At 61.3% G+C, this 57,671-nt stretch carries 50 protein-coding genes and 1 tRNA gene (2 of these 51 only partly in view); 29 read left to right on the plus strand and 22 right to left on the minus strand.

Annotated features, from left to right (window positions below):
- From pnp to Q7U49_RS13655, 21 genes are all read left to right on the plus strand, one after another.
- A protein-coding gene (gene pnp / locus Q7U49_RS13555; RefSeq protein WP_304764803.1) for a polyribonucleotide nucleotidyltransferase crosses the window boundary here: on the plus strand, positions 1–1,779 show its 3' portion. It extends 336 nt beyond the left edge of the window; the window shows 1,779 of its 2,115 coding nt (coding positions 337–2,115); its start codon lies beyond the left edge, outside the window; its stop codon occupies positions 1,777–1,779.
- A 64-nt stretch (positions 1,780–1,843) separates the two neighbouring features.
- On the plus strand, positions 1,844–2,839 hold the full coding sequence (locus tag Q7U49_RS13560) for an NAD(P)H-quinone oxidoreductase (RefSeq protein ID WP_304764804.1): 996 nt from the start codon (positions 1,844–1,846) through the stop codon (positions 2,837–2,839).
- Positions 2,836–3,579: a triose-phosphate isomerase gene (gene tpiA / locus Q7U49_RS13565; protein WP_304764805.1), complete on the plus strand. Its 744-nt coding sequence runs from the start codon at positions 2,836–2,838 to the stop codon at positions 3,577–3,579. The genes Q7U49_RS13560 and tpiA overlap by 4 nt, the downstream gene beginning before the upstream one ends.
- A gap of 38 nt (positions 3,580–3,617) precedes the next feature.
- The gene (secG, locus tag Q7U49_RS13570; protein ID WP_304764806.1) at positions 3,618–3,971 is read left to right on the plus strand and encodes a preprotein translocase subunit SecG; all 354 of its coding nucleotides are present in this window, start codon (positions 3,618–3,620) and stop codon (positions 3,969–3,971) included.
- Positions 3,972–4,089: 118 nt separating this feature from the next.
- Positions 4,090–4,174: transfer RNA gene (locus tag Q7U49_RS13575), tRNA-Leu, on the plus strand.
- Positions 4,175–4,232: 58 nt separating this feature from the next.
- Positions 4,233–4,592: an NADH-quinone oxidoreductase subunit A gene (locus Q7U49_RS13580; RefSeq protein WP_304765203.1), complete on the plus strand. Its 360-nt coding sequence runs from the start codon at positions 4,233–4,235 to the stop codon at positions 4,590–4,592.
- Positions 4,593–4,596: 4 nt separating this feature from the next.
- On the plus strand, positions 4,597–5,076 hold the full coding sequence (locus Q7U49_RS13585; protein ID WP_296494100.1) for an NADH-quinone oxidoreductase subunit B family protein: 480 nt from the start codon (positions 4,597–4,599) through the stop codon (positions 5,074–5,076).
- Between the two features lie 10 nt (positions 5,077–5,086).
- Complete coding sequence (locus tag Q7U49_RS13590) at positions 5,087–5,698, plus strand: NADH-quinone oxidoreductase subunit C (protein WP_304764807.1); 612 nt, start codon at positions 5,087–5,089, stop codon at positions 5,696–5,698.
- Between the two features lie 11 nt (positions 5,699–5,709).
- Positions 5,710–6,963 (plus strand): NADH-quinone oxidoreductase subunit D, encoded by a 1,254-nt coding sequence (locus Q7U49_RS13595; RefSeq protein ID WP_304764808.1) that lies wholly within the window; start codon positions 5,710–5,712, stop codon positions 6,961–6,963.
- On the plus strand, positions 6,960–7,451 hold the full coding sequence (nuoE, locus tag Q7U49_RS13600) for an NADH-quinone oxidoreductase subunit NuoE (protein ID WP_304764809.1): 492 nt from the start codon (positions 6,960–6,962) through the stop codon (positions 7,449–7,451). Before Q7U49_RS13595 ends, nuoE begins: the two co-directional genes overlap by 4 nt.
- Entirely contained in the window at positions 7,448–8,800 is a 1,353-nt protein-coding gene (gene nuoF, locus Q7U49_RS13605) for an NADH-quinone oxidoreductase subunit NuoF (protein ID WP_304764810.1), read from the plus strand. Before nuoE ends, nuoF begins: the two co-directional genes overlap by 4 nt.
- Positions 8,801–8,812: 12 nt before the next feature.
- A complete protein-coding gene (gene nuoG / locus Q7U49_RS13610; protein WP_304764811.1) occupies positions 8,813–10,945 on the plus strand; it encodes an NADH-quinone oxidoreductase subunit NuoG in 2,133 nt (710 codons plus the stop codon).
- Positions 10,942–12,024, plus strand: a complete 1,083-nt coding sequence (gene nuoH, locus Q7U49_RS13615) for an NADH-quinone oxidoreductase subunit NuoH (protein ID WP_304764812.1) — start codon at positions 10,942–10,944, stop codon at positions 12,022–12,024. Before nuoG ends, nuoH begins: the two co-directional genes overlap by 4 nt.
- A 12-nt stretch (positions 12,025–12,036) precedes the next feature.
- On the plus strand, positions 12,037–12,570 hold the full coding sequence (gene nuoI, locus Q7U49_RS13620; protein WP_304764813.1) for an NADH-quinone oxidoreductase subunit NuoI: 534 nt from the start codon (positions 12,037–12,039) through the stop codon (positions 12,568–12,570).
- 23 nt (positions 12,571–12,593) lie between these two features.
- A complete protein-coding gene (locus Q7U49_RS13625; RefSeq protein ID WP_304764814.1) occupies positions 12,594–13,253 on the plus strand; it encodes an NADH-quinone oxidoreductase subunit J in 660 nt (219 codons plus the stop codon).
- Complete coding sequence (gene nuoK, locus Q7U49_RS13630; protein ID WP_304764815.1) at positions 13,250–13,558, plus strand: NADH-quinone oxidoreductase subunit NuoK; 309 nt, start codon at positions 13,250–13,252, stop codon at positions 13,556–13,558. The genes Q7U49_RS13625 and nuoK overlap by 4 nt, the downstream gene beginning before the upstream one ends.
- Before the next feature lie 5 nt (positions 13,559–13,563).
- Complete coding sequence (nuoL, locus tag Q7U49_RS13635; RefSeq protein ID WP_304764816.1) at positions 13,564–15,582, plus strand: NADH-quinone oxidoreductase subunit L; 2,019 nt, start codon at positions 13,564–13,566, stop codon at positions 15,580–15,582.
- Positions 15,583–15,595: 13 nt separating this feature from the next.
- A complete protein-coding gene (locus Q7U49_RS13640) occupies positions 15,596–17,071 on the plus strand; it encodes an NADH-quinone oxidoreductase subunit M (RefSeq protein WP_304764817.1) in 1,476 nt (491 codons plus the stop codon).
- Positions 17,072–17,108: 37 nt separating this feature from the next.
- Positions 17,109–18,599, plus strand: coding sequence for an NADH-quinone oxidoreductase subunit NuoN (gene nuoN / locus Q7U49_RS13645; protein WP_304764818.1), 1,491 nt, complete (start codon positions 17,109–17,111; stop codon positions 18,597–18,599).
- Positions 18,600–18,631: 32 nt separating this feature from the next.
- Positions 18,632–19,228 carry an NUDIX domain-containing protein gene (locus Q7U49_RS13650; RefSeq protein WP_304764819.1) on the plus strand — a complete coding sequence of 199 codons (597 nt, stop codon included), beginning with the start codon at positions 18,632–18,634 and terminating at the stop codon, positions 19,226–19,228.
- Between the two features lie 132 nt (positions 19,229–19,360).
- Complete coding sequence (locus tag Q7U49_RS13655) at positions 19,361–24,124, plus strand: NAD-glutamate dehydrogenase (RefSeq protein WP_304764820.1); 4,764 nt, start codon at positions 19,361–19,363, stop codon at positions 24,122–24,124.
- A 61-nt stretch (positions 24,125–24,185) separates the two neighbouring features.
- Here the strand turns inward: Q7U49_RS13655 and Q7U49_RS13660 are convergent, their stop codons facing one another.
- The 5 genes from Q7U49_RS13660 to ptsP all read right to left on the minus strand — a co-directional run bounded on the left by Q7U49_RS13660 (position 24,186) and on the right by ptsP (position 32,889).
- Positions 24,186–25,964, minus strand: coding sequence for an ABC transporter transmembrane domain-containing protein (locus Q7U49_RS13660; RefSeq protein ID WP_304764822.1), 1,779 nt, complete (start codon positions 25,962–25,964; stop codon positions 24,186–24,188).
- Between the two features lie 26 nt (positions 25,965–25,990).
- Positions 25,991–27,439: a decarboxylating NADP(+)-dependent phosphogluconate dehydrogenase gene (gnd, locus tag Q7U49_RS13665; RefSeq protein ID WP_304764824.1), complete on the minus strand. Its 1,449-nt coding sequence runs from the start codon at positions 27,437–27,439 to the stop codon at positions 25,991–25,993.
- A gap of 186 nt (positions 27,440–27,625) precedes the next feature.
- Positions 27,626–29,386: a PTS fructose-like transporter subunit IIB gene (locus Q7U49_RS13670; protein ID WP_304764826.1), complete on the minus strand. Its 1,761-nt coding sequence runs from the start codon at positions 29,384–29,386 to the stop codon at positions 27,626–27,628.
- Between the two features lie 42 nt (positions 29,387–29,428).
- Positions 29,429–30,409 carry a 1-phosphofructokinase gene (gene pfkB / locus Q7U49_RS13675; RefSeq protein WP_304764828.1) on the minus strand — a complete coding sequence of 327 codons (981 nt, stop codon included), beginning with the start codon at positions 30,407–30,409 and terminating at the stop codon, positions 29,429–29,431.
- A complete protein-coding gene (gene ptsP / locus Q7U49_RS13680; RefSeq protein WP_370654006.1) occupies positions 30,406–32,889 on the minus strand; it encodes a phosphoenolpyruvate--protein phosphotransferase in 2,484 nt (827 codons plus the stop codon). Before ptsP ends, pfkB begins: the two co-directional genes overlap by 4 nt.
- A gap of 226 nt (positions 32,890–33,115) precedes the next feature.
- On the opposite strand from ptsP, the gene Q7U49_RS13685 reads away from it, so the two are divergent.
- Positions 33,116–34,108: a LacI family DNA-binding transcriptional regulator gene (locus Q7U49_RS13685; protein WP_370654007.1), complete on the plus strand. Its 993-nt coding sequence runs from the start codon at positions 33,116–33,118 to the stop codon at positions 34,106–34,108.
- Positions 34,109–34,121: 13 nt separating this feature from the next.
- Here the strand turns inward: Q7U49_RS13685 and Q7U49_RS13690 are convergent, their stop codons facing one another.
- The 5 genes from Q7U49_RS13690 to Q7U49_RS13710 all read right to left on the minus strand — a co-directional run bounded on the left by Q7U49_RS13690 (position 34,122) and on the right by Q7U49_RS13710 (position 37,909).
- The gene (locus Q7U49_RS13690; protein ID WP_304764832.1) at positions 34,122–34,331 is read right to left on the minus strand and encodes a hypothetical protein; all 210 of its coding nucleotides are present in this window, start codon (positions 34,329–34,331) and stop codon (positions 34,122–34,124) included.
- Positions 34,332–34,412: 81 nt separating this feature from the next.
- Positions 34,413–34,895, minus strand: coding sequence for a thioesterase family protein (locus tag Q7U49_RS13695; RefSeq protein ID WP_304764834.1), 483 nt, complete (start codon positions 34,893–34,895; stop codon positions 34,413–34,415).
- A gap of 97 nt (positions 34,896–34,992) precedes the next feature.
- Positions 34,993–36,852, minus strand: coding sequence for a dihydroxy-acid dehydratase (gene ilvD, locus Q7U49_RS13700; protein ID WP_304764836.1), 1,860 nt, complete (start codon positions 36,850–36,852; stop codon positions 34,993–34,995).
- Between the two features lie 338 nt (positions 36,853–37,190).
- Positions 37,191–37,415, minus strand: a complete 225-nt coding sequence (locus tag Q7U49_RS13705; protein WP_304764838.1) for a YdcH family protein — start codon at positions 37,413–37,415, stop codon at positions 37,191–37,193.
- Between the two features lie 113 nt (positions 37,416–37,528).
- Entirely contained in the window at positions 37,529–37,909 is a 381-nt protein-coding gene (locus Q7U49_RS13710) for a histone protein (protein WP_304764839.1), read from the minus strand.
- Positions 37,910–38,147: 238 nt separating this feature from the next.
- Between Q7U49_RS13710 and Q7U49_RS13715 the strand changes: the two genes are divergently transcribed.
- The 3 genes from Q7U49_RS13715 to Q7U49_RS13725 all read left to right on the plus strand — a co-directional run bounded on the left by Q7U49_RS13715 (position 38,148) and on the right by Q7U49_RS13725 (position 43,696).
- A complete protein-coding gene (locus tag Q7U49_RS13715) occupies positions 38,148–38,378 on the plus strand; it encodes a FeoA family protein (RefSeq protein ID WP_304764841.1) in 231 nt (76 codons plus the stop codon).
- Positions 38,375–40,255 (plus strand): ferrous iron transporter B, encoded by a 1,881-nt coding sequence (locus tag Q7U49_RS13720; protein WP_304764843.1) that lies wholly within the window; start codon positions 38,375–38,377, stop codon positions 40,253–40,255. Before Q7U49_RS13715 ends, Q7U49_RS13720 begins: the two co-directional genes overlap by 4 nt.
- 258 nt (positions 40,256–40,513) lie before the next feature.
- A complete protein-coding gene (locus tag Q7U49_RS13725; RefSeq protein ID WP_304764845.1) occupies positions 40,514–43,696 on the plus strand; it encodes an EAL domain-containing protein in 3,183 nt (1,060 codons plus the stop codon).
- A gap of 19 nt (positions 43,697–43,715) precedes the next feature.
- On the opposite strand, the gene Q7U49_RS13730 is transcribed toward Q7U49_RS13725, so the two are convergent.
- Positions 43,716–44,450 carry a TerC family protein gene (locus tag Q7U49_RS13730; protein WP_304764847.1) on the minus strand — a complete coding sequence of 245 codons (735 nt, stop codon included), beginning with the start codon at positions 44,448–44,450 and terminating at the stop codon, positions 43,716–43,718.
- 185 nt (positions 44,451–44,635) lie between these two features.
- On the opposite strand from Q7U49_RS13730, the gene Q7U49_RS13735 reads away from it, so the two are divergent.
- From Q7U49_RS13735 to Q7U49_RS13745, 3 genes are all read left to right on the plus strand, one after another.
- Entirely contained in the window at positions 44,636–45,262 is a 627-nt protein-coding gene (locus tag Q7U49_RS13735) for an exopolysaccharide biosynthesis protein (RefSeq protein ID WP_304764849.1), read from the plus strand.
- Between the two features lie 98 nt (positions 45,263–45,360).
- A complete protein-coding gene (locus tag Q7U49_RS13740; RefSeq protein ID WP_304764851.1) occupies positions 45,361–46,041 on the plus strand; it encodes a hypothetical protein in 681 nt (226 codons plus the stop codon).
- Complete coding sequence (locus tag Q7U49_RS13745) at positions 46,041–47,345, plus strand: (Fe-S)-binding protein (RefSeq protein WP_304764853.1); 1,305 nt, start codon at positions 46,041–46,043, stop codon at positions 47,343–47,345. The genes Q7U49_RS13740 and Q7U49_RS13745 overlap by 1 nt, the downstream gene beginning before the upstream one ends.
- Before the next feature lie 44 nt (positions 47,346–47,389).
- On the opposite strand, the gene Q7U49_RS13750 is transcribed toward Q7U49_RS13745, so the two are convergent.
- The 10 genes from Q7U49_RS13750 to Q7U49_RS13795 form a co-directional block, all read right to left on the minus strand.
- On the minus strand, positions 47,390–48,169 hold the full coding sequence (locus tag Q7U49_RS13750; RefSeq protein WP_304764855.1) for a slipin family protein: 780 nt from the start codon (positions 48,167–48,169) through the stop codon (positions 47,390–47,392).
- Positions 48,159–49,601 carry a nodulation protein NfeD gene (locus tag Q7U49_RS13755; protein WP_304764857.1) on the minus strand — a complete coding sequence of 481 codons (1,443 nt, stop codon included), beginning with the start codon at positions 49,599–49,601 and terminating at the stop codon, positions 48,159–48,161. Before Q7U49_RS13755 ends, Q7U49_RS13750 begins: the two co-directional genes overlap by 11 nt.
- A gap of 169 nt (positions 49,602–49,770) precedes the next feature.
- Positions 49,771–50,154: a ZIP family metal transporter gene (locus Q7U49_RS13760; RefSeq protein WP_304764859.1), complete on the minus strand. Its 384-nt coding sequence runs from the start codon at positions 50,152–50,154 to the stop codon at positions 49,771–49,773.
- Positions 50,133–50,276, minus strand: coding sequence for a hypothetical protein (locus tag Q7U49_RS13765; protein ID WP_304764861.1), 144 nt, complete (start codon positions 50,274–50,276; stop codon positions 50,133–50,135). The genes Q7U49_RS13760 and Q7U49_RS13765 overlap by 22 nt, the downstream gene beginning before the upstream one ends.
- Before the next feature lie 414 nt (positions 50,277–50,690).
- Positions 50,691–51,464, minus strand: a complete 774-nt coding sequence (locus Q7U49_RS13770; protein ID WP_304764863.1) for a LamB/YcsF family protein — start codon at positions 51,462–51,464, stop codon at positions 50,691–50,693.
- A gap of 16 nt (positions 51,465–51,480) precedes the next feature.
- A complete protein-coding gene (locus tag Q7U49_RS13775; RefSeq protein ID WP_304764865.1) occupies positions 51,481–52,521 on the minus strand; it encodes a biotin-dependent carboxyltransferase family protein in 1,041 nt (346 codons plus the stop codon).
- Positions 52,518–53,285, minus strand: a complete 768-nt coding sequence (locus Q7U49_RS13780; protein WP_304764867.1) for an allophanate hydrolase subunit 1 — start codon at positions 53,283–53,285, stop codon at positions 52,518–52,520. Before Q7U49_RS13780 ends, Q7U49_RS13775 begins: the two co-directional genes overlap by 4 nt.
- A gap of 3 nt (positions 53,286–53,288) precedes the next feature.
- The gene (locus tag Q7U49_RS13785; protein ID WP_304764869.1) at positions 53,289–54,587 is read right to left on the minus strand and encodes a TRAP transporter large permease; all 1,299 of its coding nucleotides are present in this window, start codon (positions 54,585–54,587) and stop codon (positions 53,289–53,291) included.
- A 9-nt stretch (positions 54,588–54,596) separates the two neighbouring features.
- Positions 54,597–55,115 (minus strand): TRAP transporter small permease, encoded by a 519-nt coding sequence (locus Q7U49_RS13790; protein WP_304764871.1) that lies wholly within the window; start codon positions 55,113–55,115, stop codon positions 54,597–54,599.
- Between the two features lie 63 nt (positions 55,116–55,178).
- Entirely contained in the window at positions 55,179–56,159 is a 981-nt protein-coding gene (locus tag Q7U49_RS13795; RefSeq protein WP_370654008.1) for a TRAP transporter substrate-binding protein, read from the minus strand.
- A gap of 185 nt (positions 56,160–56,344) precedes the next feature.
- Between Q7U49_RS13795 and Q7U49_RS13800 the strand changes: the two genes are divergently transcribed.
- The gene (locus tag Q7U49_RS13800; RefSeq protein ID WP_304764872.1) at positions 56,345–56,896 is read left to right on the plus strand and encodes a winged helix DNA-binding protein; all 552 of its coding nucleotides are present in this window, start codon (positions 56,345–56,347) and stop codon (positions 56,894–56,896) included.
- On the opposite strand, the gene Q7U49_RS13805 is transcribed toward Q7U49_RS13800, so the two are convergent.
- A protein-coding gene (locus Q7U49_RS13805; protein WP_304764874.1) for a ferrous iron transporter B crosses the window boundary here: on the minus strand, positions 56,893–57,671 show its end. 1,234 nt of this gene lie beyond the right edge of the window; only the last 779 of its 2,013 coding nucleotides appear in the window; its start codon lies beyond the right edge, outside the window; the stop codon is at positions 56,893–56,895. The two genes, Q7U49_RS13800 and Q7U49_RS13805, sit on opposite strands and share 4 nt — an antisense overlap.

Here is a 57,671-nt window from a genome sequence, read left to right on the forward strand (position 1 = left end):
GTTCAGGTCATCATCCATGTGGTGAGCCTGAACCCTGAAGTGCAGGCGGATATTGCCGCCATGATCGCCACCAGTGCGGCGCTGTCGATCAGCGGCATCCCGTTCAACGGCCCGATCGGTGCGGCCCGCGTGGGTTACATCAACGGCGAATACGTGCTCAACCCCGGTCAGACCCAGCTCAAAGGCAGCCAGCTCGACCTGGTGGTGGCCGGTACCGAAGCTGCCGTGCTGATGGTTGAGTCGGAAGCCGACCAGTTGCCTGAAGACATCATGCTGGGTGCCGTGGTGTTTGGTCACACCCAGGGTGCAATTGCCATCAATGCCATTCACGAGTTGGTGCGCGATGCCGGCAAGCCCGCCTGGGACTGGCAAGCGCCTGCCCGCGACGAAGCACTGATCGCCAAGGTCGGCGCGCTGGCCAATGACAAATTGACGGCTGCCTACCAGATCCGCAACAAGCAAGCCCGCACCCAGGCCTGCCGCTCGGCTTACGCTGACGTCATGGAAGGCCTGAAGGCCGACGGCGTGGCCTTTGATTCGGTCAAGGTCGAAAGCATGCTGTTCGACATCGAAGCCCGCCTGGTGCGTGGCCAGATTCTGGCCGGTGAGCCGCGTATTGACGGTCGCGACACCCGCACTGTGCGCCCCATCGAGATCCGCAACAGCGTGTTGCCACGGACCCACGGTTCCTCTCTGTTCACCCGCGGTGAAACCCAGGCGCTGGTGGTCACCACCCTGGGCACCGAGCGCGACGCACAACGCATTGACGCGCTGGCCGGTGACTTTGAAGACCGCTTCATGCTGCACTACAACATGCCTCCCTTTGCCACCGGTGAAGCGGGTCGTTTTGGCACACCGAAGCGCCGTGAAATCGGTCACGGCCGTCTGGCCAAGCGGGCCCTGGTGGCCGTGCTGCCGACCAAGGAAGATTTTCCCTACACCATGCGTGTCGTGTCTGAAGTGACCGAATCCAACGGTTCGTCCTCGATGGCGTCGGTGTGCGGTGGCTGCCTGAGCCTGATGGACGCCGGCGTGCCCTTGAAAGCGCACGTGGCGGGTATTGCGATGGGCCTGATCAAGGAAGACAACCGCTTTGCCGTGCTGACCGACATTCTGGGTGACGAAGATCACCTCGGCGACATGGACTTCAAGGTGGCCGGTACCACCAGCGGTATCACCGCCTTGCAGATGGACATCAAGATCCAGGGCATCACCAAGGAAATCATGCAGGTCGCGCTGGCGCAGGCCAAGGAAGCCCGCATGCACATTCTGGGCAAGATGACCGAAGCCATGGCCGAGGCCAAGACCGAAGTGTCCACTTTTGCACCGCGTCTGTTCACCATGAAGATCAATCCCGAGAAAATTCGCGATGTGATCGGCAAGGGCGGCTCAGTCATTCGCGCGCTGACCGAAGAAACCGGCACGCAGATCAACATCGACGAAGACGGCACCATCACCATTGCCTCGGCAGACCCGGCCAAGGCCGAAGAAGCCAAGCGCCGCATCGAGCAGATCACTGCCGAAGTTGAAATCGGCAAGGTCTATGAAGGTCCGGTCGTCAAGATCCTTGACTTCGGCGCGCTGATCAACCTGCTGCCCGGTAAGGATGGCTTGCTGCACATCAGCCAGATCGCCCATGAGCGCGTCGAGAAAGTCACCGACTACTTGTCGGAAGGCCAGATCGTCAAGGTCAAGGTCATGGAAACCGATGAAAAGGGCCGCATCAAGCTGTCGATGAAGGCGCTGCTGGAGCGCCCGGCACAGGAAAACCGCGGTTGATGAACTGAGGCTGCCACACACATGACAGTCTTTGGTTTTATTCGAAGCCAGAGGCGAATCCCTCATGAAAGCGATTGAAATCACCAGCTTTGGCGCCCCGGACGTGTTGCGTCTGGCAGAGCGTCCCGTGCCGCTTGCAGGCCCGGGGGAGTTGCGCATTCGCGTGACTGCCAGTGGCATCAATCGCCCGGATGTGTTGCAGCGCCTGGGCCTGTACCCGGTGCCACCGGGTGCGTCGGACATTCCCGGGCTCGAAGTCGCCGGGGTGATCGACCAGGGTGACGCCGGGGAACTGGCCGCTGCTGGGCTGCAGCTGGGTGACCGGGTGTGTGCTTTGGTGACGGGTGGTGGTTACGCACAATGGTGCGTGGCCCCGATAGGGCAATGTTTGCCGGTGCCTGCCGGTCTGACGGATGTCGAGGCGGCGAGTCTGCCCGAGACCTTCTTTACGGTCTGGAGCAACCTGATGGACCGGGGCCACCTGGTGGCCGGTGAGACGGTGTTGATCCAAGGCGGTACCAGCGGCATCGGCGTGACGGCGATCCAGTTGGCCAAGGCCTTGGGTGCGCGTGTGTTTGCGACCGCGGGCAGTGATGAAAAGTGTGCGGCTTGTCTGGCCTTGGGGGCGGATGCCGCCATCAACTACAAGACGCATGATTTTCAGACCGAGGTGGCCCGGCTGACCGATGGTCAGGGTGTCGATGTGATCCTGGACATGGTGGCAGGTGATTATGTGGCCAGGGAAGTGCAGAGCTTGCGCGAAGATGGCCGGCTGGTCATCATCGCCGTGCAAGGGGGCACCAAAAGTGAATTCAACGCGGGTCTGGTGCTGCGTCGCCGCCTGACGGTGACGGGGTCCACCTTGCGGCCACGCCCGGTGGCTTTCAAGGCGGCGATTGCGCAAGCCTGTTTGAAGTCGGTGTGGCCGATGCTGGCGTCTGGCCAGATCAAGCCGGTGATTCACAGTGTGTTTGATGCCGTTGAGGCGGCCAGGGCACACGCCCTGATGGAAACCAACCAGCATGTTGGAAAAATTGTTTTGACATGGGAAAAAGCATGAAAAAGAAGCTGATCGCAGGCAACTGGAAGATGAACGGCAGCCTGGCTGCCAATGAAGCCTTGCTCAAGGCCTTGTTGGCGGGCGTGGGCCAACCTGCCTGTCAGGTTGCCGTCTGTGTGCCCGCTGTGTATCTGGCGCAATGTCAGGCCTTGCTGGCGGGGGGCGTGATCGAGCTCGGCGCACAAGACGTTTCCGCGCACGAGAGTGGTGCCTACACCGGTGAAATTGCGCCCGCCATGCTCAAGGAGTTTGGCGCGCGTTATGTCATCGTGGGGCATTCGGAGCGACGCCAGTACCATGGCGAAACCGATGAACTGGTGGCGGCCAAGGCGCAGCGCGCACTCAGCGCCGGCATCACGCCGATTGTGTGCGTCGGTGAAACCCTGGCAGAACGTGAAGCCGGTCATACTGAAGAGGTCGTCAAGCGTCAATTGGCCGCGGTGATTCACACCAACGGCCATTGCATCAGCGAAGTGGTCGTGGCGTATGAACCCGTGTGGGCGATTGGCACCGGGCTTTCTGCCACTGCAGAGCAGGCCCAGCAGGTACACGCCGTGTTGCGGGCGCAGTTGAAGGCGGCGTCGCCCAACGCGGATCGCATTCCCCTGCTTTATGGCGGCAGCATGAACGCAGCCAATGCCAAGAGCCTGTTGGCGCAAGCCGACATTGACGGTGGCCTGATTGGCGGTGCCGCACTCAAGGCGCCTGATTTTCTGACCATCATTGCGGCTGCCTCCTGATTCAGGGCGTCGCAAATTATTTATTCTGGAGTTGATTTATGAATGTTTTATTGACAGTGATGTTGGCGGTACAAATGATTTCCGCCATAGCCATGGTGGCCTTGATTCTGGTGCAGCACGGCAAAGGCGCTGACATGGGTGCGGCCTTTGGCAGCGGGGGTTCTGGCAGTCTGTTTGGTGCCAGCGGCAGCGCCAATTTCCTGTCTCGCACGACCGCCGTGTTGGCGACCTTGTTCTTCGCCAGCACCTTGATGTTGGCTTACTTTGGTTCAGTGCGTCCGGCCGCCAGTTCGGGCAGCGTGCTTGAAAACACAAGCTTGAATGCACCGGTTCCAGCGGCCTTGCCGCCGCTTCAGGCAGCATCCGGTGCCGGGCAAATTCCAGCCAAATAATTGCTGATGAAAATGCCTTCTCCTCAGGGAATGTGAGGGGATTTCAGGGTAAACTCTATGTTGACCGGTTGCGGTAAAGGTGTAGAGACACCGGGCAGTTAACCGGTTTGCAAAAACAGCCGTCGTGGTGAAATTGGTAGACACGCTATCTTGAGGTGGTAGTGGCGAAAGCTGTGCGAGTTCGAGTCTCGCCGACGGCACCATTCAACATGTTTGACGCAGATCAAGGCGTCAAACAGTCCATTGAATACACTGAAGAATATGAACATTGAACAATATTTACCAGTCCTTCTTTTCATTCTGGTAGGCATTTCGGTCGGTGTCATGCCTCAGGTCATTGGTTATATTCTTGGCCCCAATCGGCCAGATGCAGCAAAAAATTCCCCCTATGAATGCGGTTTCGAAGCTTTCGGCGATGCCCGGATGAAATTCGATGTTCGTTACTACCTGATTGCCATTCTTTTTATTTTGTTCGATCTGGAAACGGCCTTGCTGTTTCCGTGGGCCATCGCGCTCAAGGAGCTCGGACTGGTGGGCTTTTTGGTGGGTCTGGAAATTGTGACCATTCTGACCATTGGCTTTGTTTACATGTGGATCAAAGGCGCCCTCGATTGGGAGTAAGACGATGATTGAAGGTATTCTCAAAGAGGGTTTTGTCACCACGAGCTACGACTCTGTGGTGAACTGGGCCAAGACCGGCTCTGTCTGGCCCATGACGTTTGGTTTGGCCTGCTGTGCGGTTGAAATGATGCATGCTGCCGCAGCGCGTTATGACATCAGCCGTTTCGGTGCCGAGGTGTTTCGGCCGAGTCCGCGCCAGTCCGACCTCATCATTGTGGCGGGCACCCTGACCAACAAAATGGCGCCTGCTTTTCGCAAGGTGTATGACCAGATGGCCGAGCCGCGCTGGGTGATCAGCATGGGCTCTTGCGCCAATGGGGGTGGCTACTACCACTACAGTTATTCGGTGGTGCGAGGCTGTGACCGCATTGTTCCGGTCGACGTGTATGTGCCTGGCTGTCCGCCCACGGCAGAAGCGTTGATTTACGGGATCATCCAGTTGCAGCGCAAGATTCGCCGCACGCAAACGATTGCTCGCACTTAAAGGGTCCACGATGACTGTGTATGCTGTAAACCCACACACGCTCAAAACGCAGATCGATGCGGCTTTGGGTGATCTGGTCAAGAGTAGCGTGGTGGCGCTCGATGAACTCACGGTGGTGGTGGATGCTGCCAATTATTTCCAGGCGGCCCAAATTCTTCGCGACCACCCTGCTTGCTGCTTTGAGCAAATGGTGGATTTGTGCGGTGTGGATTACCTGACCTACAAAAACGAAACCTGGCCTGGTCCAAGGTTTTGCGTGGTGTTGCACCTGCTGTCGGTGAGTCTGAACCAGCGTGTGCGACTGAAGGCCTTTGTGCCTGATGACCTGGCGCCCGTCATGCCGTCAATCTGCGGGCTTTGGAGCGGCGCCAACTGGTTTGAGCGTGAAGCCTTCGATTTGTTTGGCATTGTGTTCGAAGGTCATGATGACCTGCGCCGCATCCTGACCGATTACGGTTTTATTGGTCACCCCTTCCGCAAGGACTTCCCCATGCTGGGCAATGTGGAAATGCGCTACGACGCAGAGCAAAAACGTGTGGTCTACCAGCCGGTCACGATCGAGCCGCGCGAAATCACACCACGCATCATCCGTGAAGAGAACTACGGAGGCCCTGCTAACTAGCAGTTTGACACATGGCTGATATCAAGAACTACACCCTGAACTTTGGTCCGCAGCACCCGGCTGCGCACGGCGTCTTGCGCTTGGTGCTGGAGCTCGATGGCGAGGTCATCCAGCGCGCCGACCCGCACATCGGCCTGCTGCATCGTGCCACCGAAAAACTTGCCGAGAGCAAGACCTACATCCAGGCCCTGCCTTACATGGACCGTCTCGACTACATGTCGATGATGTGCAATGAGCAGGCCTATTGCCTGGCCATTGAAAAAATGCTGGAACTTGACGTGCCCTTGCGGGCCCAGTACATCCGCGTCATGTTTGCCGAAATCACGCGCCTGCTCAACCACTTGCTGTGGGTTGGGGCGCACGCCATCGACTGCGGCGCCATGACGGTCATGCTGTTTGCCTTCCGTGAACGTGAAGACCTGCTGGATATCTACGAGGCCGTCAGTGGCGCCCGCATGCACGCAGCCTATATCCGCCCGGGCGGTGTCTACCGTGATCTGCCTGACACCATGCCGCGCCATTCGCCCAACAAGATTCGCAGCGCCAAATCCACCGATGCGCTGAACCGCAACCGTGATGGCAGCCTGCTGGATTTCATTGACGACTTCACCCGGCGCTTTCCCACATACCTGGCCGAATACCACACACTGTTGACCGACAACCGCATCTGGAAGCAGCGCACCGTTGGCATTGGTGTGGTCACGCCTGAGCGTGCCCTGAACCTCGGTTTTACCGGCCCCATGCTGCGCGGTTCAGGCATTGCCTGGGACCTGCGTAAAAAGCAGCCCTACGAGGTTTATGACCAGCTTGACTTTGATATTCCGGTGGGCAAGACCGGCGACACCTACGACCGTTATCTGGTGCGCATGGAAGAGATGAAGCAGTCCAACCGCATCATCAAGCAGTGCGTCGACTGGCTGCGTGTCAACCCGGGTCCGGTCATCACCGACAACCACAAGATTGCACCGCCTGACCGTGAGTCCATGAAATCCAACATGGAAGAACTGATTCACCACTTCAAGCTGTTCACTGAAGGTTTCTCGGTGCCCGAAGGCGAGGCTTATGCGGCCATTGAGCATCCGAAAGGCGAGTTTGGTATCTACCTCATCAGTGACGGTGCCAACAAACCTTACCGCCTCAAGATTCGCCCGCCGGCTTTTGTGCATCTCGCCGCTCTTGACGAGATGGGCAAGGGCCACATGATTGCCGATGCGGTGGCGATCATTGGAACGATGGACATTGTGTTTGGGGAAGTTGACCGATGATTTCTGAAGAATCCAAAGCGCGCTTCGCCAAAGAAGTTGCAAAGTACCCGGCTGATCAAAAGCAGTCGGCGGTGATGGCTTGTTTGACCATCGTCCAGCAGGAGTTGGGCTATGTCAGCGCCGAGAGCGAACAGCTGGTGGCGGACTACCTGGGCATGCCGGCCATTGCGGTGCACGAGGTCACCAGCTTTTACAACATGTACAACCAGCAACCGGTGGGCAAGTACAAGCTCAACGTCTGCACCAATTTGCCGTGCCAGTTACGCGATGGCGGCAAAGCCATGGCCCACCTGAAAGAAAAATTGGGTGTCGACAACAACCAGACCACGGCTGACGGCCTGTTCACCTTGCAGCAGTGCGAGTGCCTGGGTGCCTGCGCCGACTCGCCTGTGATGCTGGTCAATGACACCACCATGTGCAGTTTCATGAGCAATGACAAGCTCGACCAATTGGTTGACGGTTTGCGTGCAGCCGAGGTGAAATCATGAACGTGCAACACCTTCTGGCACAGTTCGAGGCCACCGGCAAGGAAACCGCATTTCACAATCGGCACATCAAGCCCCAAATTTACGCTGGTTTGAACGGTGACAACTGGCGTTTGAAAGACTACGAGGCGCGCGGTGGCTACCAGGCTTTGCGCAAGGTGCTGGGTCTGGACGGTGGTGCCGGCCTGACACAAGACCAGGTGATTGCCACGGTCAAGGAATCGGCACTGCGCGGACGCGGTGGTGCGGGTTTCCCGACCGGCCTCAAATGGAGTTTCATGCCGCGCCAGTTCCCGGGCCAAAAATACCTGGTGTGCAACTCGGACGAGGGTGAGCCCGGCACTTGCAAGGATCGCGAGATCATGCAGTACAACCCGCATATCGTGATTGAAGGCATGATCATTGCGGCCTACGCCATGGGCATTTCTGTCGGCTACAACTACATCCACGGCGAGATTTTCCAGACCTACCAGCGCTTTGAGGAAGCCCTCGAAGAAGCGCGTGCGGCGGGCCTGTTGGGTAACAACATCCTGGGCAGCAGCTTCACTTTCCAGTTGCATGCGGCGCACGGGTTTGGCGCCTACATTTGCGGCGAAGAAACCGGTTTGCTGGAGTCGCTTGAAGGCAAAAAGGGTCAGCCCCGCTTCAAGCCGCCGTTTCCCGCCAGTTTTGGTCTGTACGGCAAGCCCACCACGATCAACAACACAGAAACCTTTGCGGCGGTGCCCTGGATCATCCGCAACGGCGGCCAGGCCTATGTGGATTGCGGCAAGCCCAACAACGGTGGCACCAAGATCTACTCGGTCAGTGGCGATGTCGAATTGCCAGGCAACTATGAAGTGCCGATGGGCACGCCTTTTGCCGATCTCCTGGCGCTGGCTGGCGGTGTTCGCAAGGGCCGTCAGCTCAAGGCTGTCATTCCCGGTGGCTCATCGTCACCGGTGCTGCCTGGTGCGGTCATGATGGACTGCACCATGGACTATGACTCCATTGCCAAGGCCGGCTCCATGCTGGGTTCCGGTGCGGTGATCGTGCTGGACGACTCGCGCTGCATGGTCAAGAGTCTGCAACGCCTGAGCTACTTCTACATGCACGAGTCCTGCGGCCAATGCACGCCTTGCCGTGAAGGCACGGGGTGGCTGTCGCGCGTGGTGGATCGCATCGAAATGGGCCACGGCAAGACCTCGGATCTTGAGTTGCTGAATTCGGTGGCTGAGAACATCCAGGGCCGCACCATTTGCGCGCTGGGTGACGCGGCTGCCATGCCGGTGCGTGCCATGCTCAAGCATTTCATGCCTGAATTTGAATACCATGTGGCCCACAAGACCTGCATGGTTCCTGCTTACGTTTGAGCGAGTCCCACAATGATTGAAATTGAACTCGACGGTCAGAAGGTCGGTATCGCAGAAGGCAGCACTGTCATGCACGCGGCCGAGAAAGCGGGTACCTTCATTCCGCATTTCTGCTACCACAAGAAACTCAGCATTTCGGCGAATTGCCGTATGTGCCTGGTGGACATCGAAAAGATGCCCAAGCCCATGCCTGCCTGTGCCACACCCGTGACGCAAGGCATGGTGGTGCACACCAAAACTGACAAGGCCATCAAGGCCCAGCAGTCGGTGATGGAATTCCTGTTGATCAACCACCCGCTGGATTGCCCCATCTGCGACCAGGGCGGTGAATGCCAGTTGCAGGACATTGCGGTCGGTTATGGCGCCTCGGCTTCCCGTTACGAAGAAGAAAAACGCGTCGTTCCGGTCAAGGACGTCGGCCCGCTGATCTCCATGCAGGAAATGACGCGTTGCATTCATTGCACCCGTTGCGTGCGCTTTGGCCAGGAGATCGCCGGCGTCATGGAACTGGGCATGTCGCAGCGCGGCGAGCACTCGCAGATCGAGACCTTCCTCGATCACACCATCGACTCCGAATTGTCGGGCAACATGATCGACATTTGCCCGGTCGGCGCCCTGACCAGCAAGCCCTTCCGCTACAGCGCCCGCACCTGGGAATTGTCGCGTCGCAAGTCGGTCAGCCCGCATGACTCGACCGGCGCCAACCTGATCGTTCAGGTCAAGAACAACCGCGTCATGCGCGTCGTGCCATTTGAGAATGAGGCCGTCAATGAATGCTGGATTGCCGACCGGGATCGCTTCTCCTACGAAGCCCTGAACGGCGAGGACCGCTTGACCACGCCCATGATCAAACAAGGTGGTCAATGGAAGCCGGTCGATTGGCCAACCGCGCTGGAATACGTGGCCAACGGCCTGAAACAAATCAGTGCCGAGCACGGCGCTTCCAGTCTGGGCGCTCTGGTGAGCCCACACGCCACGCTCGAAGAGTTGCACCTGTCGGTCAAGCTCATGCAAGGTCTGGGCAGCAACAACATCGACCACCGCCTGCGCCAAGCCGAGTTCACTGTGGCAGAGGGTGTGCGCTATCTCGGTACCCCAATCGCGTCCTTGTCAGAACTACAAAGCGTTCTGGTGATTGGCTCGAACCTGCGCAAGGATCATCCGTTGTTTGCCCAACGCATTCGCCAGTCGGCGCGTAAAGCCTGTGTGGTCAGCGCCATCACTTCGGGCCATGACGATTGGGCCTTGCCTGTGGCCAACCTGGTGCAGTTGCCGGCAGGCCAGTGGGTGCAAGCCCTGGCTTCGGTTGCTGCCGCTGTGGCCGCTGAAAAGGGCATTGCGCCACCCGTCGCTGCTGCCGCGAATGATGTCTCCTTGGCTATTGCACAGGGCTTGCTGACCGGTGAGCGCAAGGCGATTTTGCTGGGCAACGGCGCGGCGCACCATGCGCAGGCCTCCAGTTTGCTGGCACTGTCGCAGTGGTTGTCTGAGCAGACCGGTGCCAGCTTTGGTTACCTGACCGAAGCGGCCAACACCGTCGGTGCCCAACTGGTGGGTGCCGAGCCCGGACTGGGCGGTTTGCATGCCGGCCAAATGCTTGGCGGCGCGCTCAAGGCGGTCCTATTGTTGAACACCGAGCCTGAGTTCGACTCGGCAGCCGGAGCCCAGGCGGCTGCGGCACTCGGCAAGGCCCAGATGGTGGTGTCCTTGAGCCCCTTCAAAGCCAACATGGCGTTTTGCGACGTGATGTTGCCGGTCTCACCGTTCACCGAAACCTCGGGGACCTTTGTCAATGCCGAAGGTCGCGCGCAAAGTTTCCATGCCGTCGTGCAGCCGCTGGGAGAAACCCGTCCGGCCTGGAAGGTGCTGCGTGTTTTGGCCAACATGCTTGAGGTGCCCGGCTTTGACTTCAGCTCGTCAGAAGAAGTTCTCCGTGGCATCGCCGGTCTGACGAAGGGGGATGCGCTTCAGGTGTCCGCCGATCGACTCAGCAACCGCACCACGGCTGGGATCAAACCAAACGGTGAAGCTGGTGCGCCAGTGGTCGCAGGTATTTATCAACTGGATGGCATCGTGCGCCGCGCTCCTGCGCTGCAGCTCACGGCTGATGCACGAGCCGCTGGAACCCAGGAGGTGGCAGCATGAGCGACTTCGTATTCAATTTCGGCCAGGGACTGCTCGCGGCACCCTGGTGGGCAGCGATCGCTTGGCCAACCATCTGGGCATTGATCAAAGTCACTGTGGTCCTGATGATTGTGATGGGGGCCGTGACCTATGCCACCCTGTGGGAGCGCAAGTTGCTGGGCTGGGTGCAGATTCGCCTCGGTCCGAATCGCGTGGGTCCCTGGGGTCTGTTGCAGCCGATTGCAGATGCCTTGAAGCTGATGACCAAGGAGATCGTGCGGCCGGCCAAGTCTGACAAATTCCTGTTTTACCTCGGACCCGTCATGACCGTGGCACCGGCTCTGACGGCCTGGGCGATCATTCCGTTCGGTCCCGAGGTTGCGGTCGCCAACCTGAATGCGGGCTTGCTGTTTTTCATGGCCATCGCGTCCATGGAAGTGTATGGCGTCATCATCTCGGGCTGGTCATCCAACTCCAAGTACGCGTTTCTGGGCGCACTGCGCGCTTCCGCGCAAATGGTGAGTTACGAGATCGCCATGGGTTTTTGTCTGTTGATCGTGCTGATGGTGTCGGCCAGCCTCAATATGACCGACATCGTGATGGGGCAGGGCAAGGGCTACTTCGCCGACATGGGTCTGACCTTCCTGTCCTGGAACTGGCTACCCTTGTTGCCGATCCTGGTCGTGTTCTTCATTTCCGGTCTGGCTGAAACCAACCGCACACCTTTCGACGTGATCGAAGGCGAGTCCGAAATCGTTGCGGGTCACATGGTTGAATACTCGGGCATGTCTTGGGCCATGTTCCAGATGGCGGAGTACGCCAGCATCTGGATCCTCTCGATCATGTCCGTGACCCTGTTTTTTGGTGGCTGGATGGCGCCCATCGACAGCGCCTTGTTCAACTGGATCCCGGGCTGGATCTGGCTCGGCATCAAGACTTTTTTCATGATGACCCTGTTCATCTGGGTGCGGGTCACCTTCCCCCGTTTCCGCTATGACCAGATCATGCGTTTGGGCTGGAAAGTCTTCATCCCGGTGACCTTGGTGTGGCTGGTGGTGGTCGGGGTGTGGATGCAGACCCCGTGGAACATTTGGAAGTAATTCGAGCTGTTTATGACTACCCCAACTTTAAATACTGTTGCCAAGCCGACTGCAGGCGCCTTCTCGCTGAAGGACTTTCTGTCGAGCTTCATGCTGGTCGAACTGCTCAAGGGCATGCGTCTCACTGGCAAATATGCTTTTCGCAGCAAGATCACGCTGGAGTACCCCGAGGAAAAAACGCCCTTGTCGCCGCGTTTTCGTGGTCTGCACGCCTTGCGACGCTACGAGAACGGCGAAGAGCGCTGCATTGCCTGCAAGCTGTGTGAAGCTGTTTGCCCGGCGATGGCCATCACCATTGAATCCGAGGTGCGAGATGACGGCTCGCGCCGCACCAGCCGCTACGACATTGACCTGACCAAGTGCATTTTTTGCGGCTTCTGCGAAGAAAGTTGCCCGGTCGATTCGATCGTTGAAACCCACATTCTTGAATACCACGGTGAAAAGCGGGGCGACCTCTATTTCACCAAGGAAATGCTGCTGGCTGTTGGCGATCGGTTCGAGACCGAAATCGCTGCCAACAAGGCGGCTGACGCCAAGTTCCGTTGACCATTTAGAAAGATAAATTAACTATGGATGTCAAGACGGGTCTGTTTTACTTTTTTGCGACCGTGCTGTTGCTGGCGGCGTTTCGTGTGATCACGGCGCGCAATCCGGTTCACGCGGTGTTGTTCCTGGTGCTGGCGTTTTTTCAGGCGTCCATGATCTGGATGCTGCTTGAAGCCGAATTTTTAGCGATCACGCTGGTGCTGGTGTATGTGGGTGCCGTGATGGTGCTGTTCCTGTTTGTGGTGATGATGCTCGACATCAACCTCGACGGGGTGCGTGAAGGCTTCTGGAAGCATTTTCCGCTGGCAGCTGTCGTTGGTGTATTCATCATTGTGGAAATGTCGGCTGTGTTGTTGGCAGGCTTCCCGAACAGCGATGCCCCGGCAGTCATGACCGGGCTGGGTCAGGCTGTGGCCGCGACGACCAACACCAAGGCCCTGGGCCTGTTGATGTACACCCATTACCTGTACCCACTCGAGGTGGCTGCCGCCATTTTGCTGGTGGGCATGATCGCCGCCATTGCGCTGACCTTGCGCCATCGCAAGGACATCAAGGCGATTGATCCCGCAGATCAGGTTCGTGTGAAATGGGCCGATCGCCTGGTGGTGGTCAAGCTCGATGCCACTCAAGCCGCACCAGTGGCGCCGGCCGTCGAGACCACGTTGGAGGAGAAGAAAGCATGACGCTCACCTTAGGTCACTATTTATCGCTGGGGGCGATCCTGTTTGCGCTCTCCGTGATTGGCATTTTTCTCAATCGAAAAAATCTCATTGTGTTGTTGATGGCCATCGAGTTGATGCTGTTGGCAGTGAATACCAACTTTGTCGCGTTTTCGCACTATCTGGGCGACCTGAACGGACAGATTTTTGTTTTCTTTATCCTGACCGTGGCTGCGGCCGAGGCGGCCATTGGCCTGGCCATCCTGGTGCTGTTGTTCCGTCTTAAATCCAATATCAATGTGGACGAACTCGATTCGCTGAAGGGTTAACAAAAATGAGTCAAACCCTTTCTTCCTCGACCCTGCTGGTCGTTGCCCTGGCCCCGCTGGTGGGGGCCCTTGCCGCCGGTATCCTCGGCACCAAGTTTGGTGGCAACGTGATCGGGCGCCGCCTGTCGCATTCGGTGACCATTCTGGGTGTGTTGCTGTCCTTTGTGCTGTCCGCCATGACACTGCAAAGTGTGGTCGTTGATGGCGCCCGCTTCAATGAGACCATCTACACCTGGATGGTGGTGGGTGGCCTCAAGATGGAGATCGGTTTCCTGGTCGACGGCCTGACCGCCATGATGATGTGCGTGGTGACCTTTGTTTCCTTGATGGTGCACATCTACACCGTGGGTTACATGGAGGAAGACGAGGGCTACAACCGCTTCTTTGCCTATATCTCCTTGTTCACTTTCTCGATGTTGATGCTGGTCATGAGCAACAACATGCTGCAGTTGTTCTTTGGCTGGGAAGCCGTGGGCTTGGTCTCTTACCTGTTGATCGGTTTCTGGTTCAACAAACCCACCGCCATTTTTGCCAACATGAAAGCATTCCTGGTGAATCGGGTCGGTGACTTTGGTTTTATTCTTGGGATCGGTTTGCTCGCGGCCTACACCGGGTCGCTCAACTACAGCGAGGTGTTCGCGCAGTCGGGTGAATTGGCCAAATTGAGCCTGCCCGGTACCGACTGGATGCTGATCACCGTCATCTGTGTCTGCCTGTTCATTGGCGCCATGGGCAAGTCGGCCCAGTTCCCGCTGCATGTCTGGTTGCCGGACTCGATGGAGGGCCCCACCCCTATTTCTGCCCTGATCCACGCTGCCACCATGGTGACCGCGGGCATCTTCATGGTAGCGCGCATGTCGCCGCTGTTTGAACTCAGTGACGCCGCGCTCAACTTTATCCTGATCATTGGCGGCATCACGGCCTTGTTCATGGGCTTCCTTGGCATCATCCAGAACGACATCAAACGCATCGTGGCGTACTCCACGTTGTCGCAGCTGGGTTACATGACGGTGGCGCTGGGGGCATCGGCCTATTCGGTGGCCGTGTTCCATCTGATGACCCACGCCTTTTTCAAGGCCTTGTTGTTCCTTGCTGCCGGCTCGGTCATCATGGGGGTGCACCACAACCAGGACATCCGCTGGATGGGTGGCCTGCGCAAGTACATGCCCATCACCTGGCTGACCTGTCTGCTCGGTTCACTGGCCCTGATTGGTACCCCGTTCTTCTCGGGTTTTTACTCCAAGGACGAGATCATCATGGCGGTGCACGCCAGCCAGTTGCCCGCCGCCGGTTTTGCCTACTTTGCGGTGCTGGCGGGTGTTTTCATCACGGCCTTCTACTCGTTCCGTCTCTACTTCCTGGTGTTTCATGGCAAGGAACGTTTCGATCAGAATCCTGATGCGCACCACGGCCATCACGACCATGGACACCATGGCCATGACAGCAAGCCGCACGAGTCGCCCTGGGTGGTGACCGTGCCCTTGATCCTGCTGGCCATTCCTTCGGTCCTGATCGGTTTCTTCACCATCGGCCCGATGCTGTTCGGTGACTATTTCAAGGACGCGATTTTTGTCAATGCGGAAATCCACCAGGCCATGAAATTGCTGGGCGAAGAGTTCCACGGCCCGGTCGCCCTGGCGCTGCACGGCTTCATGGCTGCACCTTTCTGGCTGGCTTTGGCCGGTGTGGTGAGTGCTTACTACATGTACATGGTCAACCCGGCCCTGCCTGCAGCCATCAAACGCCGTGTCATGCCGATCTACATCCTGCTTGAAAACAAGTACTACATGGACTGGTTCAACGAAAACGTGCTGGCCCCTGCCGCGCGCGGCTTGGGCGTGGCGCTGTGGAAGGTGGGTGACCAGGCTGTGATTGACGGTGCTGTGGTGAACGGTTCCTGGCGCATCGTGGGCTGGGTTTCTGGCGTGGTTCGAAAAATCCAGACCGGTTACCTGTACGACTATGCGCTGACCATGGTCCTGGGTATCTTTGTTCTGATGACGTATTTCGTCTGGCTCAAATAGGAGAAAACTAAAAATGGGTTTGCTGAGCCTGGCTATTTGGACACCGATTGCCTTCGGTGTGTTGTTGCTGGCACTTGGTCGTGATGACCAAGCGCGGGCAGTTCGTTGGATTGCGCTGATCGGAGCGGTCGTGAGTCTGCTGGTGACCTTGCCGCTTTACACACGTTTCGATTTGTCAACTGCTGCCATGCAGTTTGTTGAAAAAGCGCCCTGGATCGAGCGTTTCAACATCAACTACCACCTCGGTATTGATGGTATTTCCGTGTGGTTCATCCTGCTGACGGCCTTCATCAACGTGATTGTGGTGATCGCCGGCTGGGAAGTCATTACCAAGCGGGTCAACCAGTACATGGGCGCCTTCCTGATCCTGAGCGGACTCATGATCGGTGTCTTTTGTGCCATCGATGGCATGCTGTTTTACGTCTTCTTCGAGGCCACGCTGATCCCGATGTACCTGATCATCGGTATCTGGGGCGGTCCCAACAAGATTTACGCGGCATTCAAGTTCTTTCTGTACACCTTGCTCGGCTCCTTGTTGATGCTGATCGCCCTGATTTACCTCTACAACACGGCAGGCGGCAGCTTCGACTTGCTGACCTGGCACAAACTGCCGCTGGGGCAGACAGCGCAGACCTTGTTGTTCTTTGCCTTCCTCGCCGCCTTTGCCGTCAAGGTGCCGATGTGGCCGGTGCACACCTGGTTGCCTGATGTGCACGTGGAGGCGCCCACCGGTGGCTCTGCCGTGCTGGCCGCCATCATGCTGAAGCTGGGTGCCTATGGTTTCCTGCGGTTTTCCATGCCGATCGCACCCGATGCGGCTCATGAGTGGTCGGGCCTGATGATTGGCCTGTCGCTGGCGGCCGTCATTTATGTGGGGCTGGTGACCATGGTGCAACGTGACATGAAGAAGCTGGTGGCTTATTCGTCGGTGGCGCACATGGGTTTTGTCACCTTGGGCTTTTTCCTGTTCAATGACCTCGGCGTGGCCGGCGGCATTGTGCAAATGATTTCCCACGGTTTTGTTTCGGCAGCCATGTTCCTGGCCATTGGCGTGTTGTACGACCGTGTCCATTCCCGCGAGATATCAGCCTACGGCGGTGTGGTCAACACCATGCCCAAATTCACGGCCTTTGCCCTGTTGTTTGTCATGGCCAACGCCGGCCTGCCGGGAACGGCGGGTTTTGTCGGTGAGTGGATGGTGATCCTGGGCTCGGTCAAGGTGAACTTCTGGATCGGCATGGCCGCCGCCAGTGCGCTGATCTTCGGTGCCGCCTATTCACTCTGGATGTTCAAGCGGGTGTACCTGGGCCCGGTCGCCAATGACCATGTCAAGCACCTGAAGGACATCAACGCGCGTGAGTTCCTGTTCCTGTCATTGCTGGCCATTTCCATCCTGTACATGGGGGTGTATCCCAAGCCGTTTACCGATGTGATGGACGTGTCCGTGGCCGAGCTGCTGAAGCATGTGGCCGTGACGAAATTGAACTGATCAGTCCGTACTGACAACTTTGAGATAAGAGATACCTATGATTGACAAAATCAGTTTGATCGCGGTTTATCCAGAAATAATCCTGCTGGTCATGGCCTGCGTGATTCTGCTGTTCGACTTGAGCGTCAAGAGCCGCACACGCACCGCCACCTATGTGGCGACCATGCTGACGCTGGCCGTGGTCGCGGCGCTGCAGGCCAATTACGCTTTGTCCAACCAGACCATTTATGGTTTTGGCAACATGATCGTCAGTGACGTCATGGGCAACTGGCTCAAGTGCTTTGCCACGCTTGCGGTCATGGTGACGCTGGTTTACGGCCGCCATTACGCGGCCGAGCGCGACATGCTGCGCGGCGGCGAACTCTTCAGTCTGGGCTTGTTTTCCCTGCTGGGCATGTTTGTCATGATCTCGGGCAACAACTTCCTGGTGCTCTACATGGGCATTGAACTGTTGACCCTGTCCAGCTATGCCCTGGTGGCGCTGCGCCGCGATCACCTGCAATCGGTCGAGGCGGGCATGAAATATTTTGTGCTCGGTGCGCTGGCATCCGGTTTCCTGCTGTACGGCATGTCCATGTTGTACGGCGCCACTGGCACGCTCAATTTGCAAGAGGCCATGGCCGCCATTCAATCGGGTCAGGTCAAGCAACAGGTGCTGGTCTTCGGGCTGGTCTTTGTGGTGGCCGGACTGGCGTTCAAGTTGGGTGTGGTGCCGTTTCACATGTGGATCCCCGACGTTTACCAGGGCGCACCCACGGCCATTACCCTGATGATTGGTGGCGCCCCGAAGTTGGCCGCCTTTGCCGTGATGATTCGTTTGTTGGTGGAAGGTCTGATGCCTTTGTCGGTCGATTGGCAACAAATGCTCATGTTGCTGGCGATTGCCTCACTGGCTGTCGGTAATCTGGCCGCCATTGCGCAGACCAACATCAAGCGCATGCTGGCTTTTTCGACCATTTCCCACATGGGCTTCGTGCTCATCGGCATGATGTCCGGCGCCGTCAGCGGGCAGCCGGAAGCCGCTGCCAACGCGTACGGCTCGTCCATGTTTTATGTGGTGTCTTATGTGCTGACCACCCTGGTCAGTTTCGGCATCATTTTGCTGTTGTCGCGCAACGGTTTCGAGAGCGAGGAAATCTCCGACTTTGCCGGCCTCAACCAGCGCAGCCCGTTCTATGCGGCGCTCATGGCGGTGTGCCTGTTCTCCCTGGCGGGTATCCCGCCCATGATCGGGTTTTATGCCAAGCTGGCGGTGTTGCAGGCCCTGTTGGCATCGGGTGGCACGCTGCCACTGGTGCTGGCCGTTTTTGCCGTCATGATGTCGCTGATTGGCGCCTTCTATTACCTGCGCGTGGTCAAGGTTATGTACTTTGACGCCCCCACCGGCACCGCCGGGGAAATTTCCTCGCCGTTTGAAGTGCGTGCCGTGCTGTCTCTCAACGGTGCCCTGCTGCTGGTGTTGGGCATTGTGCCGGGCGGCCTGATGGCGCTGTGTGCCAATGCCGTGGCGCAGATGCTGGTCAACTGATCGCCTCAGTTCTCCTGTCGCATCGTCAGGCCATGGACCAAGCTGAGTTTGGCCATCTGGTCGAAAAAAAGTCAGCCAGTTCCGAGCTTTTCAAGGGCCGACTCCTTCACGCGTTCCGTGATGAAGTCATTTTGCCAAGCGGCAAGGTGGCCACGCGGGAGTATGTGGTGCACCCCGGCGCCGTCATGGTGGTTCCCCTGCTCGAAGACGCTCATGGCCACCTGCAGGTCGTGCTGGAGCGCCAGTTCCGCTACCCCGTGGGCCGGGTCATGATCGAGTTCCCTGCCGGCAAGCTCGACCCGGGTGAGGACTGTTTTGCCTGTGCGCAACGTGAGCTGCGCGAGGAAACCGGTTTCAGTGCCAGCCAGTGGGCTCATGCCGGGGTATTGCACCCGCTCATCTCCTATTCCACAGAATTCATTGACATCTGGTTTGCCCGTGGCCTGCGTGCCGGCCAGCGCAAACTCGACGATGGTGAGTTTCTGGATGTGTTCACGGCCACGCCGGCCGAGTTGCTCGATTGGTGCCGCGCGGGCGTGGTGACCGACGGCAAGACGCTGACCGCCGCACTGTGGCTGCAAAACGTGATCTCGGGCGCTTGGGCGCTTGACTGGCACGAAGGGGTCTGATCGGGATGTGGCCTGATGGCACAGGTCATGTGATTCTTGCATATGTAGATGAATCGGGCACCAAGCTGCCCCATGGCTTCGCTTTGTCTTCCTAGAATCAGTGGTGTCCAAAGCCATTAACCGGAGACCTGCATGACCCATGCCGCCCTTGCCGACCTGCGCAGCTACACCCTGGAAATCGCCGCCGCCCCTGCGCTGGCGGACTTCGTGTCAGCCTACTTCGACAATACCGATCCCGATGAATTGCAGCAACGTGGTTCAGCCACGCTGCTGGCTTTGGCTGCGGCGCACTGGCATTTGCTGGACGCTTCGCCCAATGTCGCTGGCGAGCGTATTCGCGTCTACAACCCCACGTTGGCCGAAGACGGTTTTGACAGTGAGCAGACGGTCATTCAGATTGTTCACGATGACATGCCCTTCCTGGTGGACTCGGTCACCATGGCGATCAATCGCAGTGGCCGCATGGTGCACTGGATTGTTCACCCGCTGCTGGCGCTTGAGCGCGATGCCGATGGCAAGGTCGCCAAAACCCTCTTGGCCCGGCAGGACGCAGGCCACAAGCAAGCTATTTCCTCCCTGATTCTGGTCGAGTGCGACCGTATTTTGCTGGCGGCTGACCGTGACCAGCTCGCTGCCGAGTTGGCGCAAGTGTTGCGTGACGTCAGCGCCGCGGTCACCGATTGGGCGCCCATGCTGGCGCACTTGCAAGCGGTGCGGGAGGCCTCCGCCAGTTCGCCCTTGTCGGCCAAGGGGCAACAGGAGGGGCTGGAATTTCTGCGCTGGCTTGAGTCGCAGCATTTCACCTTTTTGGGTGCACGCGACTACCAGTTGCTGCGTGAGGAGGATGGGGTCAAGCTGGTCGCCGTGCCTGAGTCCGGTTTGGGCATTTTGCGTGGCGAGCCCAAAACACCCGTCAGCCGGCTGCCTTTGGATGCGCTCGAGTTTCTCGACTCCGACCAGTTGGTGCTGGTGACCAAGGCCATGACGCGCGCCACCGTGCACCGCCCAGCCTGGCTGGATTGCCTGACGGTCAAGCGTTTCGATGATGCCGGCAAGGTGATGGGTGAAGCACGTTTTCTTGGGCTTTACACGTCCAAGGCCTACGCGGCTGCGGTGGCTGACATTCCGCAAATCCGGCGTCGCGCTTCCGATGTGATGGCGGCTGTGGGCGTGTTGCCAGAAAGCCATGCGGCCAAGTCGCTGCAGACCATTCTGAACACCTACCCGCGCGACGAGTTGTTCCAGGTCGACACCGCCACGCTGACCGAGCATGCGCTGGGCATCTTGCGCCTGCAGGAGCGCCAGCGGGTACGGGTATTCCTGCGCCGTGATCCCTTTGGCCGTTTCACGTCGGTGCAGGTCTTTGTGCCGCGAGACCGTTACAACACCGAGCTGCGCTCCAAAATCGGCCATGAACTCAGCCGGGCGCTGGATGGCCAGTCGATCGAGTTCACTCCAACGCTCACCGACAGCCCGCTGGCCCGCATTCACTACACCGTGCGTGCCCGCCAACAGGCACCGCGCAACGTTGACGTGTCGGCGCTTGAGCTTCGCATTGCCCAACTGTCGCAGCGCTGGGAAGATGATTGCAAGCAAGCCTTGCTGCACATTCATGGCGAGAGCCAGGGCCTGGCTTTGGCGGCGCGCTTTGCCGACAATTTTCCGGCGGCCTACCAGGAAGACTTTTCTGGCCGCATGGCGGCCGATGATGTGCAGGTGCTGGCCACCCTGTCGGCCGAGCGGCCCATGGCGGTGCGGCTGTACCGCCCGCTCGACAGCGCGCCCGGCATGGTGCGTTTCAAGATTTTCAGCCGCACCAAGGTCGCGCTGTCCGACTCGCTGCCGGTGCTGGAACGCATGGGTGCCCGCGTGCTCGACGAGCATCCCTACCAGCTGCGCCCGGCGGCGTCGGGTGCCGCTGCCACTGAGGACTGGATCCACGACCTGGGCCTGCAACTGCCGCCCGAAATCGACTTTGCCTTGGTGCGCGAGCGTTTTGAGAGCTTGTTTGTGCAGGTCTGGTGCAAGACGCTTGAAAGCGACGACCTCAACAAACTGGTGCTGGTGACCACGCTTGATGCCCGCGCGATCGACGTCCTGCGCGCTTACACGCGCTACTTTACCCAGCTCAATTTTCCTTACAGCCAGAGCTACCTGGAGGCGGCCCTGTACAAGAACGCCGCGTCGGCACAAGCCCTTGTCGAGTTGTTTGTGGCCCGCTTCGATCCAGCCAGGGGGCAGGATCGCGATGCGCTGCAGGCCACCGTGGGCGCCACCCTTGACGCGCAATTGAGCGCTGTGGCCAGCCTCGATGAGGACCGTATCCTGCGCCAGTACCACCGCAGCATCCTCGCCACTGTGCGCACCAACGTGTGGCAAACCACGCCCGCCGGTGACTACAAGCCCTGCATGAGCTTCAAGTTCAGGTCGCATGACGTGCCCGGCATGCCCGCACCCATGCCATTGTTTGAAATCTGGGTGTATTCGCCGCGCGTCGAAGCCATTCACCTGCGCATGAACAAGGTGGCGCGTGGTGGCCTGCGCTGGTCGGACCGGCGCGAAGACTTCCGTACCGAAATTCTGGGCCTGGTCAAGGCGCAGCAGGTCAAAAACACCGTGATCGTGCCGGTCGGCTCCAAAGGTGGCTTCGTCCTGAAAAATCCGCCCGCTGCCGCTGACCGCGAAGCCTATCTGGCCGAGGGCATTGCCTGCTACAAGCTGATGCTCTCAGGCATGCTGGATGTGACCGACAACCTGGTCAAGGGCGAGGTGGTGGCGCCCCACAAGGTGGTGCGTCACGACGTGGACGACCCCTACCTGGTGGTGGCCGCAGACAAGGGCACCGCCAGTTTTTCCGACACGGCCAACAGCGTCTCGGCCGACTACGGCTTCTGGTTGGGTGACGCCTTCGCCTCGGGCGGCTCGGTGGGCTATGACCATAAAGAGATGGGCATCACCGCACGCGGTGCCTGGGAGTCGGCCAAGCGCCATTTCAGGGCCTTGTCGCACGACATCCAGACCACGCCATTCACGGTGGTCGGCATTGGCGACATGTCGGGTGATGTGTTTGGCAACGGCATGCTGCTGTCCACCCAAATCAAGCTGGTGGCCGCGTTTGACCACCGGCACATCTTCATCGACCCCGCGCCGGATGTGGCGCGCAGTTTTGCCGAGCGCCAGCGCCTGTTCCATTTGCCGCGCTCCAGTTGGGACGACTACGACCGCAGCGTCATGTCCGAAGGCGGCGGCATTTACCCGCGTGCGGCCAAGTCGATCCACTTGTCTGCGGCAGCGCGTGAGGTGCTGGGCATCGAGGCGCAGGAGCTGTCGCCCAGCGATCTGATCCATGCCCTGCTGCAAGCCCCGGTCGACATGCTCTACAACGGCGGCATCGGCACTTACGTCAAGTCCTCGCAAGAGAGCCATGCGCAGGTCGGTGACAAGGCCAGTGACGCGTTCCGGGTCAATGGCGGGCAACTGCGCTGCAAGGTGCTGGTGGAAGGCGGCAACCTGGGCTGTACCCAATTGGGGCGCATCGAGTTTGCCCAGGCTGGTGGCCTGATCTACACCGACGCCATCGACAACTCGGCCGGCGTCGATTGCTCCGACCACGAGGTCAACATCAAGATTTTGCTGGACCGCGTGGTGGAGGCGGGCGACCTCACGCTCAAGCAGCGCAATGACCTGCTGGCCTCGATGACCGAGGAGGTCGGGCACCTGGTGCTGGCGGACAACTATTACCAGTCCCAGGCGCTGGATGTGGCCTGCCACCGGCCCTTGTATGTGCTGGGCGGCCAGCAGCGCCTGATCCAGTGGCTTGAGGGGGCAGGGCGCCTGAACCGGGCCATCGAGTTTTTGCCGAGCGACGAAGAATTTGTGCGCCGTCGCTCACTCAAGCAGGGCTTGACGGCACCCGAAGGCGCGGTGGTGCTGGCTTATGCCAAGATGTCGGTGTTTGACGACCTGCTGGCCAGCAACTTGCCCGATGATCCGTATTTCAGCCGTGTCCTCAAGGCTTATTTCCCCAAGGCATTGAGCGAAAAGTTTGCCGACGCCATCGACCAGCACCCGCTCAAGCGCGAGATCATTGCGACCTATGTGGCCAACACCGTGGTCAATCGCAGCGGTGCCACCTTTGTGAACTTTTTGGCGGCCGAAGCGGCTGCCAACACGGCGGATGTGGTGCGGGCCTACACGCTGGCGCGGGAAATTTTTGACCTGGAACCCTTGTGGGACCAGATCGACGCGCTCGACGGTGTGGTGGCCAGCACCCTGCAGCTGGACCTGTTGGGCAAGCTCATCGCCATTGCACAGCGTGCCTCGCGCTGGATGCTGCGCGCGCGCTCCAAAGCCGCCGACCTGCCCACCCTGATCGCACGTTACCAACCCGGTGCCCGTGAGCTGCGTGCCAATCTGGAAAACTGGTTGCCCGCCAGTGCCTTGGCCAGCTGGGAGCAGGCCACGCAGCAACTGGAGCAGGCGGGGGTGGCACCGGAGTTGGCGCGTAAGCTCAGCGCGCTGGAATTCATCTTCCCGGCGCTCGACCTGGTCGACCTGACCGAGCAGGCCAACACCACGCTGGCGCAGGCCGCGCAGACCTATTTTGGGGTTGAAAGCGTGCTTGGTTTGAGCGCCTGGCGTGCCCAGATCAACCGCCTGCCCACCGACAGTCTGTGGCAAACACAAGCCCGGGGCAGCGCGCGCGAAGACGTGTATGCCATTGCCAACCAGATCAGCCTGAGCGTGCTGCAGCACTTTGACGGCGTGCCAACCTGGTCAGAGGCCCATGCCGCCAGCATCGAGCGCCTGTGCAAATTGCTGCGAACCATCAGCACGCAGGGGGCTGACCTTGCACCGGTGTCGGTGGCACTGCGCGAGTTGCGTCACTTGGCCTGAACGCCTTCTAATTAGTTGGGGTCAGAGCACGTCGCTTTGCGAGTGGTCTGACCCGCAAGGATTAGTCATTGTTGAACTGCAGCGCTGCCAGGTCGGCGTAGAGCCCACCGGCGGCCAGCAGCTCGGCATGGGTGCCCTGTTCCACCACCCGTCCCTGGTCCAGCACCACGATGCGGTCGGCCTTGATGACGGTGGCCAGGCGGTGCGCAATGACCAGGGTGGTGCGCCCGCGCATGGCTGACTCCAGTGCGGCCTGCACCATGCGTTCGCTTTCGGCATCCAGCGCGCTGGTGGCTTCGTCGAGCAGCAACAGCGGCGGGTTTTTCAGCATGGCGCGCGCAATGGCAATACGCTGGCGCTGGCCGCCACTCAGGCGCACGCCGCGCTCGCCCAGAAAAGTGTCATAGCCCTGGGGCAGGGCGCTGATGAACTCGTCGGCAAAAGCCGCTTGGGCCGCCGCCTTGACCTCGGCGTCGCTGGCCTCGGGCTTGCCGTAACGAATGTTTTCCAGCGCGCTGCTGGAGAAAATCACCGCGTCCTGCGGCACGATGCCAATGCCATGGCGCAACTCCGTCAGGGCCATGTCACGCGTCGGCACGCCGTCCTTGAGCACGCGTCCGGTGACCGGGTCGTAAAAGCGCAGCAGCAACTGAAACACGGTGCTCTTGCCCGCACCACTGGGCCCGACCAGCGCCACGGTCTGGCCCGGGGCAATGTCCAGAGAAAAATCAGTCAGTGCTGCCTGCATTGGGCGCGACGGGTAGTGAAACGTGATGTGCTCAAACCTGACTTCACTGCCCGCCAGCGGCACCGGAGCCGCCGTGGGATGCGGCGGTGACGTAATGGAAGACTGGCTGCCCAGCAACTCCATCAGCCGCTCGGTGGCACCGGCCGCGCGCAACAGGTCGCCATAGACCTCTCCCAAAATGGCAAAGGCGCTGGCCAGAATGATCACGTACAGCACGGTTTGCCCCAAGTGCCCGGCACTGATGCGCCCGGCCATCACCGCCTGCGTGCCCTGGTACAGACCCCACAGCAGCGCCGCCGACGTGGCGATGATGATGAACGCCACCAGAAAGGAGCGCGCCCTTGAGCGGCGCACCGCCACCTTGAACGCGTTGTCGGTCGCGTGGTTGAAGCGCGCTGCCTCGCGCGCCTCTGCCGTGTAACTTTGCACCACCGGAATGGCGTTGAGCACCTCGGCGGCAATGGCGCTGGCGTCGGCGGCCCGGTCCTGGCTGGCGCGTGACAGCTTGCGCACCCGCCGGCCAAACCAGGCTGCGGGCAACACAATCAGCACCAGCACACCCAGCACCTGCACCATCACCATCGGGTTGGTCCAGACCAAAATGCCCAGCGCACCCATACCCATCACCAGATTGCGCAGCCCCATGCTCAGGGACGAACCCACCACGGTCTGCACCAGCGTGGTGTCGGCCGACAAGCGAGACAGCACCTCGCCAGTCTGCGTGGTCTCGAAAAACGCCGGGCTTTGCTGCAGCACATGGCCATACACGGCATTGCGCACATCGGCGGTGATGCGTTCGCCCAGCCAGCTCACCATGTAAAAGCGCGCCGCAGAAAACAACCCCAGCGCCACCGCCACGGCAAACAGCGCCACAAAATGCTCGCGCAAGGCCATCACCTGCGCACCCCGGTCGGTCTGCACCAGGCCGCCGTCAATCAGGCTGCGCAAGGCCAGCGGAAAAGCCAGCGTGGCCATGGCGGCCAGCACCAAGAACAACAGCGCCAGGCCGATGCGGCCACGGTACGGCTTCAGGAAAGGCAACAGACCGGAGAGCGATTTGGGGTTGCCGGGTTTGGGGGAGGGGGTGGTCATGAAGTACAGCGCTGCTTTTGGTTCGCCTACCCGGCATACACGGTCGATGCGGTTGCGCCGCCCCGGCCAGTCCAATTGGTATGGAAATACTCGCCACGGGGTTTGTCAACGCGCTCGTACTGGTGGGCGCCAAAAAAGTCTCTTTGTGCCTGCAACAGGTTGGCCGGCAGGTTTTCGCACCGGTAGCCATCGTAATAAGCCAGGGCAGAAGACAAGGCAGGTGTCGGGACGCCATTTTTGATGGCCTCGGCAAGCACGGTTCTGAGCGACTGTTGCGCCTTGGAAATAGCGTCTTTGAAAAATGGATCCAGCAGGAGATTGACGAGATCAGGATTCAAAACAAAGGCTTCTTTGATCTTGCCAAGAAATGCGGAGCGGATGATGCAACCACCACGCCAGATCAATGCGATGCCACCAAAGTTGAGCTTCCAGCCAAACTCTTTCGCGGCAGCCCGCATCAATTGGTAGCCCTGGGTATAAGACACCAGTTTTGCCGCGTACAAGGCATGGCCGATGTCTTCGATGAATGCTTTTTTGTCCCCGGAGAATTCTGCTTTTGGTCCGCTTAACAGTCTGGATGCCACCACACGTTCATCCTTCATGGATGAAAGGACGCGGGCAAAGACAGACTCCGTGATGAGGGTCAGGGGCGTTGCCAGATCAAGTGAGGTATTCACGGCCCATTTGCCGGTACCTTTTTGTGCCGCCTTGTCCAGGATCTTGTCGAGCAGGGGCAGTCCATCGTCGTCCCTGACTGCCAGAATGTCCCGGGTGATTTCAATCAGGTAACTTTTGAGCTCACCTTCATTCCAGCTCTTGAAGACATCGTGTATGTCACCTGGCGTCATGCGCAGCAGGTTTTTCATGAGGTCATAGACTTCACAAATGAGCTGCATGTCGCCGTATTCAATGCCGTTGTGGACCATTTTCACGAAGTGGCCGGCGCCTTCTTCGCCTATCCAGTCACAGCATGGAACGTCACCATCCACTTTTGCCGCAATCGCCTGAAAGATCGGTTTGACACTTTCCCATGCCGCGACCGAGCCGCCAGGCATGATCGAGGGCCCCAACAACGCGCCTTCTTCACCGCCCGAGACACCGGCACCCACATACAGCAGCCCCTTGCTTTCAAGCATTTTTGTCCTGCGGCTGGTGTCGGGAAAGTGAGAATTGCCGCCATCGATGATGATGTCGCCTTGGGCAAGCAACGGCACCAGGCTTGCAATGAGCTCATCAACGGCTTTTCCGGCTGGCACCATCAGCATGATTTTTCTCGGCAGCACCAGCGATGCAATCAGTTCCTCAACGGTAAAACAGCCTTGAATGCGTTTTCCGTTTCCCCTGCCCGACACAAAGTTCTCAACTTTTTGCCTTGAGATATCAAACACTGAAACACTGAACCCCTTGCTCTCCATGTTGAGCACCAAGTTTTCGCCCATCAATCCGACACCGATCAAACCTATTTGAGACTGCATATCTACTTTCTTGGTAACTACTGAGTCTGATTTTAGGCAGGCAGATTGGCATCATCCGAATTTGGCTTTCTCCCTGAGGTTTTTGACCACCAGCCTGGTGTGCGGGCATGGGCTAGCGGCTGCGACTGCCGCATGTTTGACGACAAGATGGACAAGCGCGTGGGCAATACGCGCTTGACTACAAGATCAGCTGACGGCCGCGGCACTCAAGGGCCGTTTCAGGCCGCCCAAGGCCACAGCGCTGACCAAGGTGCCTGCCACGATAGCTAGCAAGTAAGCCCCCAGGTTGGTCACTGCATTGGGAATGGGTAGCACGAACACGCCGCCGTGGGGCACGCGGAGTTCGCAACCAAAGACCATCGACAGCGCACCCGCCACGGCAGAGCCCAGCATCAGCGCGGGGATGACCCGCAGCGGGTCCTTGGCGGCGTAGGGGATGGCACCCTCGGTGATAAAGGCAATGCCCAGCACGGCCGTGGCTTTGCCGGCCTCCCGCTCATCCGTAGAAAAGCGGTTCTTGAACAGCACGGTGGCCAGCGCCAGGGCCAGCGGGGGTGTCATGCCGGCAGCCATGACAGCGGCCATGGGGGCGTAGACTTCGCTGGTGATCAGACCGGTGGCAAAGGCATAGGCTGCCTTGTTGACCGGGCCACCCATGTCGAAAGCCATCATCGAACCCAGCAGCAGGCCCAGGAAAATGGCGTTGGAACCTTGCAGGCCCTTGAGCCAGGTGGTGATGGCGGTCAGCGCCACGGCAACCGGTCCACCCACCACGTAGTACATCAGCAAGCCGACGATGACGGTGCCAAGCAGCGGCAGAATCAGCACGGGCTTGAGTCCGTCCAGATGCCGTCCGAGCTGAATTTTGTCGTTGAGGTACTTGACGGTGTAGCCCGCCAGGAAACCGGCGGCAATACCGCCGATGAAGCCGGCACCGATGGACGCCGCGATCATGCCGCCGATCATGCCCGGTGCCAGGCCGGGCCGGTCGGCAATCGAGTGCGCAATGAAGCCGGCCAAAATCGGCACCATCAACGCAAAGCCGCTCTTGGCACCAATCGTGAACAGGGTCCAGGCCAGCGTGCCCTTGTTGGCATCTTCGTACACGTAAATGCCGCCCAGCGCAAAACCCAGTGCGATCAGCAAGCCACCGGCCACCACAAACGGAATCATGTACGACACACCGGTCATCAGGTGCTTGTAGGCGCCGGTGCGGCTGGCGCTTTGCTGAGCCTTGGCGGTCTTGACCTGGTCGGCATAGTCTGCGCCAGTCTCGGCACTGGCCTGCTTTGCTTGTGCCAACGCGGTGCGCACCACCAGGGCGCCGTCCTTGATGGCCGCCTTGGTATGGGTCTCGTAAATGCGTTTGCCGGCAAAGCGGCTCATGTCGACTTTGGTGTCGGCGGCGATCAGAACGATTTCGGCGCCTTCAATTTCGGCCTCAGTCAGCGTGTTCTGGGCACCGACCGAACCTTGCGTTTCGACCTTGATGCTGTAGTGGTTGGCCTTGGCGCCTGTTTCCAGGCCTTCGGCTGCCATGAAGGTGTGGGCGATGCCAGTGGGACAGGACGTGATGGCGACAATTTGCGGCAGGGCCGGATCACGCGCCGGTGCCGGGGCAAGCGCTGCGGGCGTGGCCGGGCGAACCTGGCCCAGGGCCTGGCGGATCAAGGCCTCGGCATCGCGGATGGCGGGCACCGTGCCCACCACCAGCAGGTTTTTGCCGGCAAAACGGTCCGTGTTGACGGCGGTGTCGGCGGCAATGATCACCGCATCGGCGTCGGCAATGTCGGCCGCGCTGAGGGTGTTGCGGGTGCCAGCCGACCCCTGGGTTTCCACCTGCAGGCTGTGGCCGGCGCGGTCGGCGGCTTGCTGCAGGGCTTCGGCGGCCATGATGGTGTGAGCGATGCCCGTCGGGCAAGCGGTCACGGCGACTATTTTTGACATGATGAATTTCCTTTCACGAGGTAGGACACGGGGACGGTTGAATTAACGGAGTGAACTGATCTGCACCGACTGGGCCAGGGCGCGCACGGTGTCAGGTGCCGGCAGATGGGGCCCAAGCCGCGCCAGCTTGGCCGCTGAAAACGCGGTGGCCAGGCGGGCGCATTCGGTCAGGTTCAGGCCGGCCATCTGCGCCGCGATGACGCCGGCCACCATGGCATCGCCTGCGCCCACCGTGCTGACCAATTGCGTGGGGATCGGGTGGGCCAACAGGGCTTGCTGGCGGTTGACGAACAGCGCGCCGTCAGCCCCCATGGACACGATCACCGTGCCCGGCGCTTTGGGGCGTGCCAGCAGCTCGTGCGCCGCAGCGACCACCGAGGCGGTATCTCCCAGCGAACGCCCGATCAACTCGGAAAGCTCGGTGCGGTTGGGCTTGATGATGTCGGGCGCTGCGCCCACGCCAGCGACCAGGGCGACACCGCTGGCGTCCAGCAGCACTTGCGCACCCAGCCCATGCGCATGTGCGATCAGGCGCTGGTAGGTGTCGGCGGGCCACAGCGGCGGCAGGCTACCCGCCAGCACCACCCAACTGGTGCCACTGACCAGCCCGTCGATGCGCGCCAGCAACTGCGCGAACAGGGCCTGGATGGCCTCGGGTGCCAGTGCCGGGCCAGGCATGTTGATGTCGGTGGTCTCGCCGTTGGCGCGGTCCACCAGCTTGGTGTTGATGCGCGTGAGGCCTTCCAGATAAATGCATTGGTTGGCAATGCCCTTGGCTCCGAACAGGGCTTCGAACAGGGCGGCGTTGTCGCGGCCGATCGGTCCGGTCACCGCACTGGGGACACCATAGTCCGCCAGACAGGAGGCCACATTGATGCCTTTGCCACCCACATCCACCTGCATGCGCAGGGCGCGATTGACTTCGCCCACGCGCAGGCTGTCGACCTCGATGGTGTGGTCCAGCGCCGGGTTCAGGGCCACGGCCAGCACGCGTGGCTGGCCACTGGGAAGGGTGGCGTTCATAGAGCGCGCACCTCATCGGCGCTGCCGGCGGCCAGGGCGCGCTGCGCCAGCACTTGCATGGCACTGTAAGAGTCGCCGCGCAGCGTGGCCTTGACCGCGGCGACATCCTGCGCGCTCATGGACAGTTCATCCACACCGAGCCCGGTCAGGATGCGGGCACCCAGCGGGTCGCCCGCCAGGCCGCCACAGACGCCAACCCAGGTGCCGTGTTTTTTTGCGGCTGCCACGGTGCGGGCGATCAGGTCCAGCACGGCCGGGTGCAGGCTGTCCGCTTGCGGTGCCAGTTCCGGATGCTGGCGGTCGATGGCCAGCGTGTATTGGGTCAGGTCGTTGGTGCCGACCGAGAAGAAGTCGACCAATGGTGCAAATTTTTCCGCCATGACGGCCACCGCCGGCACTTCCACCATGATGCCGATCTTGAGTTGTGGCCCGTTGACCTGGGCCCGGGCGCGTTCGCAATGGCTGCGCAGCGCCTCGATTTCGCTGGTGTGGGTGACCATCGGAAACATGATCCGGATCGGACCGTGCGCGGCCGCCCGGTACAGCGCGCGCAGCTGGGTGTAGAGCAGGTCTTGCCGCAACAACAGCAGGCGGGCGCCGCGCACGCCCAGGAACGGGTTTTCTTCCTTGGCCAGATTCAGGTAGGGCACTTTCTTGTCGCCACCAATGTCCAGCGCGCGGATGATCAGGGTGCGCCCGCCCATGGCCTCGGTCATGTCGCGGTAAACGCGGTACTGTTCTTCCTCGTCGGGGGCGCTGTTGCGCTCCAGAAACAGGAACTCGGTGCGCATCAGGCCCACGCCTTCGGCGCCGGCTTCAATGGCCACGCGGGCCTGTTTGGCATTGGCCACATTGGCCGCGACCTCGACCGTGTGGCCGTCCGTGGTGGTGGCGGGCAGGTAACGGCTCTCGCGCAAGGCATTGCGCTCAGCCAGCTGGCGCGCGATCACGGTGGCTACGGCGTCCCGGTCGGTTTGCGAGACTTCCAGGTACACCGCCCCCAGTCCGCCGTCGATCACGGCCAGTTGGCCCTCGGGGGCCGCGAGCAGGGCGCTGCCAGCGGCCACCACAGCGGGCAATCCGAGTGTTCGGGCCAGGATCGCGGTGTGTGAGGTCGGTCCGCCGCTGCTGATGGCCAGTCCCACCACAAAGTTCATGTCCAGCTGCAAGGTGTCCGAGGGCGTCAGGTCGTCGGCCACCAGGATGCTGGCTTGCTTGAGCACCAGGCTCTGGCGTTCGATACCGAGCAGCCTGGCCAGCACGCGTTCACCCACGTCGCGCAAATCCAGCGCGCGGGCCGCCAGCAGTGGGTCCGCCACGGCCTGAAGCTTTTCCACCCGCGCCTGCAACGCCGCTTGCCAGGCCCACGCCACACCATGACCGCGCAGAATGCTGGCGAGCGCCTCGCGCAGCAGATCAGCATCCGCAATGAGTTCACGCTGGGACGCAAAGATCGCGGCCTCGGAGGCGCCCAGGCGGGTGCGGGTCTGGGTCTCCAGGGTTTGCAGCTCCTGGCTGATGGCCAACACGGCCACTTCAAGGGCCTCGCCGTCGGCAATCACATCGGCCGGGCTGTCGTGCACTTCAAACTGGTGGCTGACGTGCCTGACCAGTGCCCCAATGGCCAGACCGGGGCTGGCACCGATACCGTAAATGGCTTGCGGGCTGCCGTCGGGCAGCCAGTCCGGGGCGCTGCGGCGTGCGGCGAGCGCGTTGCGGCGGGCGCGTTCGGCGTCGGCCTTCTCGTCGGCCGACAAGGCCTGCATCACATCCAGCAGGGCATCAACAGCGCGTCGTGCATCCGGGCCGCGGGCGGCCACGCGCAGGCTGTCGCCGCGCGTCGCGCCCAGCGCCAGCAAACCGGTCAGCGCCTTGGCGTCGGCGAATTCGAGTGCTTTGTACACGCGCAGGTCACAGGCGAAGCGTTTGGCAGTTTCAACCCAGCGTGTGGCCGGGCGGGCGTGCAGCCCGTTGGGATAGTCCAGCGTCCAGTCGGACTGGGCATCGCTCGGCCATGCCAGGACTTCGGTGGTGGGGGAAGTCACCGGGACGGGTTCGTCCGCAAGGGTGCTGACGATCAGTTGCGGGTCATCTGTTTGTACCAGGCTGTCAATGCTCTGGGGGCGCTGCATCAGGCGGGTGAGGCGACGCAGCAACACAATGTGCTCTTCCGACTTTGCTGCAATGGCCACCACCAGCTGTGCCCGATCGCCGTCCTTCCACGCCACCCCGTCACGAAATTGCACCACGGCGACACCGGTGTGGTGAATATGGTGGCGGTCTTCAACCATGCCGTGCGGAATCGCCACGCCAGCACCCAGAAAGGTGTTGGCCGCCTCTTCGCGCCGCAGCATGCTGTCGACATAGCCAGGCGCAATGTAGCCCGCGTCCACCAGCAGCTGCCCGGCGAGCCGCACCGCTTCGGTTTTGTTGCTGGCCTGGGCGTTCAGTTTTACGCAGGCGGTCGTCATGGTTTCCATCCGTGTCTCCTTGCTGGTGAATGACGTCATCGGGACATCAGGGGTGATGTATGTAATCGTTTACATTTTTGATTGTCGAGCAATTTCTGGCAAAATACCAGTGTTTGAGACGAAAAAACACTAAGGGTTTACCCTTTAAAAGATCTTAAAACAGGATTTTCTTTGATGTATTCGATAAATTGATAGAAAATATTGGAATCGATTACATCGTAATTTTGGAGACTTGATGGTCAAAATCGTGGATGTGGCGAAACAGGCAGGGGTGTCGACGGCCTCGGTCTCGCGGGTGATTTCGGGGGCTTCCGGTGTCAGCGACGAGACGCGCCGACGCGTCGATGCAGCGGTCAAGTCGCTGGGTTACCGGCCTGATCTGGCGGCACGTCGTCTGCGCTCAGGCCGCACCGACACGCTGGGTTTGATCGTGTCCGACATCCGTAACCCCTTCTTCACCGAGATCAGCCGCGCGGTGGAGGACGTGGCCTACCAGAATGGCATGCGGGTGTTTCTGTGCAACGCCGACGAAGATCCGGACAAGGAGGCGTTTTACCTGGCGATGATGCGCGATGAAAACGTGAGCGGTGTCATCTTGTCGCCCACGCTGTCCTTGCTCAAAGACCTGCGCCCACAGGACTATCCGTTTCCGATGGTGCTGGTGGATCGCTGGGAGCGCGAGGTGGAGGCAGACGCGGTGGTGCTTGACAACTTTGACGCCGCTTACCGCCTGACCGGGCATCTGATCACCCAAGGCTACCGGCGCATCGTTTTCTTGTACGGCTCGGTGGGCTCGACCGGGCCGCAGCGCCACCAGGGTTACCTGGCTGCCATGTCTGCTGCCGGATTGGCGCCAGAGGCCGAGCCGATCTTGCCCCGCAGCGAGCGCGCACGCGAAGTGGCCGACCGTCTGCTGCAGCGCAGCCCGCTGCCGGACGCCCTAGTCGCCAGCAGCGGCCTGGTGTTGCAAGGCATTGCCGAGGCGATCAAGGCGGCAGGGCTCAAGGTGCCCTTGGAGCTGGCCGTGGCCGGCTTTGACGACTTGCCCTGGACCAGTCTGGTCACGCCAGACATCACCGTGATTCGCCAGCCGACCAACGAAATCGGTCAAACCGCACTCAGATTGTTATTGGAACGGGTGGCTTTGCCGGAGCGGGCCGTGCGCCGTGTGGTGCTGCGCGGGGAGTTGCTGGTGCGCGGCTCCACCCAAGGAAGGATAGGCTCCTAAGCTGCAGCGCGCCTTACCACAGGGCAGAGTCGCGCATGTCCATGATTTGCCTGCGCCGCCGGTTCCGCAGCCACTTCACAATGCCCCCCGTGATGGCGATGGCGCCGAGCCCAAGACCTGCGAACAAGCCCATTGACAGCAGACTGTTGTCCCCGCCGGATATCCACAGTATTGCCACGAATGACAATACTGCCAATGCGCCTATTCCGGTAGCGAGTTTCATGCGTGCGTGCTTTCGATGTTTCAGTGCAAGCCATCATAAGTCAAAGCAAAAAGGCGGGTGACGCTGACGGGTGCTGACCACTCAAGCCGCGATGCTGTACGCTTCGTCCTCGGCAAGCGCCAGGGCACTGGGTGCCTTGAAGGCGGCCAGCTTGTCACGAAAGGCAGCCGGCATCGGGGCCGTCTTGCGGGTTTCGTAGTTGAAGAAGACGATGCCCGTCTTGCCACGGGCCACTTCACGTTGGCTTGACTGTTCGGTCATTGACCAGACCATGTCAAAGCCCTTGCGACCCACGTCGCTCGCAGCCATGCGCACCACCATCAGTTCACCATGAAATGCCTCGGAGCGGTATTGCAGCGCAGCGTCGGACACCACAATGCCTGCGCCTTCAATATCGAGTTCGGTGTAGCCAAGTGACTGGAAGAACCTGACACGCGCCTCGGACACCAGGGTGAGCAGCAGTGCGTTGTCCAGATGGCCACCGTAATTCATGTGACTCTGGTAGAGCATGAGCTCAGTGGAGAAAGCGAATTGACTGGGTAGCCGGATTTGAATGCGAGCCATGGATTGAAAACTTTGAAACTAAGCCAATTGATGATTGGACCACGGTGCCCTGTAGAGCCGCTGTAGTAGCACCGAGACATTGCCGTGGGCCGTGCCGTCAGTCCTCCAGCAGCGACAAATCGCGCACCGCGCCCTTGTCGGCCGACATCACCAGTTTGGCATAGGCCTTGAGCGCGGCGGACACCTTGCGCGGGCGGGGCAGGGCGGGCTTCCAGCCCTTGGCATCCTGCTCGATCCGGCGCCGGGCCAGTTCTTCGTCGGACACCAGCACGTTGATGCTGCGGTTGGGGATGTCGATACGGATGCGGTCACCCTGGCGCACCAGGCCGATGGCGCCACCGGCGGCCGCTTCGGGCGAGGCATGGCCGATCGACAGGCCGGAGGTGCCGCCCGAGAAGCGGCCATCGGTCAGCAAGGCGCATGCTTTGCCCAGACCCTTGGACTTGATGTAGCTCGTGGGGTAGAGCATTTCCTGCATGCCCGGGCCGCCCTTGGGGCCTTCGTAGCGCACGATCACGACGTCGCCGGCCTTGACCTGGTCGGCCAAAATCTGCGCCACCGCCTCGTCCTGCGACTCGGTCACAAAGGCCGAGCCCTCGAACACCAGAATCGATTCGTCCACACCCGCGGTCTTGACCACACAGCCGTCCACCGCAATGTTGCCGCGCAGCACGGCCAGCCCGCCTTCCTGTGAGAAGGCATGGGTACCGGAGCGAATGCAGCCCTCGGCGCGGTCCAGGTCCAGGCTCGGCCAGCGGCTGGCCTGGCTGAACGCCACCTGGGTGGGAATGCCCCCCGGGCCGGCCATGTAAAACGTCTTCACTTCCTCCGATGGCTTGCGCGCGATATCCCAGGTGTCGAGCGCGTCCTTCATGCTTTTGGCATGGACCGTGGGCACGTCGGTGTGCAGCTTGCCGGCGCGATCCAGCTCACCCAGGATGGCCATGATGCCGCCGGCGCGGTGCACGTCTTCGATGTGGTACTTGTTGGTGTTGGGCGCCACCTTGCACAACTGCGGCACATGGCGTGACAGGCGGTCGATGTCGGCCATGGTGAAGTCGATTTCGGCCTCTTGTGCGATGGCCAGGATGTGCAGGATGGTGTTGGTCGAGCCGCCCATGGCGATGTCCAGGGTGATGGCGTTCTCGAAAGCCTTGAAGCCCATCGAGCGCGGCAGCACCGACGCGTCGTCCTGCTCGTAATAACGCTTGCACAACTCCACCACCAGATGGCCGGCGCGTTTGAACAACTGTTCGCGGTCGGCATGGGTGGCCACCACGGTGCCGTTGCCGGGCAAAGACAAGCCCAGCGCTTCGGTCAGGCAGTTCATCGAGTTGGCGGTGAACATGCCCGAGCAGGAACCACAAGTGGGGCAGGCCGAACGCTCCACTTCGGCCAAGTCGGCTTCGCTGACCTTGTCGTCCACCGCCATGACCATGGCGTCGACCAAGTCGAGTTTGCGGAACTCCATCACCTGGGTCTGCGGGTTGGCCAGCTTCACTTTGCCGGCTTCCATCGGGCCACCGGAGACAAATACCACCGGAATATTCAGGCGCATGGCGGCCATCAGCATGCCGGGGGTGATCTTGTCGCAGTTCGAGATGCATACCATGGCGTCGGCGCAATGGGCGTTGACCATGTACTCGACCGAGTCGGCAATGATGTCGCGGCTGGGCAGCGAGTACAGCATGCCGTCGTGGCCCATGGCGATGCCATCGTCCACCGCAATGGTGTTGAATTCCTTGGCCACGCCGCCGGCCGCTTCAATCTCGCGTGCCACCAGTTGGCCCAGGTCTTTCAGGTGCACATGGCCGGGGACAAACTGGGTGAAGGAATTGACCACGGCGACGATGGGCTTGCTGAAATCATCGTCCTTCATGCCGGTGGCACGCCAGAGCGAGCGGGCACCAGCCATGTTGCGGCCGGCAGTGGAAGTTTTGGAACGGTAAACAGGCATGGTTTGTCTCTTTCGCCAGATAGTATCAATGTGAGGTCGGAATGCGGGGCGGCGGGTCGCAGCGCGCGCTTGGGGATTATCGTTCGAGTGACTGCGCCGTGTTCAATGGCCCCAAGTAAGCCTAAAAATCGGGCAGCGTTCAAAATCCGGCGGCTATCGCCTTTCCAACTCAATCATGTCCAAGCCATCGAGATCTCACCATGCTGTTGAACGCCAATCTGCCCTGACAGCCGTCACCGTCGCCCATGGTTCAGCGGCGCCTGGCTGGACGCTGGAACATGGCGAGCAGCGGTGGCAGGGCACACCGCCCGGCCGGGCCAGCGCCAATGCCGCGGGCCTTAGCCTGCGGCGGTTTCGGCTTTTTTCAGAATGCTGTAGAGCGAGTCCTTGAGCAGCAGCTTCTCTTTTTTGAGATGCTCAATTTCCTCGTGGGTGCTGGGTTCGATGTGCGCCTCCATGTGCCTGATTTTCTGGTCGAGCGCATTGTGTTTTTCGAACAGGCGCACAAAGTTCAGGTCGGAAATTTTCAGTTGAGTGATTAGCTCGCGGTATTCAGGGAACATGGGTACTCCTTGCAAATGACCGTAGCCGGATAAGCGTGACGGCCCAGAAAAAGCTTGACCACTACCCGAGTCACAGCTCGGGCAGGGTCAGGCGACGGTGTTGCTGAAGAAAGTTATTTCTTCGCGACGGTCTTCGTTTTCTTGGCGGGTGTTGCCGCTTTTGCAGCAGGCTTGGCGACCGGTTTTGTCGCAGCCTTGGCAGCGGGTTTGGCAGCAGGCTTGGCCTTCGCAGGTGCGGCTGCCGGCGCTGCGGCGGGTGCTGTTTTGAGTGCCGCACGCTGATCCCGCAGGGTCTGGATTTCTGCGTTGATCTTGTTCTTGCGTTCGGTGAGTTTTGCAATGCTGGCGCTGATCTTGGCCACGGCTTTGCCGGTCTTCGACACAGGTGCTTTTTTGGCTGCTGCCTTCGCAGCTGGCTTGACCACCGTGGCTGGCGCCACGGATTTCTTCGGAATTGTTTTAGCTTTTGGAGACACTTTTTTTGCAGTTGCCATTTGTCATTTCCTTTGTGTGTTGACCGGCAGAAATATTTGCCAGCGATGCATTGTCTTCAAATTCGCAAAAAATGTCGACCCGTGTCATCACCGTGTCACCACGGCGACAGGTTTCCCGTGTCACAAGAGCCCGAGGCGGATGCGGGGCAGGGCTGACGTCCATGCGCCATGCGCCATGCTGGAGCATGTTTGCCGATCCGATACAATGCGAATGATTCTCATTTGCAAGGAATTGATCATGCACACACTGAATTTAAAAGACGCCGCCATTGGCCAATGGCATCGCATCCGGGCGGGGGCGGGTCCTCAGCAGCGGCTGGAGGCCTTGGGTTTTTTGCCAATGGAGAAAGTCAAGGTACTGCGGCGCAGCTGGTTCAAAAACGGTGCCTTGGTGGTGCAGGTGGGTGATGCCGTCTTTGCGCTGCGTCCGGGCGAGGCGCAATCGGTGGCTTTGGAGCCCTCAGCATGAGCACGACCCGCAACGTCAATATTTCTGGTTTGGCACAAAAGACGCTGGCGCTGTTGGGCAATCCCAACTGCGGCAAGACCGTGTTGTTCAACCGCTTGACTGGCAGCCAGCAAAAAGTGGCCAACTATGCCGGTGTGACCGTGGACATGAAGCGCGGCTTGATGAAAACCAATGCCGGCCGTGTTGTCAGCGTGGTGGACCTGCCGGGTACCTACAGCCTCAATGCCGGCAGCGAGGACGAAGCCGTGGCCTGCGCGGTGGTGCTCGGGCACGGCTTGCAGACCCGCGCGCCCAATCTCACCGCCGTGATTCTGGATGCCACCCGGCTGCGCCGGGGCTTGCGCCTGGTGGCCGCGCTGCAACGCGCGCAGGTGCCCATCGTGGTGGTGCTCAACATGATGGACCGGGTGCGCGGTCAAGGCAGGGTGCTCGATGCCGGGCGCCTTGAACGGGTGCTGGCTGTGCCGGTGGTGGAGGCCACGGGCATCCATGCGCAAGGCACGGACGCGCTCCGGGCCTTGCTGGACCGCCCGGACATCTGGCAACAGGCACCGCGTGAAAAGACGACCCAGGAGAGCAGCCAGGCCGCCATGCTGACCGACGACCAGCAGGCGCAGACCTGGCTGCTGCAGGCCGGTATGGAAGCACCTCTGGCCGATCACCGCTGGTCGCGCCAGCTTGACCAGTGGCTGCTGCACCCGGTGTTTGGGACGATGGTCTTGCTGACCTTGTTGTTCCTGATTTTTCAGGCTGTGTTTGCCTGGGCCGCAGGGCCGATGGGGCTGATCGAAGACGCCACCGCGCTGCTCGTGCAAGGTGTCCATGCGCTGCTGCCAGAGGGTTTGCTCAAGGGCTTGCTGGTGGATGGGGTGCTTGCCGGTGTGGGCGGTGTACTGGTGTTCCTGCCGCAAATCCTGATTCTTTTCTTTTTTATTCTGCTGCTGGAAGAGTCGGGCTACCTGCCTCGCGCGGCCCTGCTGCTGGACCGCCTGATGGGCAGTCTGGGCTTGTCCGGGCGCTCGTTCATTCCGCTGCTGTCGAGCTTTGCCTGCGCCATTCCCGGCATCATGGCCACACGCACCATTGCCGACCGCCGTGCCCGCTGGGTCACGATCCTGATTGCGCCCTTGATGACCTGCTCGGCGCGGCTGCCGGTTTACGCGTTGCTGATTGGCGCCTTTATTCCCGATCAGCTGGTCTGGGGCCTGGGCCTGCAAGGCCTGGTGCTGTTTGGCCTCTACCTGTTTGGCATTGTGTCGGCCGTGCTGGTGGCCTGGGCTGTCAAGCAGTGGGGCAATTCGCAGGCCACGGCGCAATTGATGATGGAATTGCCCGACTACCACTGGCCGCGCGCGCAGGACATCCTGATCGGTCTGTGGCAACGCGGGGCCATCTTTTTGCGCAGTGTCGGCGGCATCATCCTGGCGCTGACCGTGATCCTGTGGTTCCTGTCCACCTTTCCGCAAGCCCCGGCCGGGTTCAGCGGCTCGGCCATCGAGTACAGCATTGCCGGGCGCATTGGTCAGGCGCTTGCGGTGGTGTTCGAGCCGATCGGGTTCAACTGGCAAATTGCCGTGGCGCTGATTCCGAGCCTGGCGGCGCGTGAGGTGGTGGTCAGCGCGCTGGGCACGGTGTATGCGTTGTCGCAGGTCGGGGATGATGTCGGCACGGCGCTGGCGCCCTTGATTGGCGCCGACTGGTCTTTGGCCACCGGCTTGTCGCTGCTGGTGTGGTTTGTGTTTGCGCCCCAGTGTCTGGCCACGCTGGCCGTGGTGCGCAAGGAAGTGGGCGGTTGGGCCATGCCTGTGGGCATGGCGGCGTTTCTGTTTTCGCTGGCTTATGCAGCCTCGTGGATCACCTACCGGGTCGCCTCATGATGCAGTCCGGGCTTGGCACACTGCTTGATCTTTTTGTGGTGCTTGCGGTCACGGCCTGGGCCTGCCGCTTCATGTGGCGACGCTATCGGCAAGCCCGGGGAAAGCAGGGCAGTGCCTGTGAAAACTGCCAAAAATGCGGGCATTGATTTTGCTCGTGTGACACCGACAAGTGTAAAAGGCTTGTTACAAACTGGAATCATTCGCATCAAGAAACCAAGGCAAAATCAGGCGACCTCAAACCTTTGAAAAGGTGCCCTGGTGAAATTGTTGGCGAGCTTTGAATCGAAGGTGCTGGCCGCACTTGGCGCAGCCATGCTGGTGGTTGCCACGCTCACGGCCATGACCTGGGCGGTGGCCAACGACGCGGTTGAGGCGTCGCGCTGGATCGCGCACACGCAGGAGGTTCTGACCAGCCTGGCCAAAATCAGAACTGACACGGTGCAGATTGAGCTCAACACGCAAAGCTATCGAATTTCCGGCGACCCGCAGCGCCTAACCGAACGCGATGCCACCATTGCGTCGCGCGAAGCCTTGCTGAGCTGGCTCAGGGACAAAACCCGCGATAAACCGCAGCAACAGGCCAATTGGGCACAGCTGCGTCAAGTGCTGGACGAGCGTCTGGAGATCGCCAGGCGCGTGGCGACCTTGCGTCAAACGCAAGGTCAGGAAGCCGCCAATGCGTTTGCAGCGACCGCCCCGTTGCAGGAGACGCGCCAGCGCACCTACCGCATTCTGAGCGACATGGAAGTGCAGGAGCGCGGCTTGCTGGAGACCCGCCGCGCCATGCAGTCCAACGTGCGCCAACGCATGGTGTTGACCGGGGCACTGGTGTCGGTGGTGCTGATCATCATGCTGTTTGCCACTTACGGTTTGATCCGGCGCCAGTTGCGCGAAACCCGGGCCAGCCAACGTGCGCTTGCCGAAAGTGAAGAAAGCCTGGCAACCACGCTGCATTCCATCGGCGATGCGGTGATGGCCACCGACACCGCAGGGCGCATCACGCGCATGAACCCCGTGGCCGTGCGCCTGACCGGCTGGCCCCTGGCGGATGCCATGGGACGTGCCATCGACGAGGTGTTTTGCATCATTCACGAGAAAACCCGCGCGCCCGCCGAACTTCCCGTGGCCAAGGTGTTGGCCAGCGGCGCTGTTCAGGAATTGGCCAACCACACGGTGCTGATAGCCAGGGACGGCTCCGAGTGGCCCATTGCCGACAGTGCCGCGCCCATACGCAGCCCGACCGGTGAGGTGCTGGGTGTGGTGATCGTTTTTCGTGACGAGACCCTGGCCCGACAGGCGAAACAGCATATCCGCGAGCAGAACCTGTGGCTGGAACAACGCGTGCAGGAGCGCACCGAGCAGTTGCAGGCGCGCGAGCAACAACTGTCACGCGTGCTCGAAGGCGCCGACCAGGGCTATTGGGACTGGAACCTCAAGACCAATGATTTTCAGGTCAGCGCGCGCTGGGAAACCATGCTGGGTTATGCGCCTGGCGAAATGCAGGTCGACCCGGCCCATTGGCCCGAACTGGTGCACCCTGAAGACTTGCCGCTGGCCCTTGCCTCGATCGAGCGGCACATGCGCGGCGAGAGCGCTGGCCACAAGGTGGAATTTCGCGCCAAGGCCAAGGATGGAAGCTGGCGCTGGATCCTGACGCGCGGCCGCATCACGGCGCGCGCGGAAGATGACACGCCGCTCATGATGTCAGGGACCCACACCGACGTGACCGAGCGCAAGCAGTTGGAGTTGGCGCAACGCGAAGCCGGCGTGGTGTTTGACAGCAGTTACGAAGGCATCATGGTGGTCAATGCCGACGGCCTGATCACCAAGGTAAATCCCGCGTTCACCCGCATCACGGGCTATGAGGCGCCGGAGGCGACGGGCCGCTCACCCCGGATGCTGTCGTCCGGTCAGCATGACACACGCTTCTACCAGGAGTTCTGGGATTCGCTGAACCAACGTGGTTTCTGGCGCGGCGAGATCTGGAACAAGCGCAAGACAGGCGAGTTGTATGCTGTCCTGCAATCGATCTCGGTGGTGCGTGATGCCACGGGCAAGGTCCTTCATTACGTCAGTGTGTTCGCCGACATCACACAGATCAAATCGCACGAGGCTGAACTTGATCGGGTGGCAAATTACGATGCGCTGACCGGTTTGCCCAACCGCCGTTTGCTGTCCGATCGTTTGAAGCAAGCCCTCCTCAGGTCGGACCGCAATGGCAAATTGTGCGCCATCTGTTTCCTCGATCTTGACGGCTTCAAGCCCATCAATGACCAGCTGGGCCATCCGGTGGGGGACCAGTTGTTGATTGGCGTGACGGCACATTTGCAAACGGTCTTGCGCGCTGATGACACCTTGTCAAGACTTGCTGGCGACGAATTTGTGCTCTTGCTTTCCGATGTGAGTTCGCTGGCGGAATGCACCTTGGTGCTTGATCGCGTGCTGGAGGCGGTGCGCCGTCCTGTGAGCGTCGTTGGCCACGTGCTGACGGTGAGCGCCAGCATCGGGGTCAGCCTGTACCCGCAAGACAAGGTCGATCCCGACACCCTGTTGCGCCATGCCGACCAGGCCATGTACCTGGCCAAACAGGGTGGCAAGAACCGCTATCAGTTGTTTGATCCGGAGATTGATCGCCGGGTACAAGACCATCTGGACGTTCTGGAGCAAATGAAGCAGGCGCTGGGTCGGCACGAGTTCGTGCTGTTTTACCAACCCCAGGTCGATATCAACAGTGGTGAGGTGATCGGCGCGGAGGCGCTGATTCGCTGGCAGCACCCCGAGCGCGGCTTGCTGCCGCCCGGTGACTTCCTGCCGCACCTGCAAGGCAGTGCCCTGGAGCAGGTTTTTGGCGAATGGGTTGTTGAAACTGCGCTGCAACAGATTGAAGCCTGGGCTCGCGTCGGGCTGGAAATGAAGGTCAGCGTCAACGTCAACGCCGACCATTTGCTGCAACCCGACTTCAGCAGCCGACTGGCCCAAACCCTGGCCCGGCATGCCAACACCAAGCCGTCGTGGCTGGAATTGGAGGTGCTGGAAACGGCCGCCATCAGCGACATGCAGCAAGCCGTTGACATCCTGCATGACTGCCGGAGACTGGGCGTGGGTTTTTCCCTGGATGACTTTGGCACTGGCTACTCGTCGCTCACCTACCTGCGCAAGTTGCCGGTCGACACGCTGAAAATTGACCAGAGCTTTGTGCGCGACATGCTGACCAATCCGGACGATTTGAGCATCGTGCAGGGTGTGATCGAACTGGCCGCTGCATTCCATCGGCGGGTGATCGCCGAAGGCGTGGAAACGCTGGAACACTGCGCTGTGCTGAAAGGCATGGGTTGCCGCTATGTCCAGGGCTACGGCATTGCCAAACCCATGCCGGCTGCGCACATGCCGGCCTGGTGCGCGTCCTGGCTCGAATCCGGCGCGTGGGTGCAGCGCTACTAGCTGCAGTGGTGCAGCGCTTTCAGGCCGCCACGCGCTTGGAACGTGCCCGGATATTGAGCGCCTCAACGCTCAGGGAAAACAGCATGGCGATGTAAACATAGGCTTTCGGCACATGCACGTCGAAAGCCTCGGCCACCAGCAGCGTTCCCACCATGGTCAGGAAAGCCAGCGCCAGCACCTTGATGGACGGGTGCCGGTCGACGAATTCACCAATCGGCTTGGCCGCAAACATCATGACGGCCACCGAGGCGATCACGGCAGCCACCATGACGCCAATCTCGTCCACCATGCCCACCGCGGTGATCACCGAGTCGAGGGAAAAAACGATGTCGACAATGCCGATTTGCACGATGGTGCCCCAGAACAGCGTGGCCCCGGTTTTGACGCTGTCGACCCCGGCGCTGACTTCCTTGGGCTGGTGCGCCTCCACTTCCATGAAAATTTCGTGCGAGGCCTTGTACAGCAGGAACAAGCCGCCGCCGAGCAGGATCAGGTCACGGCCGCTGATCTCCTGGGCCAGCAGTGTAAATATCGGCGTGGTCAAGGTCATGACCCAGGCCAGGCTGAACAGCAGGGCAATGCGCGACACCATGGCAAAACCCAGGCCCAGGCGGCGTGCCAGGTCCCGATTCTCGGCGGGCAGGCGCCCGACCAGGATGCTGATGAAAATGATGTTGTCGATGCCCAGCACGATTTCAAGGGCGGCAAGCATGAAGAAGGCGATCCAGATATTCGGGTCGGTGAGCATTTCCATCGTGGTCTCGATTTATGTAAAGCCCGCGAGTCTAATGGCATGTGGATAAAGTTGCAGCAGGTGAGCGCCGGCGATGGCTTGAGGCTGTGGCGTAAGCAGGGCTTCTCCCCACGGAAGTCAGGGCTAATAGTTGCCTTGCCTGCGTTTGGCGGCTCGGACAAAGCGCGGCTTTGTAGAATGCGGCGGTGCTCAAACTCACCCAAAACAAACCCTCAGGCGGTCCCGCGTTGTCGCGCATTCTCTGGGAGTTGTCACAAGATGCGCAGCGTGAACGCATCGCCATCAGTGATCTGCTGCTTGCGCTGGGTGACCGGGCCACCGGTGCCCTGATCTTCATCTTTGCCTTCCCCAATGTGTTGCCCACCCCGCCCGGCACCTCCAGCATTCTGGGCGCGCCGCTGATCTTTCTGGCGGCACAACTGATGCTGGGCCGGGCACCCTGGTTGCCGGCCTTTGTGGCAAACCGTTCGATGGCACGTGCAGATTTTTCCATCCTGGTCAAACGCATCGTGCCCTGGCTGCAGCGGGCCGAAAGCCTGTTGCGTCCCCGTTGGTCGAGCCTGGCCTTGCCACCCATGGAGCACCTCATCGGTTTTCTTTCCTTGTTGCTTGCGGTCTTGCTTGTGTTGCCGATTCCCTTGGGTAACGTGCTGCCCGCCCTGGCCATCAGCTTGCTGGCCTTGGGCGTGCTGGAGCGTGACGGCGTGTGGGTGCTGGCAGGGCTTGCCGTGGCCGCTGCTGGCGGAACCTTGATTTATGGCGTACTCTTTGCCATGGTCAAGGCCAGTTTGTATTTCTTTACCCAACTGTAGACGCGTCTGGCCCTCACTTGCCAATTGTCAAAGCAGGTCCGGCACAGAGTGCGTAGCCTGTTCCCTCGCCTGCCGTCAACGCACTGGAGGACTGAATCATGGACCTGCTTGAATTTGCCCGCGGCCCCGCGCTGACACTGGCCCTGGTGGTGTTTGTGGCTGGCACCCTATGGCGCCTGCTGGGTGTGCTGCGCCGCCCGCGTCTGCCTGACCTGTCGCCCGCGCGCGAAGGTGCGCCGCCCAAGTGGATGGCTGCGTCACGCGCCATCGGCCGCGGTATGTGGCCGCGCAAGGCCTTTGGTCAGAGCGTGCTGCTCATCAGCCTCAACGGCTATGTGTTTCACATCGGTCTGGCGCTGGTGTTTTTGGGCTACGCGCCGCACATTGCCTTCGTGCACCGTCTGACTGGCCTGTCGTGGCCGGCCTTGCCCGATGGGGTGATGTACCTGGCCGCTGGCGCCACCATCGTGTCGCTGCTGCTGGCGCTTTGGTGGCGCCTGACCGACCCGGTGCGCAAGATGATCTCGAACGCCGACGACCTGATCACCTGGACGCTCACCTTTCTGCCGGTGGTGACCGGCATGGCGCTGTTGAGCGAACCCTCCGCGACCATCCTGGCGCGCGACCATGTGGTCTACCCCGGCCCGCTGGCCGTTCACCTGCTGACGCTGGAGCTCTTTCTGATCTGGTTCCCGTTTGGCAAGCTGATGCACGCGTTTTTGTTTGCCTTTTCGCGCGGGGCCACCGGCATCCGCTTCAGCCATCGGGGAGTCGAATGATGCCAAGCACTTCCAAGCCCCGCACGGCCTTCGACCAGCAGGGCGAGCAGAGCGACGCCGCCCGCGTCGATGCCGCCCTGCACAGCTTTGTGTCCGAATTCGGCGTCACTGCGGCACTGCACATGGAGTCCTGCGTGCGCTGCGGCCTGTGCGCCCAGGCCTGTCACTTTTACCTGGCCACAGGCGACGCCAAGTACACGCCAATCCGCAAGCTCGAACTGTTTCGCCGCTCCTACCTGCGCGAGGCCAGTCCGTTTGCCCCCTTGGTGCGCGCCCTGGGTCTGGTCAAAAAGCCCGGCATTGCCGATTTTCAGCAGTGGCAGGAATTGCTCTACGACTCCTGCACCCTGTGCGGTCGCTGCACACTGGCCTGCCCGATGGGCATAGACATGGCCGAGCTGGTCAAAGTTGCCCGTCACGGCATGTTCAAGGCAGGACTGGTGCCGGATCGGCTGGCGCTGATGGACCGCGCCGCCCGGCAATGGGGCAGCACCGCAACGCCGGGTGAGGACCTGCCCGACATCCTGGCCGAAGCGGGCAAGGCGCATGGGGTCGAGATACCCTGTGACCTGGCACATGCCGACATCCTGGTGACCGCCGCACCGGCCGAGCTGGGCGACAACACCAAGGCGCTGGCGGACGCGGCCAAGATCCTGAATCACATCGGTGCCAGCTGGACGATGCACCAGGGCGGTTTCGATGCTTCCAACATCGGCTTCAACAATGGCGACCTGGAATTGCAGGAACAGCTCACGCGGGCGCTCATCGACACTGCGGTGAAGATCGGCGCCAGCACCGTGCTGCTGCCCGAATGTGGCCATGCCTACGGCGCCGCGCGCTGGGAGGCTGCCAAATGGTACGGCCAGGCGCTGCCGGTGCGTGTCATCCACATGACCGAGTTCCTTGACGAATTGGTCAGCACCCAACGCATCCGTCTGCGCCAGATCGGCGACACCGCCACCTTCCACGACCCCTGCCAGATCGTGCGCCGCGGTGGCCTGGAAGCGGCGGCACGGCGCGTGCTGGCGGCGCTTGGTGTTGAGCTGATCGAGCTGCAGGACCATGGTGTGACGGCTTTTTGCTGCGGTGGCGGCGGTGGCGTGGTGTCGAACCAGCGCGCTGCACCCCTGCGCCAGAAGGTGTTCGAGATCAAGCGGCAACAGGTCGACGCGACGGGCGCAGAGCGCTTCATCACCAGCTGCGGCCAGTGCCTGATCACGCTGGAGATGGGGGCCAAGAATGCGCAGTGGGACAAACGGGCCGAGAGCCTGCTGGCGCTGGTGGCCGACAACCTGGCCGACTGACTCCGGCCAGCACACCGGTCTGCGCGCTGCTTGCTTTTCAGCGCTCACACCGAGTCGGTCGGCGCGCGGGGCTTGTCCAGCAGGCGCCCCAACAGGTCCATCGGCAGCGGGAACACGATGGTCGAGGCGCGGTCGCCCGCCACCTGCGTCATGGTCTGCAGGTAGCGCAGTTGCATGGCTTCTGGCTGCTTGGCAAGCATCTGTGCGGCCTCCAGCAAGGCCACCGCCGCCTGTTTTTCGCCTTCGGCATGGATCACCTTGGCACGGCGCTCGCGCTCGGCCTCGGCCTGGCGCGCAATGGCACGCACCATCGACTCGTTGAGGTCGATGTGCTTGATCTCGACGTTGGTCACCTTGATGCCCCAGGCATCGGTCTGGGCGTCCAGGATTTGCTGCACGTCCAGGTTGAGCCGTTCGCGCTCGGCCAGCATTTCGTCGAGCTCGTGTTTGCCCAGCACCACCCGCAGCGTGGTTTGCGCCAGCTGGCTGGTGGCCATGAGGTAGTCTTCCACCTGGATGATCGCTTTTTCGGGCGCCACCACGCGGAAGAAAATCACCGCGTTGACCTTGACCGAGACGTTGTCGCGCGAGATCACGTCCTGTGGCTCGACGTCCATGGTGACCACGCGCAAATCGACCCGCACCATTTGCTGCAGGCCGGGGATCACGATCACCAGGCCGGGGCCCTTGACTTTCCAGAAGCGGCCGAGCTGGAACACCACGCCGCGCTGGTATTCGCGCAGGATGCGCACCGAAGCCGCCAGCAGCGCCAGCGCCAGGGGCAGCAGAATCGTGCCCAGTCCAAGATTGAAATCAAACATCATGCCGTTCTCCTTCGGGTTGTACCTGCAAAATCAGGTCGGTCATGCCGACCACGCGCACGCGCTGGCCCGGCTGCAGGGGTGCTGTAGCGCGCACTTGCCAGTGTTCGCCGTGAATCCGCGCCCAGGTCTGGCCGTCGGTCACTTGGGTGACCTCGCCGCGCGCGCCGATCAGTTGTTCGGCGCCGCTGACCACCGGTGCGCGGCGCGCCCGCAAGGCCATGCCGCCGCCCAGTATCACCGCGGCGGCGGCCGTAAGCGCGAGGCCGAAAATGAGCGGCAGCGGCACGCCCAGCCCCGGCACGCCCAGCCCCGGCACGTCGCGGTCGAACAGCAACAGACCGCCGGCGACAAAGGCCACCACACCGCCGATCCCGAGCACACCAAAGGCCGGTGTCACCAGCTCTGCGGCCAGCAGCGCAAAGCCGAGCAGAATCAGCGCCAGCGCCGCGTAGTTGACCGGCAGCAACTGCAGCGCAAACAGCGCCAGCAGCAGGCAGATGGCGCCCACGGTGCCGGGCACGCCGAAGCCGGGCGATGAAAACTCGAACATCAGGCCGTAAACGCCGATCATCAACAAAATCAGCGCAAAGCTCGGGTTGGCGATCACGCTCAGCAGGCGGTGGCGCCAGTCGGGCGGCAGGGCCTCGGTGCGCAGGCCTCTTGTTCCAAGCTGCAGTTCGCCGCCAGCCAAGCGCACCTTGCGGCCGTCGATCTGCGTCAACAAGTCGGCGATGTCGGTGGCCACCAGGTCGATCACGTTTTGCTGCAGCGCCTCGGCGGCGGTCAGGCTCACGGCTTCGCGCACGGCGCGTTCGGCCCACACGGCGTTGCGGCCGCGCTGATCGGCCAGGCCGCGGATGAACGCGGCGGCGTCGTTGACCTGCTTGGCCGTCATCGGGCTCGCGAGTGCAGTGGGCGGTGGGTCAGCAGGCGCCGATGCCGGCTTTGACGGCACGCCTTCTGCGGGAGCAGGCTTGGGCGTCTGCGGCAAGCCGGGCAGGCCAATGGCGACCGGCGTGGCCGCGCCCAGCGTGGTGGCGGGCGCCATGGCGGCGATGTGGCTGGCATACAGAATGTAGGTGCCGGCGCTGGCCGCCCGTGATCCGGACGGACTCACATAGGTCGCCACCGGCACGGTCGAGGCCAGAATGGCGCGGATGATCTGGCGCATCGAGGTGTCCAGGCCGCCAGGGGTGTCGAGCTCAATCACCACCAGCGGCGCGCCCTGTTGCTGGGCGCGTTCCAGGCCACGAATGATGTAGTCGGCGCTGGCCGGTCCGATGGCGTCGTGCACCGTGAGCACCGGCACTGGCGCAGCCTGGGCGGCAAGGGCAGACCAGCACAACGCCAGCGCAAGCAGCCACCAGCGCAGCGCCCTGTTGGCAAGACGCTGGTCAGGTCCGGAAATTTTTGGCTTGGAATCTGTCTGCATCACACCTCCAAGAAGATCAGTCACATCAGACAAGCAGCCTAGCCTGATTGGAAGTGCGACGCTTGATAAATATCATTGCGGCGAAGCGAGGCGGGGCATCATCGGTCGCATGGGCCTCTGCGATGAGATGGACCCCTGTAAGAAGCGCCATTTTCGTCTTGACATGGCTTCATGCCTTTGACATCACGATGATCATGGCCACCAGCACACCGCCGGCCAGTGCAACCACGCTATCGCGCTTTTTTTCCTGCTCGGCGCGCGGCAGCAGGTGGGTGGCGCCCACGTAAACCAGCGCGGCCGCCTTGCGCTCGGAAAAGCCGGAGCGCACCAGCAAGAGGTAGGTGATGATGCCCTCGGGGAATTCGTGCAGCACCATGCCAAGCGTGGCGAGGTAGCCGGTCAGGATGCTCACGGTAAAGGCAATCTGGTAAATGAAGCCATCGATCAGGGAATGAAAGCCAATGCCAAGCATGGGAACTACGCCGATCACATAGTCCTTTTTGTCGGGATCCCGCTCGCAAACAAAGGTCGTCAGGAAGCGGTTGCGAAGCACATGAAGTAGGCCGTGTTGCGTTGGCCCCAGTCTGCATACCGGCGGATGGTGTAAATGCCCGCTGCGGTGACGAGCGCGGCCAGCAGACTGCTGGCCAGGGCGGTCCAGAAGGTGTTTTGCATGATCGGTACCTCCTGCCTGACCGATCAACGGTCTTGATGCAGTTCAGGCAATGGCTTTCCCAGCCAGGATGACAATTCGAATTGGCCCCGGCCTTGGTCGTGACGAAACTGGGGTCTTTTTGACCAAGCCCCAGCGCCGTGGCTAAAAAACTCTTTTGTCGTTGATGCCCTTGACCGCCTGGCTGTGCTGCCGCATCGAGGCTGGCCAGTTCGCCACCCTGTACCTGAGTGAGGAAATGGGCCGGTTTCTGCTCGGATCCACCGTGTCATGCTGTTCCCAAAGGGGGTGCCGCCCCTGCGCGGTGATTGGGTGCCTGGGCGGGGCGTGCAGTTGAGCGAGGCCATGGTTTGTGGCGGTGAGGAGACGTTGGAGCGCAGTGTGCCCTCGGCGACCCAAAATATTGTCCGCGGTCGCTAGCCCATCTGATCCAACCCCACCAGCTGGTAGCCTTGGCTGACCAAGGCCTGGCGGATGGCACTGGCGGTGGCCACGGCGTCGACGCCGTCACCGTGCACGCAAATGCTGTCGATGCGGGTGGGCAACTGGTGGCCGCTGGCGGCCACGATGGCTTGGGCGCTCAGCATGCGCAGCACATGGTCCACACACGCCTGCGCGTCATGCAGTACCGCGCCCTCGCGCGAGCGCGGCATCAACTGGCCGTCGTCCAGGTAGGCGCGGTCGGCAAACACCTCGTAGCGCACCGGCATTCCGGCTGCTTCGGCGGCCTGCACCAGTGCCGAGTGCGCCGGCGCCAGCAGGATCAGCGTGCGGTCCAGGGCTTGCACGGCGCGCACCACGGTGGCGGCCACCACCGGGTCGGCACAGGCGACGTTATTGAGCGCGCCATGGGGCTTGACGTGGGTCACGCGACCACCCTCGGCCGCAGCCATGGCTTGCAGCGCGCCCACCTGGTACAAAATCGTGGCCTCCAGGTCAGGCGCGGACATCTGCAGCACGCGCCGCCCGAAGCCTTGCAGGTCGGGATAGGACGGGTGCGCGCCAAGGCTCACGCCGCGTGCGATGGCTTGGCGCACCGTGTCGCGCATGATGGCGGGGTCGCCCGCGTGCGCGCCGCAGGCGATGTTGGCACTGCCCACCATCTGCAGCAGGGCGGCATCGTTGCCCATTTGCCAGGGCCCGAAACTCTCACCCAGGTCGGCGTTGAGGTTGATCTGATGTGCGTTCATGAAGGTGTGCTCCGTTTCAAAAGTCGGCGCGGATCTGGCCACTGATCAGGTTGCTGCCATACAGCGCGGCCTCGTCGATGAAACCCGGCGGCAAAAAGGCCTCGCGGGTCGTCAACCAACTGGCCCAAGCGTCGCGTTGGTCATGCAGCGCCTGGCGTGCTTGCGCGACCGTGACCGCCTGAAAGTGCACGCGGGTGCCGGGCCGCAGGTGCGCCAGCCGCGGCAGGTCGGCGCGGATGACGGTGGCGATCTTGGGGTAGCCACCCACCGTCTGGCTGTCGGCCAGCAAGACAATGGGCTGGCCGTTGGCGGGTACCTGAATCGCGCCGGCGGTCACCGCGTCGGACACGATGTCGGCGGCTTGCGGGCGGGTGTGCGCCAGCGGCACGCCGCGCAGGCGCAGGCCCATGCGGTCCTGCTCGGCGCTGGCCTCCCAGCCGTCATGCAAAAACGCGGCCACGGCTTCGGGCTGGAAATGGTCGGTTTGCGGCCCCAACATCACCCGCACCGGGCCGTCGGGCAAGGCCCAGGGCGTGGGCACACGCCATTGTTGGGGAGCGGGTGTGGCCCAGGCGGAACACGGCAGCAAGTCGCCCGGACGCAGCGCACGGCCCAGCACCCCCTGCAACCCCGCGCGCCAGTTGCTGGATCGGCTGCCCAGCTGCGCCGGGAGCGCAATGCCGCCGGACACCGCCAGATACGCGCAGCCGGTTTCCGCTGCGCCCAGTACCAGCCGGTCACCCATCTGCAGGGTTCGGCTTTGCCAGGCCGGCAAGATGTTGACAACGCCGTCGGCGTGCAAGCACTTGGCGCTGATACCACCTGCCAGCGCCACGCGCACCGGGCCGGTGCTTACCCGCAGCTCGGTGCCCAGGCCACGCAGCTCCAGCACCGCGGCGCCAGCGGGGTTGCCCAGCAGCGCATTGGCGGCTTCGGCCAATGGCGCATCGAGCCAGCCTGACACGGCCACACCCTCATGGCGGTGGCCGTGGCGCCCACCGTCTTGCACCGTGGTGCCGATGCCCGGTTGCACGATGGTCAACAGGCCGGCACTCATGCAGCCCCCCGGGGTTCAAGAAAGGATTCACGCGGCAGTTGCCCGGCTTGGCCGAGCTGGTGCAGGCGCTCGTATTCGGTCAGCGGCACGGGGTACCAGCGCACCCGGTCGCCGACTGCGAGCATGGCCGGATGTTCGGCCAAGCGCAGGTCAAACAGTTGTACCGGGGTGCGGCCCAGCAGGTTCCAGCCACCCGGGCTGTCCCAGGGGTAAACGGCGCACATTTCGCCGGCCACCGCCAGCGAGTGGGCCGGTACGCGCTGGCGCGGACTGGCCAGGCGTGGCATGGAAAGCTCGGGCGGCAAGCCACCCATGTAGGGAAAGCCGGGCTGAAAACCAATCACATACACCCGAAATTCCGCGTCCAGCAGCTTTTTCGTGACCTCGGCTTCCGTCAGTCCGTTGGCCTCGGCCAGGCGCGGCAGGTCGGGCGCAAAGCTGGGCTCAAAGCAGACTGGCAGGTGCCAGTGCTGGCCTTCGCGCAGCACTTGGCCACCTTGTTGACCCAATGCCAGCAAGCGCTCGCCCAGGCGCTCAGCGTCTGCGGCCAGCGGATCGAAGTGGACCGTCAGCGAGCGAAAGGTCGGCACCACGTCGGTCACGGCGGCCAACAGCGGTTCGTTCTGGCGCAGCTGGGCCACTTGGTCGGCCAGGTCGGTCACGCGGGCGTTGGTGGCGGTGCTGATGTCGGACCCGAACTCCAGCGTCCAGGCGGCATCACCCAGCGCCAGCAAACGCGGCGCCTGCAAGAGGGGTGTGGCCATGGCTTACCCCACCATCTGGCCGGGCAGCCAGGTCACGATGCCCGGGACGAAGTAAATCAGCAGGATCGCCGCCGCCATCAGCAAAAACATGGGCAGCGCATGCCAGGCCAGGTAGGTGATTTCCTTTTTGGTCATGCCCTGCAGCACAAACAGGTTGAAGCCCACCGGCGGCGTGATCTGTGCCATCTCCACCACCAAGACCACAAAAATGCCAAACCAGACCGGGTCAATGCCGGCTTTTTCGATGGTGGGCAACAGCACGCCCATGGTCAGCACCACAATCGAGATACCGTCCAGAAAGCAGCCCAGCACAATGAAAAACACCATCAGCGACATGATCAGCTGCAGCTGGCTCAGGCCCAACCCGCCAATCCACTCGGCCAGGTGGCGCGGCAGGCCGATGTAGCCCATCGACAGCGTCAGGAACGCGGCACCCGCCAGAATCAGCGCAATCATGCAGTACAGGCGCGTGGCGCCCAGCAAGCTGTCGCGAAACTGCGCCAGCGACATGCCGCCTTGCAGCACCGCAATGACCAGTGCGCCCACCACGCCCAAGGCTGCGGACTCGGTGGCGGTGGCCAGGCCGCTGTACACCGAGCCCAGCACCGAGGCGATGAGGGCTACCACCGGCAGCAGGTTGCGTGAGGCCTTGAGCTTTTCCACAAAACTCATGCTTGGGCCGGCCGGTGGGATCTGGCCCGGGTGCAGCAGTGCCCACATCATGGTGTAGCCCATGAACAGGCCCGCCAGCAACAGGCCGGGCAACACGCCGGCAATGAACAGCTGGGCAATCGACACGTTGGCCGCCACGCCGTACACGATCATGATGATCGAGGGCGGAATCAGCAGGCCCAGCGTGCCGGCCCCGGCCAGGGTGGCCAGCGCCATGTGCTCGGGGTAGCCGCGCTTTTTGAGTTCGGGCAGGGTCATCTTGCCAATCGTGGCGCAGGTCGCGGCGGACGAGCCCGACACCGCCGCAAAAATGGTGCAGCCGATGATGTTGGTGTGCAGCAGGCGGCCCGGCAGGCGTTCCAGCCAGGGTGCCAGGCCCTTGAACATGTCTTCGGATAGCTTGGTGCGAAACAGGATTTCGCCCATCCAGATGAACAGCGGCAGTGCGGTCAATGTCCACGACGAGGCCGAGCCCCAGATGGTCACGGCCATCGCGTCGCCGACCGGGCGGCTGGTGAACAGCTCCATGCCGATCCAGGCCACGCCGGTGAGCGTCAGGCCCACCCAAACGCCACTGGCCAAAATCAGGAACAGTGCAGCGACCAGCAGCAAGGTAATGTTGATGTCCATGGCGAGTCCTTATTCGATGTGGGATGGCTCGTCGCTGCTGGAGGCGTCGCGCAGCGCCTCGCCGCGCAGCAGCAAAATCAGGTCGCCCAGAAAGGCGAACGCAAACAGCGTGGTACCGAGGGCCATGCCGAGCTGCGGAATCCACAGCGGGGTGGCGTCCAGGCCGGTGGAAATGTCAGCAAACTCGTGGGATTGCAGCACCAGGCGAATGGAAAACCAGGCCAGCGCGCCCGACAGCGCCACCGCCAACACATGGCACAGCACGTCAAGCAGCTGCCGGCCTGCAGCGGGCAACTGGTTGAGCAACAGCGTGACGCGGATGTGTTCACCCCGGCGCAAGGTGGGCGCCAAGGCCAAAAAAGCAGAGGCGGCCATGCAATAGCCAGCGTAGGCGTCAGCGCCGGGCAAATCGAATGCCGGGTGCACGCGCCCCAGGATGCTGGCCAGCACGGTCAGCAGGGTGCCCACCATGAAGAACCCGGCCAGGTACCCGGTTGCATTGAAGAATCGATCAAGCTGTTGTCGCATGATCCGCCCTTTTTGAAAGTTGAAAAATGGCCGCCCTGCAGGGGCGGTACTGTTTGGCAATGCTTACTTCTGGAATGCGCTGATGATGGCCTGGCCGTCGGCACCCGTCTGCTTGATCCAGTCGGCCACCATGCTGTCGCCAATCTTCTTCAGCTCGGCGCGCAGAGCCGGGCTGCCGGCGTCCACGGTCATGCCGTTTTTGCGCAACTGGTCCAGGTACCAGCCGTTTTTCTCGGCGCTGACCTTCCAGCCACGGGCTTCGGCATCGACAGCGGCCTTGGTGAGTGCCGCCTGGGCGGGTTTGTCGAGGCCGTCAAACGCTTTCTGCGACACGATCACCAGGTTTTTCGGCAGCCAGGCACTGACGTCGTAGTAGTACTTCACCTGTTCCCAGACCTTGCTGTCATAACCGGTGGCACCCGAGGTCATGAACGTCGTCACGGCCCCGGTGGCCAGCGCCTGCGTCAGCTCGGCCGCCTGCACCGTGACCGGTTGCGCGCCCACCAGCTGCGCAATACGGCTGGTGTTGGGGTTGTAGGCGCGCCACTTTACGCCCTTGAGGTCAGCCACCGTCTGGATCGGCTTGGCACTGAAGATGCCCTGGGGCGGCCAGGCGACCGAGTACAGGACCTTGATGCCTTGCTTGGCCAGAGCCGCCTCGGTGGCGGCGCGCGAGATGCTCCAGAGCTTTTGCGCCTCGGTGTAGCTGGTGGCCAGGAAGGGGATGGAGTCCAGGCCAAACAGCGGATTTTCATTGGAGTAGCCGGAGATGATGATCTCGCCAATCTGGGCCTGGCCACCTTGCACCGAGCGCTTGATTTCGTTGGCCTTGAACAGTGAGCCTCCGTCATGCACCGTGATCTTGAGCTTGCCAGCGGTGGCTTGGTCCACGTCCTTGGCGAACTGATGGATGTTTTCGGTGTGAAAGTTGGCAGCCGGGTAGCCCGTGGGCATGTCCCATTTTTGCTGGGCCATGACCTGGCCTGCGGACGACAAGACTGTGGCGGCGAGGCCGGCAACAGCCCACTGTTTCATAGTGACCATGGAGTACTCCGTGAATGATGAGGTGGCCCACTGGCGGGCGCCAGCAGACGTCATTGATTGCACAACGACAACGTAATGTTAATAGAATATCAACGTTTTGTCATTATGGTTTTCCCTTATTGTTGATTTGTTGTCAGCATAAGCTACAGTTCGATACCGAACAAAGCTTTTTAATGGGTGCTCCGATGTCCTCCAACACGCCTTCCTCACCAACGGCCAGCCCGCTTGCCACTGACTCGCAACGCATCGTCACGTCGGCACACCTGGTGTCAGAAAAGTCGCCTGAACTCTCTGAGCTTGAATTCGGCTTGATCATTGCCACCCATGCGTTCAACCGCTGGATGACGCGTTGCATGGGCGCTGCCGGCGTCAAGGACATGACTGCAGTCGATGTGCTGGTGCTGCACCACACCAACCACCGCGGGACTGAGAAGCGCCTGGCCGACATCTGCTTTGTGCTCAACATCGAGGACACCCATGTGGTGTCTTATTCACTCAAAAAATTGATGGCCGCGGGTTACGTGCGCAGCCAGAAAAAGGGCAAGGAAGTGTTTTTTGCCACCACCGAGGCGGGCACGGCCCTGTGCCTGCGTTACCGCGAGGTGCGCGAGGCCTGCCTGTTGCCCGGCTTTTCCGGTGCCGCGGAAGAAAACTGCCAGTTGGGCGACATGGCCAAATTGCTGCGCACCGTGTCGGGTCGCTACGACCAGGCCGCGCGCGCCGCGACCTCGTACTAAACAAACATCCCCATCACCAGGCGTACCAGCACGCTGAGTGCCAGCGCCACACCCACCGACAGCGCCACAGAAAACCAGGCTTGGGCGCGCCCCAGCGTCTTGTGCATGATGGCGAAAGTCGAGATGCACGGCACATAAAAGGTGATGAACACCAGCAGCGTGACGATCTGCACGGTGCCCAGCACGGTGTTGATGTCCTGCGTGCCCAGCGCCTGGAAAATCATCAATAGCGACAGCTCCTTGCGCAACACGCCAAACAGCAGCGGCAGGCCCAGCACCAGCGGCAGGCCAAGCCACCAACTGGTCAACGGCGTCAGTGCGGTGTTGATGGCGCCGTCAAAGCCAAAGTGCCCCAGCAGGGCCAGCACCACGCTGCCGCCCACCAGCAGCGGCGTGACGATGGTCAGCACATCACTGGAGCGGGCCCAGGTTTCACGCAGCATGGCGCGCCAGTCGGGCAGGGTGTAGGCCGGGATTTCCTGCACCTGGCCCGGGCCGACCTCGCTTTGCCGGTGCGACAGCAGCCAGCCCGTCACGGCAATCAGTAGCAGCGTCAGCGCGTAGATGCCAATCACGCCCAGCACGCCGAGGTACTTGCCCGCCACCGCCAAAATGATGGCCGAGCGTGCCGAGCAGGGCACAAAGGTGATCAGCACCGAGGCAATCAGGCGTTCGCGCCCCGTGGTGCTGCGGGCCACCGCGGAAATGGCCGGCACGTTGCAGCCCAGGCCCAGCAAAAACGGCACGGCCACACCACCGTGCAGGCCGATCTTGT

Source organism: Rhodoferax sp. (genome assembly GCF_030653815.1).
Classification (GTDB): domain Bacteria; phylum Pseudomonadota; class Gammaproteobacteria; order Burkholderiales; family Burkholderiaceae_C; genus Rhodoferax.

Excerpts from the sequence above, each read along its gene's own strand:
- Q7U49_RS13560 (WP_304764804.1), top strand. The coding sequence starts at position 1,844 with ATGAAAGCGATTGAAATCACCAGCTTTGGCGCCCCGGACGTGTTGCGT.
- tpiA (WP_304764805.1), top strand. The coding sequence starts at position 2,836 with ATGAAAAAGAAGCTGATCGCAGGCAACTGGAAGATGAACGGCAGCCTG.
- secG (WP_304764806.1), top strand. The coding sequence starts at position 3,618 with ATGAATGTTTTATTGACAGTGATGTTGGCGGTACAAATGATTTCCGCC.
- Q7U49_RS13580 (WP_304765203.1), top strand. The coding sequence starts at position 4,233 with ATGAACATTGAACAATATTTACCAGTCCTTCTTTTCATTCTGGTAGGC.
- Q7U49_RS13585 (WP_296494100.1), top strand. The coding sequence starts at position 4,597 with ATGATTGAAGGTATTCTCAAAGAGGGTTTTGTCACCACGAGCTACGAC.
- Q7U49_RS13590 (WP_304764807.1), top strand. The coding sequence starts at position 5,087 with ATGACTGTGTATGCTGTAAACCCACACACGCTCAAAACGCAGATCGAT.
- Q7U49_RS13595 (WP_304764808.1), top strand. The coding sequence starts at position 5,710 with ATGGCTGATATCAAGAACTACACCCTGAACTTTGGTCCGCAGCACCCG.
- nuoE (WP_304764809.1), top strand. The coding sequence starts at position 6,960 with ATGATTTCTGAAGAATCCAAAGCGCGCTTCGCCAAAGAAGTTGCAAAG.
- nuoF (WP_304764810.1), top strand. The coding sequence starts at position 7,448 with ATGAACGTGCAACACCTTCTGGCACAGTTCGAGGCCACCGGCAAGGAA.
- nuoG (WP_304764811.1), top strand. The coding sequence starts at position 8,813 with ATGATTGAAATTGAACTCGACGGTCAGAAGGTCGGTATCGCAGAAGGC.
- nuoH (WP_304764812.1), top strand. The coding sequence starts at position 10,942 with ATGAGCGACTTCGTATTCAATTTCGGCCAGGGACTGCTCGCGGCACCC.
- nuoI (WP_304764813.1), top strand. The coding sequence starts at position 12,037 with ATGACTACCCCAACTTTAAATACTGTTGCCAAGCCGACTGCAGGCGCC.
- Q7U49_RS13625 (WP_304764814.1), top strand. The coding sequence starts at position 12,594 with ATGGATGTCAAGACGGGTCTGTTTTACTTTTTTGCGACCGTGCTGTTG.
- nuoK (WP_304764815.1), top strand. The coding sequence starts at position 13,250 with ATGACGCTCACCTTAGGTCACTATTTATCGCTGGGGGCGATCCTGTTT.
- nuoL (WP_304764816.1), top strand. The coding sequence starts at position 13,564 with ATGAGTCAAACCCTTTCTTCCTCGACCCTGCTGGTCGTTGCCCTGGCC.
- Q7U49_RS13640 (WP_304764817.1), top strand. The coding sequence starts at position 15,596 with ATGGGTTTGCTGAGCCTGGCTATTTGGACACCGATTGCCTTCGGTGTG.
- nuoN (WP_304764818.1), top strand. The coding sequence starts at position 17,109 with ATGATTGACAAAATCAGTTTGATCGCGGTTTATCCAGAAATAATCCTG.
- Q7U49_RS13650 (WP_304764819.1), top strand. The coding sequence starts at position 18,632 with ATGGACCAAGCTGAGTTTGGCCATCTGGTCGAAAAAAAGTCAGCCAGT.
- Q7U49_RS13655 (WP_304764820.1), top strand. The coding sequence starts at position 19,361 with ATGACCCATGCCGCCCTTGCCGACCTGCGCAGCTACACCCTGGAAATC.
- Q7U49_RS13660 (WP_304764822.1), bottom strand. The coding sequence starts at position 25,964 with ATGACCACCCCCTCCCCCAAACCCGGCAACCCCAAATCGCTCTCCGGT.
- gnd (WP_304764824.1), bottom strand. The coding sequence starts at position 27,439 with ATGCAGTCTCAAATAGGTTTGATCGGTGTCGGATTGATGGGCGAAAAC.
- Q7U49_RS13670 (WP_304764826.1), bottom strand. The coding sequence starts at position 29,386 with ATGTCAAAAATAGTCGCCGTGACCGCTTGCCCGACGGGCATCGCTCAC.
- pfkB (WP_304764828.1), bottom strand. The coding sequence starts at position 30,409 with ATGAACGCCACCCTTCCCAGTGGCCAGCCACGCGTGCTGGCCGTGGCC.
- ptsP (WP_370654006.1), bottom strand. The coding sequence starts at position 32,889 with ATGGAAACCATGACGACCGCCTGCGTAAAACTGAACGCCCAGGCCAGC.
- Q7U49_RS13685 (WP_370654007.1), top strand. The coding sequence starts at position 33,116 with ATGGTCAAAATCGTGGATGTGGCGAAACAGGCAGGGGTGTCGACGGCC.
- Q7U49_RS13690 (WP_304764832.1), bottom strand. The coding sequence starts at position 34,331 with ATGAAACTCGCTACCGGAATAGGCGCATTGGCAGTATTGTCATTCGTG.
- Q7U49_RS13695 (WP_304764834.1), bottom strand. The coding sequence starts at position 34,895 with ATGGCTCGCATTCAAATCCGGCTACCCAGTCAATTCGCTTTCTCCACT.
- ilvD (WP_304764836.1), bottom strand. The coding sequence starts at position 36,852 with ATGCCTGTTTACCGTTCCAAAACTTCCACTGCCGGCCGCAACATGGCT.
- Q7U49_RS13705 (WP_304764838.1), bottom strand. The coding sequence starts at position 37,415 with ATGTTCCCTGAATACCGCGAGCTAATCACTCAACTGAAAATTTCCGAC.
- Q7U49_RS13710 (WP_304764839.1), bottom strand. The coding sequence starts at position 37,909 with ATGGCAACTGCAAAAAAAGTGTCTCCAAAAGCTAAAACAATTCCGAAG.
- Q7U49_RS13715 (WP_304764841.1), top strand. The coding sequence starts at position 38,148 with ATGCACACACTGAATTTAAAAGACGCCGCCATTGGCCAATGGCATCGC.
- Q7U49_RS13720 (WP_304764843.1), top strand. The coding sequence starts at position 38,375 with ATGAGCACGACCCGCAACGTCAATATTTCTGGTTTGGCACAAAAGACG.
- Q7U49_RS13730 (WP_304764847.1), bottom strand. The coding sequence starts at position 44,450 with ATGGAAATGCTCACCGACCCGAATATCTGGATCGCCTTCTTCATGCTT.
- Q7U49_RS13740 (WP_304764851.1), top strand. The coding sequence starts at position 45,361 with ATGGACCTGCTTGAATTTGCCCGCGGCCCCGCGCTGACACTGGCCCTG.
- Q7U49_RS13745 (WP_304764853.1), top strand. The coding sequence starts at position 46,041 with ATGCCAAGCACTTCCAAGCCCCGCACGGCCTTCGACCAGCAGGGCGAG.
- Q7U49_RS13750 (WP_304764855.1), bottom strand. The coding sequence starts at position 48,169 with ATGATGTTTGATTTCAATCTTGGACTGGGCACGATTCTGCTGCCCCTG.
- Q7U49_RS13755 (WP_304764857.1), bottom strand. The coding sequence starts at position 49,601 with ATGCAGACAGATTCCAAGCCAAAAATTTCCGGACCTGACCAGCGTCTT.
- Q7U49_RS13765 (WP_304764861.1), bottom strand. The coding sequence starts at position 50,276 with ATGCAAAACACCTTCTGGACCGCCCTGGCCAGCAGTCTGCTGGCCGCG.
- Q7U49_RS13770 (WP_304764863.1), bottom strand. The coding sequence starts at position 51,464 with ATGAACGCACATCAGATCAACCTCAACGCCGACCTGGGTGAGAGTTTC.
- Q7U49_RS13775 (WP_304764865.1), bottom strand. The coding sequence starts at position 52,521 with ATGAGTGCCGGCCTGTTGACCATCGTGCAACCGGGCATCGGCACCACG.
- Q7U49_RS13780 (WP_304764867.1), bottom strand. The coding sequence starts at position 53,285 with ATGGCCACACCCCTCTTGCAGGCGCCGCGTTTGCTGGCGCTGGGTGAT.
- Q7U49_RS13785 (WP_304764869.1), bottom strand. The coding sequence starts at position 54,587 with ATGGACATCAACATTACCTTGCTGCTGGTCGCTGCACTGTTCCTGATT.
- Q7U49_RS13790 (WP_304764871.1), bottom strand. The coding sequence starts at position 55,115 with ATGCGACAACAGCTTGATCGATTCTTCAATGCAACCGGGTACCTGGCC.
- Q7U49_RS13795 (WP_370654008.1), bottom strand. The coding sequence starts at position 56,159 with ATGGTCACTATGAAACAGTGGGCTGTTGCCGGCCTCGCCGCCACAGTC.
- Q7U49_RS13800 (WP_304764872.1), top strand. The coding sequence starts at position 56,345 with ATGTCCTCCAACACGCCTTCCTCACCAACGGCCAGCCCGCTTGCCACT.